At 71.8% G+C, this 57,671-nt stretch carries 43 protein-coding genes (1 of these 43 running past the window's edge); 19 read left to right on the forward strand and 24 right to left on the reverse strand.

Going from position 1 to position 57,671, the window contains the following annotated elements:
* Positions 1-50: 50 nt before the first annotated feature.
* On the reverse strand, positions 51-308 hold the full coding sequence (locus PHK61_RS26445; RefSeq protein ID WP_274284014.1) for a hypothetical protein: 258 nt from the start codon (positions 306-308) through the stop codon (positions 51-53).
* A 267-nt stretch (positions 309-575) separates the two neighbouring features.
* Between PHK61_RS26445 and PHK61_RS26450 the strand changes: the two genes are divergently transcribed.
* The 3 genes from PHK61_RS26450 to PHK61_RS26460 all read left to right on the forward strand — a co-directional run bounded on the left by PHK61_RS26450 (position 576) and on the right by PHK61_RS26460 (position 4,465).
* Positions 576-3,338, forward strand: a complete 2,763-nt coding sequence (locus tag PHK61_RS26450; protein WP_274284015.1) for a helix-turn-helix transcriptional regulator — start codon at positions 576-578, stop codon at positions 3,336-3,338.
* A 70-nt stretch (positions 3,339-3,408) separates the two neighbouring features.
* Positions 3,409-3,813, forward strand: coding sequence for a VOC family protein (locus tag PHK61_RS26455; RefSeq protein WP_274284016.1), 405 nt, complete (start codon positions 3,409-3,411; stop codon positions 3,811-3,813).
* Positions 3,814-4,027: 214 nt separating this feature from the next.
* Entirely contained in the window at positions 4,028-4,465 is a 438-nt protein-coding gene (locus PHK61_RS26460; protein ID WP_274284017.1) for a hypothetical protein, read from the forward strand.
* Between the two features lie 4 nt (positions 4,466-4,469).
* On the opposite strand, the gene PHK61_RS26465 is transcribed toward PHK61_RS26460, so the two are convergent.
* Entirely contained in the window at positions 4,470-4,709 is a 240-nt protein-coding gene (locus PHK61_RS26465; protein WP_274284018.1) for a hypothetical protein, read from the reverse strand.
* Positions 4,710-5,600: 891 nt separating this feature from the next.
* Between PHK61_RS26465 and PHK61_RS26470 the strand changes: the two genes are divergently transcribed.
* The 5 genes from PHK61_RS26470 (at position 5,601) to PHK61_RS26490 (ending at position 14,235) form a co-directional block, all read left to right on the forward strand.
* Positions 5,601-7,049, forward strand: coding sequence for an exopolysaccharide biosynthesis polyprenyl glycosylphosphotransferase (locus PHK61_RS26470; RefSeq protein WP_274284019.1), 1,449 nt, complete (start codon positions 5,601-5,603; stop codon positions 7,047-7,049).
* 55 nt (positions 7,050-7,104) lie between these two features.
* Positions 7,105-7,929, forward strand: a complete 825-nt coding sequence (locus PHK61_RS26475) for a chitosanase (RefSeq protein WP_274284020.1) — start codon at positions 7,105-7,107, stop codon at positions 7,927-7,929.
* A 560-nt stretch (positions 7,930-8,489) separates the two neighbouring features.
* A complete protein-coding gene (locus tag PHK61_RS26480; protein WP_274284021.1) occupies positions 8,490-9,008 on the forward strand; it encodes a hypothetical protein in 519 nt (172 codons plus the stop codon).
* An 86-nt stretch (positions 9,009-9,094) separates the two neighbouring features.
* Positions 9,095-11,569 carry a hypothetical protein gene (locus PHK61_RS26485; RefSeq protein WP_274284022.1) on the forward strand — a complete coding sequence of 825 codons (2,475 nt, stop codon included), beginning with the start codon at positions 9,095-9,097 and terminating at the stop codon, positions 11,567-11,569.
* Entirely contained in the window at positions 11,566-14,235 is a 2,670-nt protein-coding gene (locus PHK61_RS26490) for a hypothetical protein (protein ID WP_274284023.1), read from the forward strand. Before PHK61_RS26485 ends, PHK61_RS26490 begins: the two co-directional genes overlap by 4 nt.
* Before the next feature lie 57 nt (positions 14,236-14,292).
* On the opposite strand, the gene PHK61_RS26495 is transcribed toward PHK61_RS26490, so the two are convergent.
* On the reverse strand, positions 14,293-16,533 hold the full coding sequence (locus PHK61_RS26495; RefSeq protein WP_274284024.1) for a bifunctional polysaccharide deacetylase/glycosyltransferase family 2 protein: 2,241 nt from the start codon (positions 16,531-16,533) through the stop codon (positions 14,293-14,295).
* 2 nt (positions 16,534-16,535) lie between these two features.
* The gene (locus PHK61_RS26500; RefSeq protein WP_274284025.1) at positions 16,536-17,174 is read right to left on the reverse strand and encodes a hypothetical protein; all 639 of its coding nucleotides are present in this window, start codon (positions 17,172-17,174) and stop codon (positions 16,536-16,538) included.
* Between the two features lie 487 nt (positions 17,175-17,661).
* Here PHK61_RS26500 and PHK61_RS26505 point away from each other — a divergent pair, with 487 nt between their 5' ends.
* The 4 genes from PHK61_RS26505 to PHK61_RS26520 all read left to right on the forward strand — a co-directional run bounded on the left by PHK61_RS26505 (position 17,662) and on the right by PHK61_RS26520 (position 21,756).
* Positions 17,662-19,902 carry a helicase-associated domain-containing protein gene (locus tag PHK61_RS26505; protein WP_274284026.1) on the forward strand — a complete coding sequence of 747 codons (2,241 nt, stop codon included), beginning with the start codon at positions 17,662-17,664 and terminating at the stop codon, positions 19,900-19,902.
* 36 nt (positions 19,903-19,938) lie between these two features.
* The gene (gene mntA / locus PHK61_RS26510) at positions 19,939-20,340 is read left to right on the forward strand and encodes a type VII toxin-antitoxin system MntA family adenylyltransferase antitoxin (RefSeq protein ID WP_274284027.1); all 402 of its coding nucleotides are present in this window, start codon (positions 19,939-19,941) and stop codon (positions 20,338-20,340) included.
* Positions 20,337-20,759 (forward strand): type VII toxin-antitoxin system HepT family RNase toxin, encoded by a 423-nt coding sequence (hepT, locus tag PHK61_RS26515; protein ID WP_274284028.1) that lies wholly within the window; start codon positions 20,337-20,339, stop codon positions 20,757-20,759. Before mntA ends, hepT begins: the two co-directional genes overlap by 4 nt.
* Before the next feature lie 250 nt (positions 20,760-21,009).
* Positions 21,010-21,756, forward strand: coding sequence for an SGNH/GDSL hydrolase family protein (locus PHK61_RS26520; RefSeq protein WP_274284062.1), 747 nt, complete (start codon positions 21,010-21,012; stop codon positions 21,754-21,756).
* Positions 21,757-21,853: 97 nt separating this feature from the next.
* Here PHK61_RS26520 and PHK61_RS26525 read toward each other — a convergent pair whose 3' ends face one another.
* From PHK61_RS26525 to PHK61_RS26580, 12 genes are all read right to left on the reverse strand, one after another.
* Complete coding sequence (locus PHK61_RS26525) at positions 21,854-24,703, reverse strand: hypothetical protein (RefSeq protein WP_274284029.1); 2,850 nt, start codon at positions 24,701-24,703, stop codon at positions 21,854-21,856.
* A complete protein-coding gene (locus PHK61_RS26530; protein ID WP_274284030.1) occupies positions 24,700-25,449 on the reverse strand; it encodes a hypothetical protein in 750 nt (249 codons plus the stop codon). The genes PHK61_RS26525 and PHK61_RS26530 overlap by 4 nt, the downstream gene beginning before the upstream one ends.
* Complete coding sequence (locus PHK61_RS26535; protein WP_274284031.1) at positions 25,446-27,278, reverse strand: hypothetical protein; 1,833 nt, start codon at positions 27,276-27,278, stop codon at positions 25,446-25,448. The genes PHK61_RS26530 and PHK61_RS26535 overlap by 4 nt, the downstream gene beginning before the upstream one ends.
* A 905-nt stretch (positions 27,279-28,183) precedes the next feature.
* Positions 28,184-28,828, reverse strand: a complete 645-nt coding sequence (locus tag PHK61_RS26540; RefSeq protein WP_274284032.1) for an FkbM family methyltransferase — start codon at positions 28,826-28,828, stop codon at positions 28,184-28,186.
* A 370-nt stretch (positions 28,829-29,198) separates the two neighbouring features.
* Positions 29,199-30,464 carry a hypothetical protein gene (locus PHK61_RS26545; RefSeq protein WP_274284033.1) on the reverse strand — a complete coding sequence of 422 codons (1,266 nt, stop codon included), beginning with the start codon at positions 30,462-30,464 and terminating at the stop codon, positions 29,199-29,201.
* Positions 30,465-30,565: 101 nt separating this feature from the next.
* Complete coding sequence (locus PHK61_RS26550; protein ID WP_274284034.1) at positions 30,566-31,456, reverse strand: glycosyltransferase family 2 protein; 891 nt, start codon at positions 31,454-31,456, stop codon at positions 30,566-30,568.
* Positions 31,449-32,948, reverse strand: a complete 1,500-nt coding sequence (locus PHK61_RS26555) for a lipopolysaccharide biosynthesis protein (RefSeq protein WP_274284035.1) — start codon at positions 32,946-32,948, stop codon at positions 31,449-31,451. The genes PHK61_RS26550 and PHK61_RS26555 overlap by 8 nt, the downstream gene beginning before the upstream one ends.
* Before the next feature lie 6 nt (positions 32,949-32,954).
* Positions 32,955-33,641 carry a glycosyltransferase gene (locus tag PHK61_RS26560; protein ID WP_274284036.1) on the reverse strand — a complete coding sequence of 229 codons (687 nt, stop codon included), beginning with the start codon at positions 33,639-33,641 and terminating at the stop codon, positions 32,955-32,957.
* 427 nt (positions 33,642-34,068) lie between these two features.
* Positions 34,069-35,544 carry a tyrosine-protein kinase domain-containing protein gene (locus tag PHK61_RS26565; RefSeq protein WP_274284037.1) on the reverse strand — a complete coding sequence of 492 codons (1,476 nt, stop codon included), beginning with the start codon at positions 35,542-35,544 and terminating at the stop codon, positions 34,069-34,071.
* Positions 35,545-35,615: 71 nt separating this feature from the next.
* Positions 35,616-36,731, reverse strand: coding sequence for a glycosyltransferase (locus PHK61_RS26570; RefSeq protein ID WP_274284038.1), 1,116 nt, complete (start codon positions 36,729-36,731; stop codon positions 35,616-35,618).
* A 53-nt stretch (positions 36,732-36,784) separates the two neighbouring features.
* The gene (locus PHK61_RS26575; RefSeq protein ID WP_274284039.1) at positions 36,785-38,185 is read right to left on the reverse strand and encodes a sugar transferase; all 1,401 of its coding nucleotides are present in this window, start codon (positions 38,183-38,185) and stop codon (positions 36,785-36,787) included.
* Positions 38,186-39,052: 867 nt separating this feature from the next.
* On the reverse strand, positions 39,053-42,367 hold the full coding sequence (locus PHK61_RS26580) for an ATP-binding protein (protein WP_274284040.1): 3,315 nt from the start codon (positions 42,365-42,367) through the stop codon (positions 39,053-39,055).
* Between the two features lie 22 nt (positions 42,368-42,389).
* On the opposite strand from PHK61_RS26580, the gene PHK61_RS26585 reads away from it, so the two are divergent.
* Entirely contained in the window at positions 42,390-43,433 is a 1,044-nt protein-coding gene (locus PHK61_RS26585; protein ID WP_274284041.1) for a hypothetical protein, read from the forward strand.
* Positions 43,434-43,490: 57 nt separating this feature from the next.
* Here the strand turns inward: PHK61_RS26585 and PHK61_RS26590 are convergent, their stop codons facing one another.
* Positions 43,491-44,144 (reverse strand): hypothetical protein, encoded by a 654-nt coding sequence (locus PHK61_RS26590; protein WP_274284042.1) that lies wholly within the window; start codon positions 44,142-44,144, stop codon positions 43,491-43,493.
* A gap of 345 nt (positions 44,145-44,489) precedes the next feature.
* On the opposite strand from PHK61_RS26590, the gene PHK61_RS26595 reads away from it, so the two are divergent.
* The 4 genes from PHK61_RS26595 to PHK61_RS26610 all read left to right on the forward strand — a co-directional run bounded on the left by PHK61_RS26595 (position 44,490) and on the right by PHK61_RS26610 (position 47,980).
* Positions 44,490-44,957, forward strand: coding sequence for a hypothetical protein (locus PHK61_RS26595; RefSeq protein ID WP_274284043.1), 468 nt, complete (start codon positions 44,490-44,492; stop codon positions 44,955-44,957).
* A gap of 409 nt (positions 44,958-45,366) precedes the next feature.
* A complete protein-coding gene (locus PHK61_RS26600; protein WP_274284044.1) occupies positions 45,367-46,047 on the forward strand; it encodes a sensor histidine kinase in 681 nt (226 codons plus the stop codon).
* 34 nt (positions 46,048-46,081) lie between these two features.
* A complete protein-coding gene (locus PHK61_RS26605; protein WP_274284045.1) occupies positions 46,082-47,062 on the forward strand; it encodes a glycosyl hydrolase family 18 protein in 981 nt (326 codons plus the stop codon).
* A gap of 261 nt (positions 47,063-47,323) precedes the next feature.
* On the forward strand, positions 47,324-47,980 hold the full coding sequence (locus PHK61_RS26610; RefSeq protein WP_274284046.1) for a response regulator: 657 nt from the start codon (positions 47,324-47,326) through the stop codon (positions 47,978-47,980).
* Between the two features lie 12 nt (positions 47,981-47,992).
* Here the strand turns inward: PHK61_RS26610 and PHK61_RS26615 are convergent, their stop codons facing one another.
* From PHK61_RS26615 to PHK61_RS26630, 4 genes are all read right to left on the reverse strand, one after another.
* Positions 47,993-49,471, reverse strand: a complete 1,479-nt coding sequence (locus PHK61_RS26615; RefSeq protein WP_274284047.1) for a polysaccharide deacetylase family protein — start codon at positions 49,469-49,471, stop codon at positions 47,993-47,995.
* 2 nt (positions 49,472-49,473) lie between these two features.
* Positions 49,474-50,634 (reverse strand): carboxylate--amine ligase, encoded by a 1,161-nt coding sequence (locus PHK61_RS26620; RefSeq protein WP_274284048.1) that lies wholly within the window; start codon positions 50,632-50,634, stop codon positions 49,474-49,476.
* A gap of 74 nt (positions 50,635-50,708) precedes the next feature.
* Positions 50,709-51,914: an FAD-dependent oxidoreductase gene (locus PHK61_RS26625; protein ID WP_274284049.1), complete on the reverse strand. Its 1,206-nt coding sequence runs from the start codon at positions 51,912-51,914 to the stop codon at positions 50,709-50,711.
* On the reverse strand, positions 51,911-53,200 hold the full coding sequence (locus tag PHK61_RS26630; RefSeq protein WP_274284050.1) for a glycosyltransferase family 4 protein: 1,290 nt from the start codon (positions 53,198-53,200) through the stop codon (positions 51,911-51,913). Before PHK61_RS26630 ends, PHK61_RS26625 begins: the two co-directional genes overlap by 4 nt.
* A 329-nt stretch (positions 53,201-53,529) precedes the next feature.
* On the opposite strand from PHK61_RS26630, the gene PHK61_RS26635 reads away from it, so the two are divergent.
* Both PHK61_RS26635 and PHK61_RS26640 read left to right on the forward strand, forming a co-directional pair.
* The gene (locus tag PHK61_RS26635) at positions 53,530-54,171 is read left to right on the forward strand and encodes a response regulator transcription factor (RefSeq protein ID WP_274284051.1); all 642 of its coding nucleotides are present in this window, start codon (positions 53,530-53,532) and stop codon (positions 54,169-54,171) included.
* On the forward strand, positions 54,168-54,785 hold the full coding sequence (locus tag PHK61_RS26640) for an acyltransferase (protein WP_274284052.1): 618 nt from the start codon (positions 54,168-54,170) through the stop codon (positions 54,783-54,785). Before PHK61_RS26635 ends, PHK61_RS26640 begins: the two co-directional genes overlap by 4 nt.
* Before the next feature lie 19 nt (positions 54,786-54,804).
* Here the strand turns inward: PHK61_RS26640 and PHK61_RS26645 are convergent, their stop codons facing one another.
* The 3 genes in view from PHK61_RS26645 to PHK61_RS26655 are tightly spaced (at most 11 nt apart) and all read right to left on the reverse strand, a layout consistent with a single transcriptional unit that may run on beyond the window.
* The gene (locus PHK61_RS26645) at positions 54,805-55,665 is read right to left on the reverse strand and encodes a polysaccharide deacetylase family protein (RefSeq protein WP_274284053.1); all 861 of its coding nucleotides are present in this window, start codon (positions 55,663-55,665) and stop codon (positions 54,805-54,807) included.
* 11 nt (positions 55,666-55,676) lie between these two features.
* Entirely contained in the window at positions 55,677-57,116 is a 1,440-nt protein-coding gene (locus PHK61_RS26650) for a YveK family protein (protein WP_274284054.1), read from the reverse strand.
* Positions 57,113-57,671 carry the 3' portion of a hypothetical protein gene (locus PHK61_RS26655; protein WP_274284055.1) on the reverse strand. Its footprint extends 926 nt past the window's final position, so only the last 559 of its 1,485 coding nucleotides appear in the window; its start codon lies off the right edge, out of view; its stop codon occupies positions 57,113-57,115. The genes PHK61_RS26650 and PHK61_RS26655 overlap by 4 nt, the downstream gene beginning before the upstream one ends.

Here is a 57,671-nt window from a genome sequence, read left to right on the forward strand (position 1 = left end):
CACGGCCAGCATGCTCGCCGACATCACGCTCAAGATTCAGGAGACACGCCCTAGTCGCGACGCCGCTCCGTCGGCGCCGCCGCCCGGTCGTGCTCGCCGTCCCGCGGGGCGGGCAGCTCGGCATCGCTCCGGGCGACACGCGGATCGGAGGGCGCCGGCCTCGGCTCGTCCACCACGCCGCGCGCCCGCAGCACGTCGAGCGTGGTCGGGCGGTTCGCGCGCACCAACAGGGCGACGGCGAGCGCGCCGACCACCGCGACGACCACCCAGATCCCCAGGCCGATCAGGACCCACTGCACCACCGACACGGCGCCCCCACGCCTGCAGGGCGCCGCTGCGGCGACGCCCACCCCCTGATCACCCGAGGTGACCGACGCGACCAGCGTAGGGCGACGCCAGGCCGGGCATCACCGGTCACCATCACGATCGGGCGACAGTCGCCGTCGGACCGGAACCTCTCCGCGGCCGGGTCGTCACCCACAGCAAGAAGGTCGCGACCGCTGGCCCGAACGGCGCATCATTCGTGGAAGCACCGTCCCGACCGGAGGGCGGACAGGAGGGAGGTGCCCGCCCGCGTGTCCGATCGCCCGCCGTCCGTCCCACTCCCGGTGGTCGGCCGTGCCCGCGAGCGGGCGGAGCTCGCCGCGGCCACCGACCCGGACCGCCCCGACGGCACCGTCACCGTCCTGCGCGGCGAGCCGGGCAGCGGCAAGACGACGCTGCTCGACGAGGTCGCCGGCGCCACGTCGCGCGCCGTGCTGCGGACGGCCGGCGTCGACGGCGACGCGGTCCTGCCGTTCGCGGCCCTCGCGGACCTGCTCCTGCCGATCCTGCGGCACACCGACGGGCTGCCCGCGGTCCAGCGCGAGGCGCTCGAGATCGCCCTCGCGCTGCGCGGCGGCGACGTGGGGAGCCCGCTGGCCGTGTCCGCCGCCGCCCTCGGCGTGCTCGCCGGGGCCGCCGACGTCCGCCCCCTGCTCCTGGTCGTCGACGACTTCGCCTGGATCGATCCACCCTCCCAGCAGGTGCTGCTCTTCGTCGCGCGGCGCCTCGCCCCGGAACGGATCGCCCTGCTCCTCGGCGTGCGCGACGAGATGCCGGTCGACCCCGCGATCTGGCGCCTGCCCACCATCGCGCTCGGCCCGCTGTCCGCCGACGAGAGCCGCGAGCTCGTCCGCACGCTGCCGGTGCGCACCTCGCCCGCGGTGCTCGAGACGATCGTCGAGCGCTGCGGCGGCAACCCGCTCGCCGTGGTCGAGACGGCCCGGACCGCGGGCCCCGACCTGCTCGCCGCCGCCGCGACCCTGCCGCCCGGGTCGGCGCTGGAGCGCGCGTGGTCCGCGGCGATCGACGGGCTCCCCGCCGCCACGCGGTCGGCGATGGCCGTGCTCGCGCTGAGCCGGTCGCCGCGCCGCGACGACGTCGAGCCCGTGCTCGCCGACCTCGGGCTCGGCGCCGAGGACCTGCTCCCCGCCGAGCGCCGCCGGCTCGTGCACCGCGACGACGAGGAGATGTGCCTGCGCCACGACCTCCTGCGCCCCCTCCTCGCCACCCGCACGTCCCGTGAGCTGCGCCGCCAGGTCCTGCGCGGGCTCGCCCGGCACGCCCCGCGCGACGTCGCCGTCTGGTATCTCGCCGAGTCCACCGAGGCCCCCGACGACGACGTCGCCGAGCGCCTCGTCGAGGCCGCGACCTCCGCCCGGCGGCGCTCCGCCCTGCAGGCCGCGGCGCGCGCCTGGGCCCGGGCCGCAGACTTCACCGCCGACCCGGTCACCCGCGCCGACCGCCTGCTCACGGCCGCTACCGACGCCGCGGTCGCGGGCAGCTCCACGCTCGCCGCGTCGTGGTGCGAGCAGGCCCTGGGCCTCCGCCACGACCCGGAGTTCGCTGCCGACGTCGAGCTCGTCCGGACCCGCGCGCTGAGCTGGCTCGACCCGGCCCGCGCCGTCGACGGAGCCATCCGCGCCGCGGACGCGGTGCTCCCCCACGACCGGGCCCGCGCGGCGCGCCTCTTCGTCGAGGCGGCCGTCCCGCTGACCATGACGGGGCGGCTGCGCGAGATGGAGGCCGTCGCCGACCGCGCCCGGACCGCGGGCGACGACACCCCGATGGGGCTCGCGACCGTCGGCCACGCCTACGCGCTCGTCGGGCGCTGGACGGACGCCGGGCCACTGCTCGACCGGCTCGTGGCCGGCGCCGCCGACACCGACCCCGTGTGGGACGCGCAGGCGCTGACCGTGGGCGCGCAGGCCGCCTGTTTCCTCGAGCGGTTCGACGAGGCCGGGCGGCTGTTCGGGGCGGTGACCGCGACGGCCCGGCAGGTCGGCGCGCCCCTCGTCCTGGCGTTCGCGCTGACCGCCCACGCGGAGATCGACTGGTGGGCCGGGCGCTGGTCGGCGGCCTACGCGGACGTCACCGAGGCCGTCGAGTGGGCCGACGAGCTCGGGCAGGCCGGCAGCCGCGCGTTCGGCGCCACGCTGCTGGCCCGGCTCGACGGCGCCCGCGGTGACGTCGCCTCGTGCCGCGCGCACGCCGACGCGGCGCTGCAGGGCGCGGGACCGCTGGGGATCGCGAGCATCGGTGTCTACGCCGCGGCCGCGCTCGGGGCGGGCGCGCTCGCGGCCGGCGAGCCGGCGACCGCCGCCGCCCACCTCGCGCGCGCCCGCCGGCTGTCCGACGAGATGGGCACCGCGTGCGCGACCTCGGTCCCCTTCGCCGGGGACCTCGTCGACGCGATGGTCCGCAGCGGCGACCGGGCGGGTGCGGAGGCGGCAGTGGCCTGGGTGGCGCGCGACGCCGGACGCACCGGGGCCGCGTACTCGACGGCGATCGCCGCCCGCGGTCGCGGGCTGCTCGCCGACGACCCCGACGACGCCGAGGTGTGGTTCGCGACCGCCCGTGAGGCGCACGACCGGCTCGACGCGCCCTTCGAGCAGGCCCGGACGGTCCTAGCGCACGCCGAGGCGCGCCGCCGGTGGCGGCGGCCGGGTGCCGCCCGCCCGTTGCTGCTCGACGCCGAGGCGACGTTCTCCGGGCTCGGCGCGCGCCCGTGGGTGGAGCGGGTCCGGCTCGAGCTCGCGGCCACCGGCCACCGGGCGTCCGGCGAGGCGCCGGAGGAGACCACCTCGCTCGGGGCCCTGACCCCGCAGGAGTTCCAGATCGCCCGGGGCATCGCCGACGGCCTGAGCAACGTCGAGGTCGCGGCCGCGCTCTTCGTCTCGCGCAAGACCGTCGAGGCCCACCTGACCCGCATCTACCGCAAGCTCGGCGTCCGATCCCGCACCGAGCTGGCCACCGAGTTCACGCGGCGTCGCCGCCTCCCCGAGGGAACTCCCTAGTACCGCCGATGACCTTCACCCGACAGGCTCACCGTCGAACACGGTGAGTGCGCGCAGCCCGGGAGGTGGGATGACGGCGATCGCGGTCGAGAGGCCCGGCTTCACGGGGTTCCACCACTTCGCGTCCACGGTCAGCGACCTCACGCGCAGTGCCGCCTGGTACGAGCGCGTGCTGGGGCTGACCCCGGCGACGATGCTCTGCCCGGACGACGGCGCCACCGACGGCGTGCTGCTCAGCGACCCGGAGTCGGGGATCGCGATCCGCCTGCACGGCGCCGGTGGCGCGGAGCCCCGCGGGCACGCGGCGCTGTCGGTGTCGAGCCGCGCGCAGCTCGACACGTGGGCGGGCTGGTTCGACGGGCTCGGGGTGCTGCACGGCGGGGTCGTCGACGTCGGCGGTCCGGAGCCGTACGCCTACCTCGTGTTCCGCGATCCGGACGATCTCCCGCTCGTGCTGGTGCACGTCGTGGAGTGACTCCCTCGAGACCGCGGGGTGCGGTGCACACACGTCGGGCGAGGACGCCGGGGGCGACGTGTGGGGGGACGACGCGGGGGGCGTCGTGCACCGTGCTCCGCGACCCGGTCCCGGCGGCGGGGGGCGCCGCCGGGGCCGGGGCACGGCCGTGTGCGCAGCGCTTTCGGGTGGCCGGTGGTGACCGCAGAGGCGCGGGTCGGCAAGCTGACCCGCGATGACGCCGACCCCGACCTCCCGGCGCCCCGACCGGGCCCGCGACGAGAGCCTGCGCCGCCGGGCGCTCGGCCTCGGTGGCGGCGCGGTCGTGCTGGCCGTCGTCCTCGGGCTCGCCGTGCTCGCGCTCTACCCCACCCTCGATCCCGACGACGTCGGTCGCGGCTTCGTCCTCGTCGGCGGCCTCGTCACCGCGGCCCTCGTCGGCGCCGGCGGTCAGCGGGTGCGCTCGCTCTACCGCGCGCCGGCCGGAGCGCGCCGTGTCGCGCGGCTCCTCGGCGTCTACGCGGTGCTCAGCGCCGTCGTCGGCGCCGTCCTCGTGCCCCTGGCCCACGGCGGCTGGACCCCGGTGCTCGCCGTGACGATCCTCGGCAGCCTCGCCCTCGCCGCACTCGCGGTCGTGGTCGGGCGGGGGTTCGGGGCCCGTACCCCGACCTGAGCCCCTACTCGCGACGGGTCCGGTGCTCGGCGAGCGCGTCCTCGTCGGCGTCACCGTCGCGAGGGGCCGGGAGCTCGCCGGTCTGGCGGCTGCTCGCTCCCGCCGACGTCGGTGACTCGCTCCGCAGCACGTCCATCCTGGTCACCCGCTTCTCGCGGAGGAGCCGACCGAGGACCAGCCCGAGGGCGAGTGCGGTGACCAGCCAGATGCCGAACCCCACGAGGATCCAGTGCCAGGTCGTCACGACTACCCCCCAGACGCCCGCTCGGAATCGACGGAACAGGCGATGCTCGCAGTCTGCACCTTAGGCGCGAGGAGGCTCCGGCCATAGACCAGCCCGGACGCTGAACGAGCAACTTGGCCATTTCGATGGACGCGAACGGTCGCGGTTCGGCGCTTGCACCCCGTGTCCGGCCGGCTTCCGGACACGGTCAGCGAGCTGTGGTCGAGACGTACCGGCGAACGGGCGAGGCGCGCTCGCTCCGACTGGTCCGATCGACGCACCCTGTCCCGGATAGCGGCAGCCACACTCGGTGTCGATCTCGTCGTCACATCCACCGACGATCCGCGGCCGGGAGTGCGTTGCGTGACCGGCGTGGCCTCGGCGACGCCGGATGCCGCCTACTCTGCGCGACGACCCGCGGTGAGCGACGACGGTCCCGCCGCCGGACGAGCCACCGTTCCCGCCACCTTCCGTCACCGCCACGGACACGCAGGAGCGAGGCCGTCGAGTAGTCGTCGGTCTCCGACCCAGGAGACCTCTTGCGGATCTCCGTCGGAGAGCCTGGCCCCGCCGCTCGTCCTCGGGCCGGGCGCGGGCCGGCACCCCAGGGTCGACGGCGGGCACTGCGGCCCGCCACGCCCGCCCGACTCCGCCCGACTCCGCCCGTCGAGGACGATCACGGACAGTTCTATTGTTTCCCAGGAGATTCTGACGAACAGTGACGAGAGCACGCATCCGTGAATGATCAACAATTTGGTCCGGTTCCGGCACTTCCACCACTCTGCGCTTCTCGGTAGCGTGACGTTCACACGATCGGGTGGTGACAGGAACACGGCGCGGGGGCCACCACACCCGGTCACGAACCCGACCGCGACTCCGCGGTCGGGCATCGGTGCCGGGGGAAGAAAAGCCGTGACGGACGAATGGTTCCGGCACGGAGTGCGGGAGCGCGCGCTCCGTGTCCGTGGTGCCGGGGGCACCCGATCGCAGGGTCGGCCGACGGCCGCGACAGCCGCCTCGTCGCGTGCGGCGGCGTCGATCGACCATCGCGTCCCCACCCTGGTCGTCCTCCTCCTCCTGGCCGATCTCGCCGCCGCGGCGGTGGCGCTCTCCTGGACGACCCACGTCCGGTCGGGCGCCTGCGCGCTCGCGTGCGTGCTCGTGTTCCGTGCCGGCTTCCGCTTGTACCGGCCCCGTCTGCGGCTCTCCTACGCCGACGACCTGGGGCGCGCGCTCGTCGCCACCGCGATGGGGTTCGCCGCAGCCGTCGCCGGAGCGGTCGTGCTCGGTGTCCCCCACGTCCGCGCCATCGCCGTGACGACGCTGGTGTTCCTCGCCGTCGGCGAGGCCGGTCGAGCCTTCGTGCTCGTCCTCGCCCGCCGGGCACGACGGGAGGCCGGGCGCGGGATGCGGACCGTCGTCGTGGGCTCCGGCGACCTCGGGCTCGACCTGTTCTCGACCATGCTGGCGCACCCCGAGTTCGGTCTGCGCCCGGTGGCGGTCGTCGACCCGATCCGGTCCGCGAGCAGGGATCCTGCCGGGTCGAGCTCGCTCGCCGACGCCGTCACCGAACACCGCGCGCAGGCCGTCGTCCTGGCCCAGGACGACGGGTGCTCCGTGCCGCTCCTGGATGCGGCGATCGTCGCCGACGGGTTGGGGTGCGCCGTGCTGCTCCTCCCCCGCGCCTTCGAGATCCACCACGACGCCTCGGACGTCGAGCGTCTCCGCAGCTATCCCCTCGTGCGCCTGCGCGTGGACCCGACACGACGCCCGAGCTGGAGGATCAAGCGCCTGACCGACGTGGTCATCGCGGCCGTCTCCCTCCTCGTCCTCCTGCCGCTCCTCGGCCTCGTGGCGCTGGCCGTCCGCCTCGAGTGCGGCGGACCCGTGCTCTTCCGGCAGTGGCGCGTCGGACGGGGCGGGCGATCGTTCCGGCTGCTGAAGTTCACCAGTCTCCGCGCCAGCGACGAGGAGGCGGCGAGCACGTGGAGCGTCGACGGCGATCCCCGCATCGGGCCCGTCGGCCGGATCATCCGGGGCACCTCGCTGGACGAGCTGCCCCAGCTGTGGAACGTGCTGCGCGGCGACATGAGCCTCGTCGGCCCCCGTCCCGAGCGTCCCGCCTTCGCGGAGCAGTTCTCGGCCGACCTCGGCCACTACGGCGCGCGCCACCGCGTGCCGGTGGGCCTGACGGGCCTGGCGCAGGTCCACGGACTGCGTGGCGGCGACACGTCCATCGCCGACCGCGCCCGGTACGACAATTACTACATCGCGTCCTGGTCGCTGTGGCTGGACCTCCGCATCCTCGCCACGACCCTCGCCGAAGTCGTCCGGCACGCCCGCGACGGAATGTCCCGCTGAATCGCCGGGACCGACCGCGGCGGGGCCCTGCCCGTCGAGGGCATATCGTCGCCGGGTGAACCGGCGCGCATTCCTCGTCTGGGCCGGCGCCGTCACGGGATCGACTCTCCTCCCCGCCTGCAGCATGCCGATCGCCGCGGACCCCCGCCCGCCGGGCCTCGACGATCCGGCCCGCAAGCACGTCGCCGAAGCGATCATCAGCACGTTCGAGAACTCCACCACCGAGCTGCGCTACGCCGAGGCGCAGCGGCTCGGTGACGGCCGGGGCATCACCGCCGGGCGCGCCGGGTTCACCAGCGGCACGCACGACCTGCTGCTCGTCGTGCGCCGCTACGAGCAGTCGGCCGGCGGATCGACCCCGCTGACGCGGTACGTGCGCCCCCTGACCCGCATCGACGCGGCCGTCGCCGACGGCGGCGACGGGGACGGCACGCGGGGCCTCGACGGGTTCGAGGACGCCTGGCGCCGGACGTCGCAGACCGATCCTCGGCTCAACCAGGCCCAGGACGGCGTGTACGACGACCTCTACTTCCGGCCCGCGATGGACCAGGCGCGACGGCTGGGCATGACCACCGCCCTGGGCCAGCTCGCCCTCCTCGACACCGGCATCCAGCATGGCAACGGCACCGGCCCGGACGACCTCCCTGCGCTGATCACCGAGACCGGCCCGGCGGCCGGCGACGACCCCGCGTGGCTGCGGCGCTTCCTCGAGGTCCGCCGCCGGCACCTCGAGAACCCCGCCTACGAGGAGACGACCGACGTCTGGCGGGAGTCGCTGCCGCGCGTCGACACGCTCGAGAGCCTCGTCGACCGGCAGCGCTCCGACCTCGCGACGCCGCTCGAGTGGACCTTCGCCGGCACGCGGTTCAGCGTCGGCTGATCGACCACAGCGGCGTCGATGAGGACGAGCAGCTGGAGTTGATCGCTGAGGGTCGTCACTGATCGGCCGATGCCTGCTCGGGTGAACAGCAGCAGGCTGACGGTCGTGGCCAGTGACGTAGCGCTGATCGACTTCATGATCTTGCCGGCGCCGGACGCCGTCGACGACGACCTCCGCCCGGCGTCTCGTGCGCGACCGCGCCGAGGGCCCGGGACGGGGCGAGGGGCTCCTCGCCCGATCCGCGGTCGCGAAGACCGTCGCCGCCGCGATCGGCGCCCGCGGGGACCGTCCGATCGCCGAGGCCATGAAGGACCTGAGGAAGGTCCTGCTCACGCAGCACGCCCCGGCACACCAGCTGTTGGCTCGCGCTGGCTCCCGAGACACCGCCCACGCCGCCGCCCGAGGGCTCCGAGGAGCCTCCGCCGGTGCTCGGCGTGGTCACCCTCGCCGAGTGGGAGACGGGGCGCACGTCGAGCACGCCGGACTCGTCCACCTGCCCCCCAGCTCACCGACCCGCCTCACCGGCTGGGCGGTCGAGAGGCTGGTCGCTTCCCTGCCGGGTGCTCGCGCCGACGCTCGACCACGTCGAGGTCGCCGAGCTCGCCCGCCGTCTCGACGACGCACTCGGCGGCGACGACGACCTCGAGACCGTCGTGCTCGGACAGGAGGCGCCGTTCGAGCGATGGGGCGCCGCGCAGCGCGCCGTCTACAACGCCCTCTACGTCGTCCACGTGCTCAGCCGCTGGGTCGAGGTGGACGTCGACCGCCTGCTGCGGGCGCTGACGGCACTCCACCTCCTCGAGGCGGCCTGCGGGGCGGTCGGTGCGCGAGCGAGCACCAGATGCACGCCGTCAGCCGCGAGATCAGCGGCAGCAGGTCCCAGGAACCCGACCCTTGTATCTGCGAGCGGCGACTGTCCACGGCCGAGGGGCCCGGGCAGAGCGGGCGCAAGTTCCCGACGCCTACGTCGGCACTCGCGGATGGTGGCCACCCGCCCAACAAGGAGGACGCCCCTCCGCCGATCCTCCCTGCCGTCGATGATAGACGACCCAATCGAACGCAGAGTGGCGATAGCGTGACATTACTACGCTGAATGCGTGACAGCAGGCAGGTGCTCGCCGCACCGCTTTGTACTTTGAGTCACACAGCGGCGATGGGGGGAATCATGTCGAGGACGGTCCACGCGAACGGGCGGGTCGGACATTCTCGCCACCGACAGCAGCCGCGTCTGGCGGCGTGGGGACAGGATCGCCTGTCGCTGCTCGTCCGCGCCGACGTCCGATGGGTCCGGTGGGGCCCGCTGAATCGAGAGCCCGAAGATCTGCAGCCCCCGTCCCGGCACCACGGCTTCCTGCGGGATCTTCTCGGGCTGAATGGTGGGCCGATCACCGATGCGGCTTTGCTGATGACCCCTGATCACGAAGGCGTCAGAGCCGTGGCGCCCACGCAGTCCACCGAGCTGGCGGCCTGGCTCGGGAGCTACGACCGAGCTGAGGATCACGAACCTGAGTGGATCGAGACACCTGCCGCTCTCGAAGCGCAGATCGACGCCGTGGTCGACGGTCTCGAGACGAGCTTCCGTGCGCTGCGGGAGCGCGCCGACGCGACGACGGATGCCCTAACTGCCGCGCTCAATCGCTATGCGTGCCGCGCGTACTTCACGTTGGAGCTCCCTGACGACCCTGCTGTGAGCATCGTGGTGGACCTCCGTTTCCGGTGGCACCAGGGAGTCTGGCTCTACGTCACCACCTACCTGTGGTCGAGCCAACCTCGGAGCCCGCGCCATGCGCCGCAGAACAAGCCCAGGTCCCATCGAGACGCCCAAGACAACGGTGCCCCCTCCGTCGCCTCGCTCTCCCATTACTCGAGGGAGTCCCTCGACGAGGTCTTCACCCGCGCTCGTCGGGTCGTCGACGACATGGTGGCCGCGCGGTTCATCCCGGCGGCGGCCGTGGTGCTCTGCAACGACGCGTCGATCTGGAGGCCACGCCGCTACGAGCCACCGCAGTTCTGGGTCGCTACCTGCACCGGCGCGCCCGCCTCCTCGCACGTCACACCGTGCGACATCGTCGACGATCTGTGTCACGGCGTCCTCGATGCTCGGGACGCCGGCTCCTGCCTGGTGACCCGCCACGACGTCGTCGCCGGTCCGCGGACCTCGACCCCGCCGATCCGTCTGACGGTCTTCCGGCGTCTGGTCCCCGGCGAGGAGAGCGAAGCGCCTCGCTACGTCGTGGTGCCTGACCGCGGTGCCAGGCAGGTGGACCAGGAGGACGCCGTCCGCGAACTCCTCCACCGGCTCACGGTGGAGGACACCGAGAACGCCGTCGACCTGCTCGACCATTCGACGGAGCTCGGGGTCAACGATGGCCTGGTGCGGATCTACGAGGTCGTCGCTGAGCGCGCATCGTCCTTGTGGGACCAGCTCGCGATGCACCTTCTCTCCGCCCGTGGGAGGACGCTGGAACGGGTCCACTCACGGATCGAGCTCCTCCATGTCGGTCTTCTCCAGGGCATCGCTGACCTCGACTACATGGCGCGAAAGGCCCACGCCGACGCCCGCGCACTCGACCTCATCGATCCACCGACCTTTGGTGGGGTCGACGAACGGTTTCATGCGGCCGGCCCAGCACCCGGAACAGAGCTCGGGGCCTCGTTGCGGCGAGGCGGATACATCGATCCGACCCGGCGATGGGCACGCGAGGTGGTCGATCGGGCCGACCGTGTACGCGGCTCCTTCACCGCACTGCACGCGGCCATCGCCAACGCATTCGATGAGCACCGCGTTCGAGGCACCGACCGGCTGGGGAGGCTCGGACTCCTCTTCGCGGGGGTTCTCGCCCTCACCGGCCTGGCAACCGAGAGCTGGGCCAAGGTGCTGGACTGGCTGATCCCCATCGGGGATCAGCGACGCGCATGGATCTTCTTCACCGTCACGACCGCAGTCGTCATCATCGTGCTCGGGTCCGTCGCCAGGTGGTTGCGACGCAAGCTCGGCAGTCTCGGTACCGACGCACAGCACGACCGGCGCTACGAGATGGTTCGGTCCTACCTCGGCGCATGCCGCTCCGAACGTCTCGCCTACCTGTGGTCCGCGTGGGGCACGGACGCAGCGCGATGGGATGCGCTGTGGGACGCCGAGGACCAGCACCTCGCCGTGCAATGCGCGGCGGTGATAGACGATGCCCTCGGGCACGAAGGCGGCCTCGAGACCAACGATCTGGAGGAGCTCGGGACCGCGATCGAGCAGTGGGTGATCGCCGCGATGTTCGTCAGCGAGCGGCCGCGGGCCTTCTGGCACCAGCCCCTGCCGCGGCTCACATTCCTGTACAGATTCTTCCCGGTATTCACTCAGTGCTTCCCTGCGACCACCGAGTTCCCGCCGCTCGTCTCGGACGCCGACTTCATGCTCGCCCTCGGGACGATCGCGGGCCCCACGTCGCCCGAACGCCAGGTGGTCGTCGAGTGGGGTCAGGGGCTGGCCGAGGCGGAGAGCGCTCGCGACGCACTGCGCGCGATCGAGCGCACCGGCATCTGTGTGGGTCTCGATCGCGAGGGGTGGCGGGCCGTCGTGCAGCGCATGCGCGACGACTGCGTGAGCCGCCCTCCGACCCCGTCCGATATCAGCGAGGCGTCATGACCGACATCGTCAACCCGGCGACAGTCACCACGACTGTCGAGACGACGGAGCTGCGGGTGCACGGTGTACACGGCACTCCACCGTCCGTGCTGCTCGGTGACCCCTTCCCTCAGCAAGTCGCAGGGGACTCCGATGCCCGCTTCTACCGCGGGCGAGGAGTCACCGGGAACCCGACCCGGGAGGCGTTCTGGTGGTCGAGGATGACGTCGGGCTCAGCGTTGCGGGCATTCTGGCTCCTCTTCCTCCCCTTCGCCCTCGTCAACCTCGCCCGATACGCCCTGCTGACGTGGGACGACGCACGGGACGGTGAAGCGCCCGCGGACAGACGGCATCCTTGGGACCGCCTCGCCGGAGGCCTTCTCCGGCTCACCGGGGCCGTCCTGAGCCTGGGCCTCGTCACGACGACCTTCGGCGTCTCCGCCGACCTCATCATCCGGCAGTGCGGCTTCGTCATCACATGCCGCACCGGCCATTCCTGGCTGAACTGGATGGGTGCGTGGGAAGCGGGACCCGTCGTCCTGCTCGCCGTCGTGCCCGCGGCACTGGTCCTCGGACTCTTCGAACTCATCGGGCGTGAGACGTTCGTCCATTCGTCGCCCGGTGCACGCCCCACGTGGGCCGACGAGCGCCGCTTCGGCAATCAGGAGTTCTGGCGGGAGGCCGCAGAGATCACCGTCCTCCGGCGGCTGCACCTCGCAGCGTGCGCGGCCATCGTGGGTGTCCTTACCACGAGCATCGGAACCGCTTACGGCTCGGCAATGATCATCATCGGCATCGTCCTCCTCGTCGCGACGCTGGTCCTCATCGCCATCCGCGATGTCGGCCGGACACGAGTCGTCGCCGCCATCGCCGCGGGGCTCGCCGCCGTGTACGCCGTCGTCGCCGTCGGCCTCGTAGCCGCCGCTCGGTGGTCCGCGCCTCTCGCCTCCCAGCAATGGGAGGCGCTGCCTGGGACGCTTGAACGCGCCACCGATCTGATCGGGGAGAGCCTCGCGGGGCTCCTGCTTCTCCTGGTGCTGGTTGTCGGTGTCCAGAGCCGACGCTTTCGGCAGGCGGAGAACCACGCGGCTGCCCCAAATCGTCCACCAGCCTTCCGACCCATGTGGGGCGGACTGGCGCCCGCAGTGCTGGTGTCGCTGGGAATTGGAGTCTTCTGTGCCTACGCGACAGGCATCGTGTTCGCCGTCGCCGATGTACTGGGAACCGTCCGGCCCGCCCAGGCGGCCAAGGGTGAGACCCTCCTGCTCGTTGGCAGCAGCTATTGGAGTGCCGCGATCGGGGCCCTGGTGGCTGCCCTGGTCGTGACGGCGGTGGCCGCGCCCCTCGCCGCCTGGGTGCTCGGGCGACGAAGGACCGCCGTCTGGTGGAGCGTGACGTCAGCGGCCCTCGCGGTGGGCATCGCCGTAATCGCCCTCGTCGACACCGGCCTCGGGGAGCTCTGCCTCGTCGTGGCCGGGGTGAGCCTGATCGCCGGGGTCGTGGCGTGGATCCGCGGGGGACGTCGGCCGCTCGACGGCGAGACCGGACGGCGGCCCGATCCCGATTATCCGAACACTCCTCCGCCCCCCAGCGACGTAGCCGTCTCGACGGACGAGGCTCTCGATCGTGTGTGGCGGGCATGGTTGATGGGCCGGGCCAAATATCGATATCGCGACGTCGCCGGGTTTCTCGCCGGCGTCGCAGGGGCGACGATCGTTGCCGGCGGGGCTGGCGCCGCCGCTCGAAGAATCCTGGGCGGAGGGCCCACACAACCGACGACGGACGATCAGGCCAGTAACACCGTCGCGATGGCCGGGGCCGCCGGCGCGGCGCTGGCCGGCGCGCTGTTGCTAGCGTTGCTCTCACTCGGCATCACGTCATATCGCAGCCAAGCAGTTCGGACCACGGTCGGTGTCGCCTGGGATCTCATCTCCTTCTGGCCCCGCCTCGTCCACCCGCTCTGTCCGCCGCCCTACGGCGGGCGAGCGGTGATCGAGACCGCACGGCGTGCGGTGGATCTCGTTGGCGCCGGCCGCCGCACACGATCAGTTGTGGTTCTCTCGGGCCACAGTCAGGGCAGCGTCATCTGCATGGCGGCGGCGACGTTGCTCGCTGCCCGCGCGGAGAAGTGGGATCCCATCTCACAAAGGCCTCCCGCACCTCCTGGGCACCAGTCCGACATCACCCTGCCTGAGGCCCGCCGAACCATCACCCAGCTCGCGCTCCTGACCTACGGTTCGCAGTTGCAGTGGGCGTTTCCTCGGCTGTTCCCGTGTTTCATCGGTTTCCACCACCTCAGAAGGCTCTACGAGCGCGGAGTCGAAGGTCGGTGGCGATCGCTCTACCGCGAAACTGACCCACTCGGCGGGCGGGTCCTGAGCTGGGGGGACGGCCCCGCGGACAGGCTCGAGCGTCCAGGCCAACCCTTCCTCACGGAAGAACAGATCGGCGCCGCTCAGCGTTGGGGGCCCGACGTCCGGTTGAAGGATCCGGTCAGCCTCACTGTTTCGCCCGACCATGTACGGCCGCAGGTGAGCGGCCACAGCGGCTACTACGACGACCCGGCGTTCGAGAACGTGCTGGGGGAAGTGGCCGAGGAAGCCGGCGCCACACCGTGGCCGACTCCGCGCGCCGTACCGTCAGCGGGAGACGGCACAGCGAGCGCGGCGCCCATGCCGTCCGGCTGAGAGCGGTCTGCAGACGCGCGCTCGTCCCTGCGCGCAGCACGCGGGAGGTCGGATCGATCAGCGTCGGCTGAGCACGACGAGCCGGCTCCGCGGCGCTTCGGGAGCGTCGGGCGGCGTCGGGAACACCGCCGGCTCCTGGAGGTGGACCTCCAGCCCGCCGACGCGGCGCAGCTTCTGCCAGCCGAGCCGGATGCCCCCGACCGCGGTGACCACCGACCGGATCAGCACCGCGTACATCAGCTGCCGGTAGACGATCTGCTTCAACGGCAGCAGCCACAGCACGCCCAGCGGCTCGCGCTCGAGCCGGAACGCGATCACCCCGGCCGCCAGCTGCAGCCCCAGCACCGTCGACCACGCCACCAACGTCGTCACCGGGTCGAGGAACAGCAGCCCGTAGACCAGGAAGATGTCCACCAGCGGCGCCAGCAGCGGCAACAGCACCTGGAACACCGCCAGATGCGCCAGCCCCGCCCGCCCCAACCGGCCCGACGCCCCCGACTCCAGCACCGCGCGGCGGTGCTTCCACATCGACTGCATCGTCCCGTAGCTCCACCGGTAACGCTGACGCCACAGCTGCGGCAACGTCGCCGGCGCCTCCGTCCAGGCCCGCGCCGAGTCCTCGTACACCACGCGCCAGCCGCTGCGGCAGACCGCCATCGTCAGGTCGGTGTCCTCGGCCAGGGTGTCGTCGCTGACCCCGCCGGCCGCCAGGAGCACCCGCCGCCGGAACGCCCCGATCGCGCCCGGCACCGTCGGCATGCACCGCAGCACGTCGTACACCCGGCGGTCGACGTTGAAGCCCATCACGTACTCGATGTGCTGCCAGCGCGCGAGCAGACCGCTCCAGATCTTCCCCGGGGCCTGCCCGGCGACCTTCGCGTTGCCCGCGACCGCGCCCACCGCCGGGTCCGCGAACGGCTGCACGAGCCGCCCGACCGTCGTCGGCTCGAACACGGTGTCGCCGTCGATCATCACGATCAGCTCGTGGCGCGCGGCCGCGATGCCGGTGTTCAGGGCCGCCGGCTTGCCGCCGTTGGCCTGCCGGATCACCCGCACCCGCGGCAGCCGCTGATCGGACACCACGGCCTCGACGATCTCCGCGGTGCCGTCGGTGCTGCCGTCGTCGACGACGATGACCTCGACGGGGTGCTCGCTGGCCACCAGCGAGCGCACGGTCGCCGCGATGTTCTCCTTCTCGTTGTACGCCGGGACGATCACCGACACCGGTGCGGTGACCGGCGGGCCCCACGAGAAGCCGGGCCGGTGACGCTCGCGGTGGTGCCGGACCGCGACGACGAGCATGAGCACCAGGCGCAGGACCACCAGGACGCCGACGACCACCAGCAGCCACGTCAGCGCGTCGACGACGACCCCGGCCACGGCGACCAGGCCGATCAGCGTGCTGCCGGCGAGCTGGTCGGCCGTCGACACCGGGCGGTTGTCGGCGGGCAGCCCGACCGCGACCTCGGGGGTGACGAACCGGTAGCCCTGCGCCTGCAGCTGCGGGATCAGCCGGTCGAGCGCGGCGACGGTCTGCGAGCGGTCACCGCCGCCGTCGTGCAGCAGCACGATGCCACCGGCACCGTTCGCCGGCACCGAGTTGCGCACGATCGCCTCGACACCGGGCCGCTCCCAGTCGCGGCTGTCGGTGTCGGACAGGACGGTGACGTACCCGTCGCGCCCGGCTGCGGTGAACGAGCGCAGCGCGTCGGCGGTCACCGCGTCCGCGGTCGACGAGTAGGGCGGACGCAGCAGGTAGCTCGACTCGCCCAGCGCGCCCTCGATCACCAGCTGGGTCTCGGTGAGCTCGCGGTCGATGCGCAGGTCCGAGGCCTGCGACAGGTCGGGGTGGGTGAAGGTGTGCAGCCCGACCTCCGAGCCCGCCGCGCGGATGTCGCGCAGCAGCTCGGGGTGGCGCGCGGCGTTCGACCCGACCACGAAGAACGTCGCCGGCACCTGGTGGCGGCGCAGCACCTCGAGCACCCGCGGGGTCCACGTCGGGTCCGGGCCGTCGTCGAAGGTCAGCGAGATCGTCTTCGCCGGCATCCGCGCGCTGGCCGGGGTGGCGCCGCGGGCGTCGATGACCGGCCCGCCGTCGGTGATCGCGGCTGGGACGCCGTCGGTCGCGCCGGGGGCGGTGTCCTCGGCGACGGCGTCGACCCCGACCTGCGAGCGTGCGAGCCCGTCGACCACGAGCAGGCAGCTGAACAGCATCAGCGCGACCGCGACGAACACCACCGCGGGACGCGGCAGGACGCGGCGGCGGGGCTGAGTGACGGCGGTGCGGTGGCGGGCCACGGTCACACCCGCGTCGCGGTCGACGCGGGCTCGTGGTCGAGCACGTCGGCGGTCGCGGGATCGGTGGTCGTGTGCCCCTGGCTCGACGACCCGTGCGCGTGGCGAGGGTGGTCGTGGTGGTCGTGGTGGTGCGACGCCGGCTTCCGGTGCTGCGGGGCGTGCCGCGGCGTCTCGCGCGTGGTGACGGTCGTGGCAGCGGTCGTGGCAGCGGTGGTGTGCACGACGGTCCGCGGCGCGCGGACCGCGCGCACCGGCACCAGGCGGGCACGGGGCTGCGTGACGTGGTCGGCGCGCTCGGCCCGGGCGTGCCGGGCGGTGCGCCGTTCGCGGTGCGGCGCGGCGTGCCGGCTGACCGTCGACGCCGCGGTCACCGTCCCGGAGGAGACGGGCACGATCTCGGGGGCGGCGTCGTCCTCCGCCTCCTCGTCCGGAACGGACGGGGTCGGCACCAGCGTCGCGCCCACCGGCTGCAGCGACACCGTCCGCGTGCCCACCGTGAGCCCGAAGGCCGCCATGTAGGCCGTGGCCGCCGATGCGCCGAGGTAGCCCAGCACCAGCACCCCGCGGCGTCGGCGCCCGCTGGCGTCGACGAACACCGGCGTCCTGTCGCCCGGTTCCTGCGACGGCTCCGTCATGCTCATGGCCCAACCCCCGGTCTCGCCGACCTGTGTCGCTCGTCGGAGCTCTGACGGAGCCCCGTTGACTACAGATCGTTGTTCCGGAGCGTGATCGCTACAGCAGTTCGTTCACCCGAAGGAGTGGATCGACGCCCATCTCACGGCGACGACACGTCACCCGAATACGAGCCGCCGTTCCACTCCTCTCCCACTGCCGGTGCGCGGACGAGATGGGTCCGGGAAGGGCCTCGCGCCGGACGAAGTGACTCCTTGCAGGCACCCGATGACGCGCGGTGGCAATCGCGATGCCGTGAGTGCGGAACCACGCGATCACCATCGACCCGGGGGAACCACCGCGAGCAAGCACCGTCGACCCACCGCCGCCGCCCTGGGCGGCATGACCCTCGCCGCCGCCCTGCTACCGCTGCTCGGGGGCACCGCGTCGGCGGAGAGTCGGCGCCGACCGGGGGTCGCGATAAGCCGGTGATCAGGCCCGACGCACACTGACCGCGTGGGCATCGCTCTCGCCGACCACCTCGCAAGCCTGGACGAGCCGTCCCTGACCGCCCTGCTGCGACGGCGACCGGACGCGTGCGCCGCACCGGTGCCGCGCGATCTCAGCCGGCTCGCGGGCCGCCTCGTCGGGCGCGCGTCCCTGTCGGCGGCCCTGCGGCACCTCGACCGGGACACCGTCGAGGTCGGCCGGGCGACGGCCGTGCTCGGCGAGCATGCGACCCCGAACGCGATCGCGGCCCTGCTCGACGCGGACCCGGGCCTCGTCGAGCGGTCGCTGGGCATCCTCACCGACCTCGGCCTCGCCTGGCCGGACGGCGCGACGCTCCGGCTGCCCGAGGCGCTGTCCGAGCACTGGCGCGCCGAGGTCGGCGCCGACGAGCCCATCGCCCGGATGGCGCGCCACGTGGTCGCGGACGAGATGCGCCGGATCGCGGTCGCCCAGGGGATCCCGCTGTCCACACGCAAGGCCGAGGTCACCCAGGCGATCCACGACGCCTGGGCCGAACCCGGCTACCTCCGCGACCTCCTGGGGACGCTCCCCACCTCCGCCCAGCGACGTCTCGGCACGCTGTGTCGTCACGAGTTCGACGGCCTGCGCCCCAGCGCCGACGACCACCTCCTGCTCGACGCGGGCCTGCTCGTGCTCGAGGGACACGTCGCCCGCATCCCGCGGGAGGTCGCCGTCGCCGCGTGGGCCGCGGAGGCCCGGCTGCAGGGCGTCCCCGAGCTGCCGACCCCGGCCGACGACCCGGACCAGGTCGCGTCGGGTGCCGTCGCCGCCGCCCAAAGCCTGCTCGACACGGTCACCACGGTCCTCGACGACGCCGCCGAGCGTCCGATCGCCGCGCTGAAGAGCGGCGGGATCGGCAAGCGCGAGCGCGCCCGCCTGGTCAAGCGCCTCGATCTCGACGACGATCATCTCGCCTGCCTCGTGATCGACCTCGCGGCCCACGCCGGCCTGCTCGGGCCCACCGACGCCGGGTACGCGCCCACCGCCGCGTACGCCGTGTGGCGCGAGGAGGACGCCGCGCCCCGGTGGATGCGGCTGGCGCGGACCTGGTCCGGGCTGGAGTACGCGCCCGGTCGTCGCGAGGTCGACGGCAAGGAGGTCGCCCCGCCCGAGCCGCTGCTCAGCTCGGCCGGCGACCTGCGCCGCACGCTGCTCAGCGCGGCCGGTGGCCGCTCGGTGCGCGCCACGGCGGACCACCTCGCGTGGTTCTGCCCTGCTCACGGGCTCGATGACGCGGGCCTCGCCGACATCGTCGCGGTGACCCGCCGCGAGGCCGAGCTGCTCGGGGCCGTCGTCGGCGACGCGGTGAGCCCGCTGGGCCGGGCGCTCGCCGACGGGGACGACGTCGCGGCCGGCGCGCACCTCGTCGACGCCCCTTGCGAGGTCGTCCTGCAGTCGGACCTGACCGCGATGGTCTCCGGACGCCCCGGTGTCGCCGTGAGCGGCCTGCTCGCCGACGCCGCGACGCCCGAGTCCCGCGGCGCCGCGACGACCTACCGGTTCTCGCCGGACAGCGTCCGCGCCGCCCTCGATGCCGGATGGACCGCCGACGCGCTGCTCGCCGACCTCCGCGCGCTCTCCGACCGGCCCCTCCCGCAGCCGCTCGAGTACCTGGTCACCGACGTCGCCCGCCGCCACGGACACGTCCGGGTCCGTCCGGCGGGGGCGTGCCTCGTGACGGACGAGGCACTGTCCGAGGAGGTCCTGCGAGCGCGCGCCCTGCGCGGCCTGGGACTGTCGCGGCTCGCTCCCACCGTGCTGGTCAGCGCGGCCGGCCCCGACGCGGTGCTGCGGGCGCTGCGGGGTGCGGGCTACTTCCCGGTCCGCGAGGACGAGTCCGGCGCCCTCGTCGTCGAACGTCGCGAGGCGCAGGTCGCCGACACCCCGGCCGCGCCCGGCGCTCGGGAGGCGATGACGCCCGGTGCGCTCGCGGCCCAGCTGGTCGCCGCCGGCCTCGGGCGCGACCTCGACGACTCCCCGACCGCCGCGCTGCTCGGATCGCTCAACCGCCGCCTCGGCCCGGACGAGCTCGACCTCCTCGCCGACGCCCTCGACCACCGCCATGACGTCCACCTCACCTACTCCGACCGCAACGGGACGATCTCCCGCCGCGTCGTCACCCCGGAGCAGGTGATGCACCGCTGGCTCGTCGCCTGGTGCCACCTGCGCAACGACGAGCGGGAGTTCACCGTCGAGAACATCCTCGAGGTCTCGCCGGCGACCTGATCTCGGGTGGCTTCTCGGAGAGGTACGGTGCCGGTCATGGATTCCGCGGAGCTCACGGCGGCTCTCTCGGATCATCCGGCCACCGCGGGCATCGGTGTCCTGGTCCTCCACGGCTCCCGAGCCCGGGGTGATGCCGGGCCGGACTCGGACTGGGACCTCGCCTACCTCGCCGACAGCCGCGGAGACGCCCTTCCCCCGGACCCGGTCGGCCTTCTCGCGCTGGTGGCGGACGTCCTCGGCACCGATGCCGTCGACCTGGTCGACCTCGCCGACGCCAGTGCCCTCCTACGCTTCCGCGCCGCCCGCGACGGCGTGCTCCTTCTCCAAGCCGAGCCGGGGGCCTTCCTCGACTTCCGTCTCGAGGCGGTGCGGTTCTGGTGCGATGCCGGGCCGGTGATCCGCGCTGCCCAGGCCGACGTCCTCGCCGCGCTCGGATGAGCCGCGCCGTCGACGGCGAGCTCCTCGCCGAGCGGACGGCCACCGTCCTCGCCCATCTCGACCGGGTCGCCACCCACCTCCCCGAGTCCGCCGACGACCTTCGCCCCATGTCCTCCCCGACCGACACCGTCGTCCTCCACCTCTGGCAGGCGATCCAGATCGTCATCGACCTCGCCACCGCGACGTGCGTACGGCTCGGTCTCGGGAGCCCACCGACATACGGCGACGCCTTCCGGCTACTCGCCGACGCCGGGGTCATCAACCCGGCACTCGGCACTCGTCTGGCCCGAGCGGCGGCATTCCGCAACCTCCTCGTCCACGCCTACGGGCGCCTCGACCTGAGGCGTGTCCACACGATCGCGCAGACGGGGCCGGAGGATCTGCGCGCCTTCCTCGCCGCACTTCGCGATCGCGTCTGATCCCCGTCGCCGGCCTGATCGTCCGAACGCGTGACCACGCGGACGATGCGTCGTTGTCGATCACAGACGGCCCTCCGGCGGCGCGACCGCGCCGCGCCGACGGGTTCGGGCCGGCGGAAGGGCGCGACGTGGCACCCATCGGGCTCCTCCGGCGCGGCCTCGTCGCCGTGGTCGCCGCCTCCGGGCTGTTCGCCCTCGGCTGCCGGCCGCCCTGGGCGACGAGAACGACGGCGGCGTCCGGTACGTCAACCTGGGCGACAGCTACAGCGCGGCGAGCGGCGTCCTCCCGCCCGCGTCCGGAGCACCGCCCCAGTGCCTGCAGTCGCTGCGCAACTGGGGCCACGTCCTCGCCGACGGGTGGGGGTACGACCTCACCGACGTCTCCTGCGGCGCCGCCGAGACCCGGCACTTCACCGAGCCGCAGTACACCGGCGTCGCGCCGCAGGTCGAGGCCCTGTCCGACGAGACCGACGTCGTCACCCTCACCATCGGCGGCAACGACAGCGGCGTCTTCATCGGCACCATCGCGGCCTGCACCACGGCCGCCGCTTTCACCGCCGGCACCGGCAACCCCTGCGAGCAGCAGAACGGCGACCGATTCACCGAGACCATCGAGGACGTCACCTACCCGTCGCTGGTCGACGCGCTCGAGACCGTCAAGGAAGCCGCCCCGAACGCCCGCGTCGCGATCGCCGGCTACCTGCAGATCCTGCCGCCGGAGCGCGGCTGCTACCCGGTCATGCCGGTCGCGTCCGGGGACGTCCCGTACATCAACGACATCCAGGCGACGCTCAACGACGCCGTCCGGCGCGCGGCCGCGGCCACCGACGTCACCTACATCGACGTCACCGACGCCTCGCAGGGCCACGACGCGTGCCAGCCGATCGGCACCCGCTGGGTCGAGCCCGCCGTCGCCGGCACCAACCCCATCGTCGTGCATCCCAACGCCTTCGGCTCGAAGGCCATGGCCGACCGCGCCGTCGCCGCGCTCGGCTGACGATCACGCCGGGAGTCGCTCCCGGTCACCGCTGAGCGGCCGATATACGGCGGGAGCACTCGTCCGGCCGCTCGGCACGGACGTCCGGCCGCTGTGGTCAGCGAGGACGCGGCTCCTGGCCGTTGCGTGGCGAGCTTCGTGCGCAGGTGTTCCCCTGTCTGTGCACAGCGATCCATACCTCGACCCATCGCCCCACGTGGTGCCAGTCCTCGACGGCGGGCCGTGAGACCGGCGCCACGGGGATGACCTCGGCACCAGGCCGCTCCGGTACTCCGTCCTGTTCGGTACCCGCGGCGTCCTCCGCCTCCTCCTGCCGGGCACGTCCCGGCTCAGGACCGAAGACCTCATCCCGTTGCCGCGCTAACCATGGGTCGTCGTAGTAGCCGGAGTGACCTGCGACGCGTGGCTCCGGGTCGTCGTGGGTGCGTGTGAGCGAGACGGGGTCGACGAGGCACACATCGTGCGTTGCGCTGCTCGCCCCGGGGCACCGGTCCGTGAGGAGGTGACCGTAGGTGCCCCCGCCCGCGTGGGCCGGGTCGCGCGACGGCGCCGTCGACGACCATGACAGCACCGGCCCGCCGAGAGGGTCGGTGTTCCGATACAGGCTCCGCCATCGGCCCTGGAGCTCCTGGTAGAGCCGCGCCTGGTGGTGGAAGCCCACGAAGCACGGGAAGAGCCGAGCGAACGCCCACTGCAGCTGCGAGCCGTAGGTGAGCAATCCCAGTGCTGCCTTCGCCTGGACACGATCCGTCTCGTCGAGGTCGCGTTGGCCGCCGTCCGCCTCGATCGGGCTGGTCAGATAGGTCGCAGCCGCTAGGCAGATGAGACTTCCTTGGCTGTGCCCGGACAGGACGACTCGCTGATGGCGCTTCTCGTTCACCAGCCACATCACGCGCTCGGACACCTCCAGCACCGCCCGTCCGCCGTAGGGGGGCGGACAGAGCGGGTGCACGAGCCGCGGCCAGAAGGACATGAGGTCCCACAGCACGCCGATCGCGGTCCGGGCCGACGGCTGGCGGAACGCCCTGTATCCGAGTCCGAGCAACACCACGACTAAGGCTGTCGAGGCCCAGACGCCGAGGACGGCAAGAAGGCTCGTGGTGTCCTTCGTGCCGTCCTCCGTCAGCAGGGCGACCAACCAGGCGGGAGCGATCTCCCGGTCTCCTGGTACGACCAGTCGCCATCCCGAGATGAACCCGGCGGCGGCCATACCGAGCGCCGACACGGCGGCCAGGAGGGCCGCCGCCCACGAGTAGCGGAACTTCGCCTGGCCTCGGCGCCAGAGGCGGGCAACGCGCAGGCGGCGCCGGTCCAGCTCCTCGACCAGATCGTGCGGAATCGGTCGCCCTGCGTCCCCGGAAGGCCCGCTGGCTCCCGCGACCTCATTCTCTGCGAGCGCCCGGACCTGCGCATCGCCGAACCACGTCAAGGCCCCGAGCGCAAGACCGACAGCGATGAGGACGCCGGCCGGCCATGCGCCGGCTACGCCCCCGAACGGGCGCTCGACCGTCGCAAGGGCGAAGACGAGTACCCAGGCAGCGACGGCGGCCGTCGAGAACCACACCGCCGACCACACGCGTTGGAGCAACAGCGCGGCCGTCGGCAGCACGAGGCCGACGACCAGGACGAGCGCAGCGCCCAGGAGCCACGCGCCCGTCCAGTAGCTCGTGCTCAGGAAGATCGGAGCCTGTGTGTCGCCCGCGCTCTCGACGACGTTCCCGCCCTCCAGCGCCGGCTGACCCACGAGGTCGGCGACGTGGAAGGTGATGCCACCGCATGCCGCCAGCAGCATGCCGAAGGCGAGCGTGACCGCCACGGTCGAAGCGTGCCCGTTCCACATCGGAGAGAAGGCCACGGGGCGAGCCGTCGCGTCCGGTCCGCTGGGCTCCCTCTTCGCGAACAGGACGGCGAGCCGCCACGTGACCCCAGCGGTGAGCAGGACGAGAAGTACGGACGCGACCGCAAGACCGTTGCTCGTCGCCTCGAGACCCGACAGCCTCGGTAGCGGGCCTGGTTGGCGTCCGGGGACGGGCCACATCGCCGCGACAGCCGTACCGACGGCGACGACGGCGTAGCCGAGGCCCGTCCAGCGCAGCGAGGACGCCACGGCGGAGCTGACAGGCCATGCGAGGGTGCCCGTGACGAGCACCGTCACGACCAGGAGCCCGGCGCCGAGGACCATCAGCCCGAGCACGACGGGAGCGGCGATCCAGGCGGCAGCTCCGGCCTGGCTCTTGGAGAGGAAGCCGCTGAAGAGAAGGCCGACGAGTGCGGCCGCGCCCGCGACGTGGCAGCAGCGCAGCCGGGACACCTCGGCGACCTCCGTCCAGAACGAGCGCTCGCCGAACTTGCGGTCGTGCATCCAGTGCGTCCTGGCCGGCTTCCCGTACGTGGAGGGGCGGCGTCCGAGCCAGGCGATCACTCCGAGGACCGCCGCCGCCGGCGCTGCGGCGAGGAGCAACTGGGCTCCCCAGGGCCACTGCCCGGCGAAGGAGAGCCAACTGTTCTGCTCCACGCACTCCGCGGAGCGCAGACACTGCGCGGCCAGGAGCCCGGCCGCGATGTAGACGACGCTCAGCATCGCCGACAGCGTCATGACGAGACCGGTCACGCGGAGCAGACCATCTGCCAACCGGCCCCATCCGCTTCGACCAGGACCCGTCCCACCAGGGCCGACGAGGGCATCATCCCACGTCAGCAGGGTGTACCGGGCCAGGTTGAGGAGGGTGAAGGGCAGGAAGAGCAGCCAGAGAGCTCGGCCCGCCGCGCCGGAGGTCAGCGAGCCCCAGTGGAAGGCCTCGACCTCCGTGTCGCCCGTCGTCGACCCTCCCGGACGGAAGAAGCGGGCTTCGTCGTCTCCCGCCACCTGCGCGGGACGGGGGACGCCGAGCATGGCGTCCGGCGGCGTGCCGTGCACACCGTGCACGCGGAGCTCGATCGTGGTCACTGTCGACCTGCTTTCGCCGCACGTGGACGTGTTGTCGGGTCGGCGAGTCGTTCGTGGTCTCCCCTCGGCTGCTCGGGCATACGTATCCCGGGCGGGAGCGGGTAATCCTGCAGGTCGTCGACCTCGCCGCAGATGTGCTCGAAGGTCTCGCCCCAGGCGTGGTAGCTCATGCCGGACCGGATGCCGGACCGCTCGATCAGGCCGAGCACCGCGCGGGCACCGAGCCCCTCGTCGACGGCACGTCGCTGGAGGTGCTCCCCCCAGGCGATGACGGTCGAGACGTGGGCCAGCTCCGCCCCGCACTGCACGCGCAGGGTGAGCAGGAGGTCAGCGTCGGACACGGGCACCGGAGCGGCCCCGCCGCCCGTCAGGAGCCCGACCGTTCGCGGCGGGGGTGGCAGGAAGCGGTACATGAGCGCGAGACAGGGCAAAGGGCGACCGAAGAACGTGCGCGGCCGTTCACTGAGGAGAAGGGAGTACACCGTCCACTGCTCGACGTCCCGGCGCAGGCCGTCGAGCGCCGCGCCCGTGGGTTCGGGTGGCGGGACAGTGGCGAGGAAGTCCACCGCATCGGCGTAACGACGAGCGAGCTCGAGGTCCAGCTCGTGCCACCGAGTGTGGTAGCCGGCCCAGCTCGTGAGGGCGTTCTCCGGATCCGCGTCCTGCCGTTCTCGCCTCAGTCCGTCCTCGCGCTGGTCGAGCCGCGCGATCCGCTCCGTACGGCACAGTTGGAGATACGCGCTCACCGGCGGGTACGCCGCCTGCAGGTATCGGTGCTGGCCAACGATCCGAGGCGGGAGACGCGGTTCCACATGGTGCGGGCGAGCACGCCGACGACGACCAGCCAGGCTGCGAGAGCTCCGGCCAGCCACCAGTCTCGGTCCTCGGGCAGGAGCGCTCCGTAGGTCTCGGTGAGGAAGCCGATCAGCCCGAGCGTGGCCGCGAGGCCGAGGCCGACGGCGCCGATCCGATCCGTGTCGCGCACCCGCCGCTCGTCGAAGGCCTTCGAGATCGCGTCGAGCAGGGATGTGTAGTGCTCCAGCGCGAAGGTCGACCGTGCGACGACCTGGCTGGCCCAGCTCCGCGTGCGACCGATGTATCCACCGGTTCGAAGGGACTCGGCAAGCGAGCCACCGCCGTTGTCGCGGGTTCCGACGAACGTGTCAGAGAGGTCGATCTCGCCCTCGTCGGGACCGTCGAGCCGGGTCAGGAGCTCCGCCACCTTCGCCTTGGAGTAGCCGAGATCGGCCAGCCCCTGCAGCAGGGTCAGGTGCACGAGCTCGATGAGCTGGTGCAGTTCACCGAGCTCGGCTCCTCGTGCCAACGGGAGTCGCATCGCGAGCTGATCCCACAACTCGGAGGCCCGGCTGACCACCGCGCCGTACACCTCGGCGAACCGCCCCTCGATGTCGAGGTCGGTGGTGATGTCGAGGAGGTCAGCGGCGATCTTCGTCTCGAGGACTGTCAGGCGTTGGACGAGCGTGCGTACGGCCTTTTCCTGACGCACCTCGTCGTCCGTCCCGCCGACGCTGATCGGCGCGATCACGTAGGCCGGGACCGCGCCTTCGGTGAGGTGCTGCAGTCGGCGACGGACTTCGAGGGCGACCGAATCACCACGCCCGACATCGTCACTGTTCTCCAGGACTTCCGTGACGACGTCCGAGGCACCTGCCGGTGCGCCGAATGCGGCGCGGCAGAGCTCGTCGACCAGGACGCAAGGCTCCCCGGGTTCGTGGTGATGGCAGCGGACGACCCAGAAGCGCGGCGGTCGGTACTTCCGGCGAAAGCTGGCCGTGTCGTTCTCGCGGAGCACCGCGGGCTCCACGGTGAGGTAGTAGCTGAGGAGCAAGTCCTTGAAGGCGTTCCTCCAACGTTCCATAGTGCCGCACAACGCCCGGACCGACCTCGCCTCCCCGGCACGCGAAGAGACGCCCCTCCCGGCTCCCTCTGTCTGTGGCGCGTGTTCGACAGAGCGTGGCCGTGAGCTCCACAACGAGAGCGTGGCGTAGAGCCAGAAGTTGCCGAGGTGGCTGCGCACGCGGAAGTCGATGCACGCGTGCAGGCCCGACGGCTCGTCCTCAGGTCGGGGATGCGTGTCGCGTTTCCTGTCCGTCCGGACGAGTCGCTCGAGCTGTCGGCCGGAGAGGTAGACCCGGTGCGCGTACAGGTTGGTGGCGGCTTCGAGGGGCGTGTCCCTCACGGGCTCCCGGCGAGTCATGGCCTCGCAGCACCACCTCAGTCCTTCCACGACTCGCCGACGATCCGCGGCGATCGACTCGGGTGTGCTCCACGATGGCTCCTCGGGATAGGACCCTCGGATCCTTTCCTCGACCAGCTTGCGCTCGGCGTAGGTCGCCATGTCCCACGCCGACTCCATCTCGCCGGTCTCCGGCACGTGCCGGAGTGCACCCGGCCCGTGCCCGTCGTGATCGTCGAGCAGCCGCTCGAGGAGAAGCTCATGCCATCTCCACGGTTGCTTCTCGGCCGGCTCCTTGGTCAGGGGCGCCCAGCGAGTCCACAGCGCGTCGACCCGGACGAGCAGTTCGGGACCGTCGTCGTCCGTCTCGTCGCCCATCGCCGCCCCCCAGCTACCGATGAATACAGAGCGTCAACTAGAAGGTCGGGCGGTTCAACGTTCATCACCCCGGCAGAGCAGCTGAACCATCCATCCGGACCAGGCAGGGCGGCCGCGTGGCACTGACGTTCCACGTGGGCGTGAGCGCCGTAGTCCAATCCGGCCGCGCTGCGGTCTGCTGCCGGAGCACGCTTCCCAACAGTGCGGGCCCGCCACGCCGACCCGCCTGGAATTCCCGGAACGAGCCGCCGGCATCACGCGGTGGCGGCTCGCCCCGTCGTCGGGCGAACTCGTCGGCCTGCGCTCGGGCCGACGCACGCCGCTCGGCTTCGAGCGCCGCCTCCATCCTCCCAAGCAGTGGGACGCTCCCGCCACCACGATGCTGCGAGGCCGACTCGCCGGGTGGTTCCATCACTGGCAAACACGTGGTCCCATGCCCGTGGCAGAACAAGGGCCAACCCGGTCCAATGCTCGTGGCAGGCGACACACGTCGTCCTCGGAAACGGTAGTTGGTGCAGTTGCGAAATCCGTGCCCGCTTCTTGATCAGCAGGTTGATGGCCTCGGTGGGTCGGTTGGACAGGTCGGCGACGGTGAAGCGGACGAGCAGCTCGTCGCGCCAGCACCTCGGTGGGCGTGGTGGTTGCCAGTGCAGCCGTTCCAATTCGACTGCAACATGGTGGGCACTCCGCTACGTGCTGCACCTCTCGTGCTCTCCGTGACAAACGTCGCCGCCCTCGACGAGCGATAGAACGATCAGTCCACGCCACGAGACGGCGAGGAGAAGGTCCCGCGATTCGCTCCCTCCGGTAATCCTCAGAAGGCCGAACGAATGGAGTCGCCCACATCAGCCAGATCCAACAACCGGCGCGCCCCCAAGTCCCCGCGGAGCACGCTACACTGACACTCACCTAACAAACTTAAGAATCTTCCCATTCGAACTTGCTTTCCTGACCAAGCCTGCGTTCTGCAAATGCGCTTCAAGTGCGTCCAGATCGAAAGGCGAGCCCGGCTCGACATCGAGATCGATCTCGGCGACCGCCGCAAGTTGCCCCGCCGTTGCAGCGAGGAGGATACCCCCCGCCATGCCCTCCACATTGACCTTCAGAACGATCTTGTCACCTTTCAGGTGGACGGGAAGCCCGGCAAGCAACTCAGCTAGGGTGACCATCTCGACTTCTTGAGTGCCTACCGACTGTATCATCTCTTCATTCACCGTATGGGCCCATGACTCGTTAGAAACATGCAAGGTCACGTGGCCGCTCGTCGCTCCCACAGCAGCCCTGCGCAACTCCCAGTCCTTAGAACGGACGTTGCTCCGCCGCGCAAGCTCGAGGAGCTCGAAGTTCCTAAGCTCAGGCTCTATAGACACCACGTGTCTGGCCCCGCTCGCCAGCGCCCGAGCGGCATAGAATCCCTTGTGCGCACCCAGATCGAGCACAACCCGGCCCCGGAAGTTCGCCTCGAATACCCTCTCGTTCCACAGATAGCTCAGGGTAAGCGCATCCACGAAGAATGATCTGCTGTCGAGAAAGATGTCGCCGCCAGACACAGGCACCCTTGTCTCGCCTCGCTCACCGATTCGACCCCAGCAGCGATGGAGAGACAGAAGAAGATGTACCCGCGCACGAAGCGGTAACACTCCCCTCGACATCGCGATACTACAGACCTTAAGGGATCGCCGAAGTGCCCACGGCATCCGCTCCAGCAACTGCTGCCGAACGTCCAAGATGCTTCCCCCAAACCTGCCACAGCGTGCAAACCGCAACGCCTCGAAACGGTCCTGCTGCAGCCAATTACTCGTGCACTCTGATGCGCGTAAGAAATGGGCTCAACTGTCTCTCAGCTCGGATGCCGGTCCACGCATTCGTCTATGCGGCCTTGGCCTTCCTCTCAGCCGGGCGCCCCTCCCCAACGCCGAATCACATGATCGAGGTCCCACCTCCGACCTCGGGTCTGACAGCGCCCCGCCGCAGCCTGAGTGCCCGACTTCTACTGCCGAACTTCAGCATCAAGAAGAGCAGTAGGGATACGTAGACCGCAAAAAAGAGCAGAGTGGCTACATCACTCCTGCCGTAAAAAAGAAGGAGCCCATAGAGTACCGTCGTCAGCAGTGGCATCTTACGGGCGCTAACAACCAAGACGAGAAGTAGGATCGTAAAGATGGCAACGAAGGTGACGCCGTAACTTCCGAACAGAGGGCTCAAGCGGGCCTCGGCAAATGGACTGGCGCCTAGGCCGACGCCAGACAGATCAAGGTTCTCGAAGGCGCTGCCGAAGTCCTGCACCTCCGTTATCCGTAGTGGGCCCGGCAGCAGAAACTGGACCTTCTCCAACAACGTACCGCCGGTGCCGACCGGCACGAGTCCTTGCACCACCGCAAAGTCGGTGTACTGCGGCAAGACGACCTCATGCCACGCTGACTCGATCTCGCCCGACTTGAGGAGAGGCAGCAGCAACAAGAAGACAATGCCTCCGCCAAGCAGTAGTCGGACAGCGATCGGCACGAGGACACCCAACAAGATGACACACACCACTCCGGCGACGAGCAGCTCTTTACGACTACCCACCAGCACGAACGGTGCCCACAAAGCGACGAGAGAGAAAACAGGAATCCCGCCGATGCTTGCGAGCGCAAGTCGACCAACAAGATAGATCGTTCCGGCGAGGCAGATCACCTGTACATTATGATTCGAGCCCAGCAACAGCTCTCCGGCATATTTGCGGCGCTCGTCCGCGAGTACTGTGCCCAGACCTACCCTGACGATCGCCACACAATCAAACGCCGCCACAACAAGAAGCACATACGTTACCGCAACGTCACACATATTCGGAGGAGCTTCGCCAAACATCTGCCTGCACCGTGCCGCGGCGCTCCGGATGGCATTACCAAGACGCTCGAGGCCGACGAGAGCCTCGACCACGACATAGCCGAGCCAGATCAGCCAGACGTCATCGACCGTCGCTGAGAATATTGTGACCGCGTCGGGCGACGGCGCGTACTCGATCCCGGTCGTCGAGAACGCCACCCATGCCGAGGAAGCGTACAGTGTCAACGACACGAATATCAGGACGCCGGAACGAGCGGCAGGCGCGACGACCGCGACAATGATGAGAAACGCATACCACAAGACGAGGTCGCGCATGAAGTCGGCCGGCTCCGGACCCACGACCAGGTAAACGGCCACGATCGCAAGCGAGCACACACGACGAAGCCCGGAGAGATGGCTCAGGGGTGCCGCCTCACGAGCCCTAGCTCGGGTCTCAGCGATCTGCGCGCTGGCTCGTCTCATCCGTCAGCCCGAACCGGGGCGAAGCGCGACTCACTTGATCTTCCCCAACAGTGACCGACTAGTCCCTCGGCTCGGCCCAGGGACGTCGCCAGGACGCCATGGAGTCCCAGCTCGGTTCGGCCAAGAAGTAGATCAACCCATGGCTTCAATACGGTGCCGGCCCGATAGTGGAGCGGATACGACCAGCGCCGAACGACGAATCCCTTACCTCGGGCATAGACACGCAGCTTCCGAACTTCTTCCACACGGCTCAGCCCGTGTGCTTGAGCTACTCCTCTTACGCAAAAGTCCGCGTCCCACCGCACCACAGCATCGGTGCTGAGCGTTCGCAACAGGAGGTCGGTCCCTTCTCCGCTTTGCCAGGGTCCGAAGCTTCCAGAACCCAAGCCCTCGTCGAACCCACCAACCTGGTCCAGTACTCGTCGCGACATGACCGTTGCGGCCTCGATAGCCGACCAGACCGTGAACTTCGTCCATGCGTGGTCCACAGGATGTTCATAACGCGGGCGCCCGTCAGACACGTAGCTCATTGCCACAATGTCCGCATCGGCGTGCTTCGCCTGAAGACGCTCGCAGAACGAAGGGTCGAGTACCGATGTGTCGTTCGGGAAAAGAAAGTGAGAAACCGAAGTGGGAGCTGCTCTCACTACGGCGTTACGACCCGCCGACAGTCCGGGCGAAGATGAAACGGTGAAGAGATCCAGCCGATCTTGGTAACGACGGATGATCTCTGCAACCGCCGAGCCTTCGCTCTGATCGCAAATGCCGACGGAGAAATCGCCGGTTGTCTGTTCGACCATGGAGTCGAGGAGGCGTTCAAGCGCCGCTGAGCGCCCGATGGTCGAAATTACAATACAGAGCGTCATTGCGCTGGCCCGGTCAGGCATCCTTCTTACCAGCTCTCATTGCAGAAAGAATGGTACTGAATTCTCGACGGATTGCAGGGACGAGCGCAGCTGCGGACACAACCGCCACCCCTGTGAGAACGAGCTCTGCAGCAAGTACGGCGTAGCTCGACGACGGCGGGCCGACGGCTCGCGTGGCGAAGGAAGCCAGCCCCGCGACCACCGCTAGGAGAGCGGGCCGAGCCAAGGGCGCGAAGAAGTCGACGACCCTTAGTCCTACCGCGCGTCTCGCCAGGAGGAACTCCGGCACCACCAAGACGGCGTTCACAAGAGCGAATGCCGCTGCGACTCCGACGACGCCCCAAGGTATACCAGCCACAAAGCTCCCGACAATGATTGGCCTCGTAGCCAACACCCAACAGAGTTGACGGCGGGATTGTCCAGAGACTATGAAGAGCCACGTGGTCGGATAAGCTGCAGCATTGACGATGCCAGCTATGACCAGGAACGCCAGTATTGGTGCTGCGCCGAGCCAAGCTTCGCCGAACAATGCCTCAATGACTTCGACCCGGAAGATCAGCATGACAATATAAAACGGCCAGAGGACAAGGGTCACCAAGGCGAGAAGCGTTCGGTAGTACGCGCGAAATCGATCACTCTCCGATCGAACGCGACTCAACGCGGGAACCATGACCTTCTGCAGCGGACCAGTGATCTGCTGCAGCGGCAGGATCATCAATTGGTAAGCCTGCACATAGAGCCCGGCACCGAGGGGTCCAGCAACGTAACCAACAAGAACATTGTCGAGGTTCCCGGCGAAGTAATTGAACACGTTCACCGTGGTGATGTCTCGAACGAATACACGATCGCTGGCAATCATGCGCGAAGTCGAGCGTCGAGGTCGCCAAGGGCTCAGAATCCACACCATGATTGTTTGCACTAGCGCCATCAGGACGGGCTGTACCACCAGCGCCCATGCACCTGCTCCGGCAATGGCCAGTGCCACGGCACATGTACAGGCAACAACCGCTGCCACTAGGTCGCCGATGGCAACCTGCCGAAACCGCAGGTCACGCGCCAACATGGCCGCTTGCAGGGACCCGAGACCGATGAAGACGAAAATGAGGCCGAGTACCGGGGCGAAGACCACGTATCGCGAATCATTGAACGCTCTGGCTAGTCCCTGCCCCGATAGACCCACAACGGCCGCCGCGACTAGCGCGACGACCATGGTCTGTCGGTGCAAGCGCGAAGCGTAGGCCGAGTCCATTTCCGTTCGACGGATTGCCAATACCGTGAAGCCTGAGTTGCGCAAGATTTCTGCCGCGCCGCCGAAGACCACTACGATAGCAGCAACGCCATATTCGAAGGGACCGATCAGTCGCGCGATCGCGAGCGTACTGCCGAATTGAAGGAGGAATTTGAGCCAGGTAGTTGCTGCAGTCACAGCACCACCACGGACCGTCCGAGTCGCGACAGAATGCGTTACATCTGCCTCAGCACCCGGGGAGGCCGGCGGCCGGCTCGGGTTCACGACGACTTAGGCCTTACCGCCGGTTGCAGGGAATCTGTCCACCGCGCCCACGACCACATCGGCGCTCGTTGGCCAGGCAAACCGGCGCGCTACTGCCTCCGCGCGTCCTAATGCTTCTTCACGAGGTGGGTGCACACGCCTTAGCAATTGGCGTAAAGCGGGCGCGATATTGTCCGACGTGGGCGTTCCTTCGATGTAGATGACGCTATCCCCGCCGACCCATCGCATGACAGGTGTGTCACTCACTAAGACGTCAGTTCCGGCGCTGAGGGCTTCAACAACTGGGAGGCCGAAACCTTCATCCAGGCTAGGGAGCACTACAGCCCGTGCGCCCGCGTAGAGCTCCGCGAGCAGCTCGTCACCGACGTATCCAAGTCGGACTACCGAAGGTGATTGGACGATGTCAACCATTGCAAACGAGGCGTTTGATCCACCCGCGAGAACGAGCGGACAACTCTCTCGCACATCGAGCGGTAGGCTCAAGAACGCGTCGACAAGAGCCGCAATATTCTTCCGAGGGTCAACACTGGCGACCGAGAGCAGATAGCCCTTATAGGTGAGACCGTGGTCTTCCAGGGTTTGCTCGAGTTCAACGCTAGTCAGCGGCGCAAATTGCGGAGCAGGCGCATTCGGGGCAACCACTACTTGGGCACGGGTGTACGTGCGCACATCGGCCGCCACAGGCTCGCTCACGGCCAGGAGCAATCGTGACCCTCGAATCTGAGCCCAGAGCGAGAGCCGATGGGTGACACGATACAGCCGCGTATACCACTCGGGGTGAGTAACCACGAACAGGTCGTGTACCGTCGAGATGTGACGAGGGCACCATATCGGGCATCGGCTCGTGAAAGTGAGTAGAACCTCGGTAGGTCGAAGACGAAACGGAAGAGTTTGCACCCAAAGCCAAGCCCGGAGGGAGCTCGCTGACATCATTCTGCTAGGAACGATCTCCCGAACTCGCTCGGGCGACTTGTCATGGAGAGCTTTGGCAATTTCTGTCGCATAGCGCTGCTGTCCGGTGACCTGCTGTCCACGAAATGCACCATTGATCGCGATGGAATACGCCGTGGTCGTTTCTCGGCGTGTTTTGCTCGCCATATAGCTCATGAGGCGGTGCATGTCAAGTTCGCCGACGAGGACTCGGGCGCGCAGGCCCGGTCTGGACCTCTGCACGTCTCTCGAATTGCTCAGTGGTTCCGGGCGGCTCTACCGTTCTCGACGGATGCTGCGCGACGCTCGAGGCGTAGTAGGAATTGTAGCGGGCTCGTGCTTCGACTCCTCGAGTCGGTGCCATCGATAGCACGACTCCGACGATCTTTCCCGAAGCTGTTCTAATCGAGTTCGCCGCGCTCGTGAGTTGTTGAACGGACGTCTTTCCCGCCCGACAGACAAGCACTACCCCATCAGTCGACGGCGCCAGGGCTGCTGCATCAGTTACGGGAAGAGTGGGAGGTGAATCAACCAGGACGTAGTCGTAGCGCACCGCCAGCTCGCGAAGCATGCTCTTCATGGCCTGTGAGCCGAGAAGCTCGCTAGGATTTGGCGGGATGGGTCCAGAGACCAGCACGTCAAATTGGTCACGAGGTCGCCGCTGAATCGCACTCTCGACCGATAGGTGATTTGCCAATACATTGGTGACACCGACCGCAGCTTCGAGATCGAGTAGCTGCGCTGCGCGCGGCCGCCGGAGGTCGCCGTCAACCACTACGACTCGGTATCCGGAGAAGCCCAGTGCACGCGCCACGTTCAGAGTGGTGGTTGTTTTACCCTCGCCCGGCAACGAACTCGATACCGCAAGGACCCGCGCCGCGTGCTCCACATCGACGAACTGCAGGTTGGTACGTATCTGGCGATATGCTTCGGCGTTGGGCGACTCGCCCTCAGCCAGCTGCCATGCGTTTCGTGCCAGAGCCTGATCGAATCCCACTGTACCGATGCTCGGAGCTCCTGCCGCCTCGGCTGCTGCTTCAGGCGTCGTAACGGAGGTGTCGAGTATCGAGCGGACATAGGAGAAGGCCACGCCAAGCGCGGCGCCGACAAGCAGACCAAGAGCGGCCAGAGCAGGCAGGCCGATGGATGACGGCTCAGCGGGCGGCGTCGCCAGCGCTACCGGCCGCACCACGATAGGCCGAGGGGCGCCTGGCTCCGAAGGTCGTTCAAGGTCTTCGACGACCCCGATGAACACGGCCCCGACGGTGTTGGCAAGGTTTGCTGCCTGCTGGGGGTCATCCTGAGTTGCGGTGACGTCGATCAGTACTGAGTCGACGCCAGCGGCCACGTCAAGGTGTTGCGCGACGTCATCGGGGGATCCGCCCAGCTGGAGTCGATCCCTGACCTCGGCGAGGACACGGTCACTCGTAATGAGTTGCGTGTAGGACTTCACTCGTTGCTGGGTGAAGAGACTGCCTTCGTACGCGGCGTTGGCCGCATTGTCGCCCTGCGCCAGCTGGGCGGATACGTAGAGTTCGAGGTTGCTCGAGTACTGCTGAGGACGGAGGATGAAGAGCGCAGTCCCAAGTAGGGCTCCAGCGAGTGCAAAGGCAAGCACCGTCTTCCAGCGCTCGCGTAGCAACTCAACGTAGTCAGCGACTTTCACGACACCCCCCGGACGGTCGTCGGAGCAGTAAAGCAGACGGGTCGCGGCCACGTGGACCGGGGCCCGAGAACTCACACGACCAGCACACCACCCGAAGGTGCCGCCTTGGTACCGCCGAGGATCTCGTCGATCTGGGCAGCGAAGCTAGCGAGTCCGAAGCCCTTTGAGTGGAGCTTGATGACCTCGCGGTCCCAGACACGTGCGCACACGTCCTCGACGCCAGCTGCGATCGCTTCGGTGGACAGGTCCGGAACGAGAACGGCCACGGCGTCGTCGGTGCAAGAGTCCAGGAAGCCGCCAGCCGCGAGAGCCACCGCCGGCGCGCCGAAGTTGAAGCCCTCGACGGGCGTGAGTCCAAAGTCCTCGTGGCTCATGGCCACGACGCCGGCGCAGTGGGCATAGAGCCAACGCAGCTGGGCGTCGCTGGCCCCGTTGATCTCCTGAAGGCGGTCGGACCATCCTGCGGCAGAAGGGGAGTCCGGGAGCTCACCGACGACGACGAGGCGGCGGTCGGTGTGCTGGTCGACGGCTTCGCAGATGCGGTCGAGGTTCTTGTAGCCACGCTTGCGACCCACCGTAAGCAGGAAGCCCGGCTCGAGCCCGACTATCGGCTCCATCGGACCGTCGGTCGTGAGTGTGGTCGGCGGGAACACTACTTGTGGGGTGATGCCGTAGACGCGCTCGATGCGACGTGCAACCAGGCTGGAGTTCGCGACGTAGGTCGAGACTCGGGCGGCGGCCGCCTTGTCCCAACGTCGGAGCATCGGGCTCGCAAGCTCGAACAGGCGGCGGAACCAGGACGGCTTGTCCTTGAAGTAGTCCGAGCCCTCGTAGAGCCAGCGGGCAGGTGTGTGGCAGTAGGCGACGATCGGGGCGGAGGTCATCACGCCGTGGGCCCAACCCGAGGTGCTAGCCAGAACGACGTCGACGTCGTCGATGACGATGCCCGAGGTGGCCTTCGCGAGGAACGGCAGCGCTCGGCGCGGGTCGGCGCGGAAGACCGGGAAGTCGCTGAGGCGCGTGGTGCGGATGTCGTACTCGGCGAACTCCGGGAACGTGGTCTCCGGGTTGTAGACCGTGGTGTAGAGCGTGGCGTCCGGGAAGCACCGAAGCATGGCCAGAGCCACACGCTCGGCGCCACCACGCTGCGTGAGGTAGTCGTGGACGATCGCGACGCGAAGAGACATAGGTGTCCTGTCAGAACCAGTCAAGGGTAGGTGGGGCGCCCGGCGAGTCGCGCTCAGTAAGCGCCGCGGCCGCGGAACACCGCGCCGAATGTCTTCCAGAGGATCGAGGCGTCCAGCGCCGGCGACCAGTTCTCGACGTAGCGCAGGTCCAGCCGGACCGACTCCTCCCAGGTGAGGTCCGAGCGTCCGCTGACCTGCCAGAGGCCGGTGAGACCCGGGCGGACGAGGAACTTGCGGCGGGCGTCGTCGGCGTAGGTGGCGACCTCGCGCTCGAGCGGCGGGCGGGGGCCGACCAGCGACATCGAGCCGCCGATGACGTTGAACAGCTGCGGGAGCTCGTCGAGCGAGAGGCGACGCAGGAACCCGCCGATGCGGGTGACGCGCGGGTCGCTCTTCATCTTGAACAGCGGGCCCGAGCCCTCGTTGGTGCCCGCGAGCTGGGCGACCATCTGGTCGGCGTTCACGACCATCGAGCGGAACTTGATCATCTTGAACCGCTCGCCGGCACGGCCGACGCGCTCCTGGCGGTAGAACACGGGGCCGCCGTCCCCGCAGATCACGATCCCGATGGCGAGGAAGACCGGCGCGAGCAGGACCACGAGGGTGAGAGCCGCAGCGCGGTCGACGACGTTCTTGACGATGCGGGCCGGGCCGCCCCAGCGGGGCTCGGAGAGGCGCAGCAGCGGGAGGCCGTCGACCGGCGCCACGTGCAGGCGAGGACCGGTGATCTCCATGAGGCCCGGGTCGACCACCAGCTCGACGCCCTCGCCCTCGAGGTCCCACGCGAGGCGGTGCAGGCGCTTCGGGCCCCAGCCCAGCGCGGGAGCGACCGCGACGACCTCGATGCCGAGTTCCCGGACGTGGCGCGCGACGTCGTCGAGGTCGCCGACGACCGGAACGCCGGCGATCTCCGAGCCGGCGGCGGTGCCGGTCGAGGTGCAGGCGGCGACCACGGTCCAGCCGTGGTGCGGGACGCGGCGGGTGCGGGCGACGAGGTCGGCGATCGAGGCCTCGGACCCGACGACGAGCACCGAGGACATGCAGCGCGCGTCACGGCGAGCGTGGTGCAGGAGCCGACGGACCGCGTAGCGGCCGAGCAGCAGGGCGACGGCGGTGGCAGGGATGACCCCGAAGATCCAGGGGCGGACCTGCTCGACCTTCAGCGCCATCCCGGTGAGGGCCAGAACGACCGCGGCGACGGCAGTGCCGCGCAGGACCCGGTTGAACTCCTCGGCGCCGTGGCCGAGCACCGCGCGGTCCCAGGCGCGGAAGACGAGGAGACCGGCGAGCACGAGTGCGGCGGACCCCAGGTTGAACCTGGCGGAGGGCCCGAAGCCCCAGTCACCGATCGCGGTCGCGATGGCCGCAACCAGAGCGATGACCGCGAGATCGGTGACGACGACGAAGCGAACGAGGCGACGCTGCCAGCCGCGCGAGCTCGGATGAGCGATCACGACCGGTGAACTCGTTGCTAGGCCACGAGGAGCAGGGATCGCCGCCTCGATCGATTCCGTTACGTTGAGTCCACCAGCCACTTCGACGTCCCCCCGGACCGTGACGAGTGGCGCGAGACCACCCGACCGACTGTCACGCCGGGCCGGTCGTTGTTGAACTTCGAACCCGACGTTCTTGCCCCGCTATCGCGTGACCTCCGCCGAGGCGTTACACACGACGTATCCACACCTCTCGGCGTGTCACGTCGACACGCCGGAAAGCGGGCCGCGCATTCACCCTTTAGGGCGTGTGTGACTTAGGTCGCATAGCGCTCGGTGATAATCCGGACTGCGACAACCCCGGGGAAGTCGGTCTGTGGCTTCCTCCAGGAGCCGCCAATCCGGTCCCTCCTGTTGCCGACGGGCCGTGGGGAAGAAGCACTGCGACGTGCTCGCCCCGAGGGCCGTACCGGGTTGCTCTTTCCGCCACGGTCGCCCAGCGCGCCGAGTAGATGAAGTTCGGACGACATCGGCAGAGCGTCCCCGACGCGATCGATCACCCGGAGCGACGTCGATGACGCTTGCGCCATCCGACACGTCCTGCCGTGCAGGGGTCCGCCCTGCTCCGTGGAGATCGCTCGTCCGGCGGCCGCGGCGCCGTCTCGCCCGGTTCTACCCCGTTCGGACGATGCCCATGAAGTCGTCGTGGGAGCGCCGCGAAAGGCGGGTGAAAGCGGGACGAGTTTTGATCTCCCCCACGGGCCACGGGCCCGACGGCAGGGGGAGGGCGAGTCGATGGCCATCGTCTCGCGCGCCCGCGAGGGCCGCCGTCATCCGGGGTCCGGGGCCACGGGCGACAGCCCGGCCAGGCCTGACGAGGGGGGTGCGTCAGGACGGCGGGAGCAGCCCGAGCGGACGGGCGTCCGGCGGCAGGGTGGGGACTCCCGCCGGACGCCCCGTCGCGCTCCCCGTGCCGAGCCCGCGCACGACGCGGGCGAACGACCGGGCGGCCTCGGCCCAGGGCGCCCAGCCGAGGCCGTCGGCCAGCGCCGCGGCCTGGCCGAGCAGTTTGCGGGCCTCGGCGCGCTCGCCGAGCACGGCGGCGGCGAGGCCCTGGTAGAGCGTGATCGGGCCGAAGGTGGCCGAGCCGATGCCGACCACCACGACGGCGTCGGCGTCGGGAGGCAGGTCGCGGCGCACCACCTCGGCGGTCGGCACGTCACCGAGCGCGAAGGCCGCGCAGGCGGCCAGGCAGAGCCCGGGGCGGTCGAACAGCGCGCCCTCGCGGCCCTCGCGCTTGCGGTGCCAGTCGGCGAGGTGCCCGGCGGCGGTGTCGAGGTCCTCGGCGACGGCGGCGTCCACCGCCGCGGCGGCCGACCAGGCGGCGACCAGCGGGTACATGCCGGCCGCGCCGGCGGGCAGGCCCTGCAGCGAGGGCAGGGTGCCGCCGAGCAGGTGCCGCACGAGCAGGTGCACGCCGTAGGCGCCGACGGCGTCGGGCAGCCCGAGCTCCTGGCCGCGGTACAGGGCGGCGAGGGCGGCCTCGTCGGCCTCGGCGGTGTCGCCGCGGGCGAGGGTGAGCCCGGCGTCGAGCAGGGAGACCATCCACATCGTCCGCGGACGGTGACGGTCGACGGCGAGCGGCTCGAGGTCGCGCCGCGCGGCGAGGGCCTCGTCCTGGCGACCGGTGGCGAGCAGGGCGGCGATGCGCAGCTCCTCGGCCTCGAACCACACCGCGGCGTCGCCGGTCTCGGCGGCGAGCCGGCAGGCCTGCTCGCAGACCGCGAGCCGCTGGGTGGCGGGCACGGGCGCATCGACGAGGTGGTTGGCCTCGAGGACGCGGACGCCGGCGAGCAGGCGCCGGTCGTCGAGCCCCTGGGCGGCGAGCGCGAGGAGCTCGGGCAGGGCGGTGGGGTCTCCCACGTCGCCGTGGAGCTGCTCTTCCTCCAGGATGAGACTGCGCAGCACCTCGGCGCGCTGCCGGTCGGAGAGCGGCAGCGCCCGAGCGCGCCGGAGTCGCCGGGCGCGTCGGGGGCGCCCGGCGACGCTGATCCCCATGGCGTCGTGCCCGACGGCGGCGACCACCGCGTCGTCGACCTGGTGGGCGTCCGGCGTGGCCGCGCCCTCCTCGAGGGAGGAGACCGCGGCCTGCTCGACGACCTCGTCGAGCACCTCGTCGGCGTCGTCGTGGCGTCCGAGCGCCTCCAGCACCAGGCCCCGGTACAGCGCGACGGTGCTGGGCCGCGACGTCTCGAGCACCGCGTCCAGCTGGGCGAGGGCTTCCTCGAGCGCGCCCTGGCGGTACGCGGCCGCACCCGCCGCGAGCCGGGCGTCGCCGAGCTCCCGCGTCGGCACCAGCGGCCCGGCCCCGGCGGCATGGCGCAGCAGCGTGAAGGGTTCCGCGTCGCCGGCGGTGGGACTCCGGCTGACGAGCAGGCGGTACCGGGCGTCGTGCAGCCACTGCGCACTCGCCGGCGGGACGGCGTCGAGCACGGCGTCGCGGGTCAGGGCGTGCCGGAAGGAGAACCCGTCGGCGGTGGCGGCGAGCAGCCCGCGGTCGGCGGCGACCCGCAGGCGCGTCGACAGCGTGCGCGGGGTCGCCTCGAGCACCTCCCCCAGCGCGGCCAGCGAGAGCGGGGCGAGCACCGCCAGCGCCTCGAGGGCCTCCCGGGCGTCGGCACCGAGCCCGGCGAGCTGGTGGTCGAGCAGGGGACGCAGACGCCCGGGGATGGCGGTGGCGAGCTCGTCGCACGCCTTCTCCCCGTCGGGCTCGTCGAGACCGGAGAGCGACTCGATGAGCGCGGCGACGTGCAGGGCGTGCCCGTGCGTGCGCTCCCAGAGCGCGGTCGCGACCCGCTCGGCGCCGTCGGGGGCCAGCCCGGACAGGTCCCGGACGACGAGGCCCCGCACGGCGGCGCGGGCGAGCTCGGGCAGGCGCAGGTCGGTGACGCCGTCGAGGAGCGAGAGCTCGCCGTGGGTCGCGCCCCAGCCGGGGTGGAGCTGGCTGTCGGGCTCGCGGGCGGCGACGAGCACCACGACGCCGGCGGGCAGCCCGAGGCGCGCGAGCCCGCGCAGGGCGGCGAGGGTCACCGAGTCGGCGAGGTGCGCGTCGTCGAGCGTGACGAGCACGGGGCCGGACATGCTCGCGAGCCGCTCGCGCAGGGCCCGGCCGGGCGCGGGCTCGGAGGAGTCGACGGGGTCGACGCCGAGGTCGTCGAGCGCCTCCGCCCACGCCGTCCACGGCGGCGAGCCGGCGTCGCACGTCCCGCCGCCGACGATCGCGCCGGACGCCTGCGCCTCGTCGCGGGCGGCGCGCAGGAGGGCGGTCTTGCCGATGCCGGCCTCGCCGGTGACGAGCAGGACCCCGCCCCGGCCGGGGGCGTCGACGAGGGCGCGGACGGCGCCGAGCTCGTCCTCGCGGCCGAGCAGCGTCGTGCGCGGCGCGCGGGTGGGCGCCGGGGCCTGCAGGCGCAGGGTCAGGTCCTCGATCTCCGCGCCGGGCGCGACGGCGTACTCGTCGTGCAGGTAGCGCCGGGTGGCGGCGAGCACCTCGAGGGCCTCGCCGGTGTGGCCCTGCCGGTGCAGGCCGGAGGCGGCGACGACGGCGAGGCGCTCGCGGGAGCGGTCGGCAGCGAGGTCGGTCGCGACGAGGTCGACGGCCTCGGCGGGGCGGTCGAGGTCGAGCAGCGCGGCACCCATGCGCTCGAGCAGCCGGAGCCGGCGGTCGAGGGCGCGGGTGCGCTCGGCGTCGAGGCGCGGACCGACGGGGGTGCCGGCGAACGGCTCACCGCGCCAGGTGGCGAGCGCGCCGGTGCCCCGCTCGAGCACGGTGTCGCGGGACGCGTCGGCGGCCAGCGCGGCCGCGGCGTCGTCGTGGAAGCGGTGGAGGTCGACGGCCTCGCGCGGGAGGTCGAGGCGGTAGGTCTCGCCGATCGGCGGGATGGGCAGCCGCGTCCCCTCGTCGGGGGCCTCGCGGCGCAGCCGGCTCACGAGCACCTGCAGCGCACCGTCGGGGCGTTCGGGGAGATCCTCGCCCCAGATCTCGTCGATGAGGGCGGGCACCGCGACGGTGCCCCGGCACGCGGAGGCGATCAGGGCGAGCAGGGTGCGCAGTCGCCGCCCGGGCCGTCCGACCTCGCCGGACGAGCCCTCGACGGCGACCTCGCCCAGCACCCGGATACGGATCCCGTCCGACGATGACAACGAGCCTCCAGGGACACACACCGTGACCGAGCTTGCCGAGCGTACGGCCTTCCGGGGTATCGATCCAAGCGACGTCCAGCAGGGCGACCTACTCCTGGTGACCCAGATCCCGGGCGAGCCGTTGGGGCAGATGATGCAGCGCCTCGACGGGACGTGCTTCTCCCACTCCGGGATCGCGGTGCGCGCGCCCGGCGTGGATCACGGACCGGCCACGCACCTCGCCAGTGCCCTCGCCAAGAACCTGCCCGCCGCCGCCGACCTCGGCGGCGTGCGCTGGGACGCGTTCGAGGAGTTCTGGTCGAAGGACCGCGAGCTCTACTGCGTGTCGATGGAGCGCCACCTCCGCTACCGCGCGCTCGGCTACCTCGCCCGCTTCGAGCCGGAGCCGGACCGCGAGGGGAAGTTCTCGTTCGTCAAGCTCGTCACCGTGGCCGCCGGTCTGCGCGCCGTCGAGCTCCACGCGACGGACGCGGCGCTGGCCGAGCTCCTGCACGCCGCGTCCCGCGAGGTCGCGGCGACCTGGGCCGCGACGGCGAGGGCGCCGAGCTACTACTGCGCCGAGCTCGTCGCGAGCGCCTACGGCCGCCGGTTCACCCGCGCCGAGATGGCGCCCCCCGACGTCGCCGGCGACGGCATCGGTGACGGCATCGACGAGCCGCGCTGGCTCGCCTGGCTGATGGGGATGCTCGCCGACGAGATCGACGAGATCGACAACCCGCGCGGACGGGCGTGGGCGCGGCTCCTCGGTCTGCTGTCCAGCCGGGACCTCGACTTCCTCACCCACGCCGTGGTCGCGATCGCGGGGTCGGGCGGGAGGCTGCTCGGCGGTCTGTTCGACGACCTGCTCGACACGATCACCGGCGGCGACGACGAGCCCGCGGAGATCCCGGTGCCCGCGCCGCTGGGTCCGCCGCGGGCGATGGACGGTCTCGCGGACCCCGACGCGCTGATCCCAGACGCCCTCGTGACACCGCGCATGCTCTGGGCGGCGTTCGGCCACGAGGACGGGGAGAACGTGCTCCGGATCGTGAGGAAGCCGTCGACGGCGGATCGACCGCAGAAGTGACGTCGGGCGGACCCGGACGCGCGTGGCGTGGAGCGCCGTCGACCACCAGGCCGTCGCCTACCGGTAGGTGACGTGTGCGCCGCTCGTCTCGAGCTGCTCGCGGCTGAAGCCGACGCCGTCACCGGACGCGCTGCCGGCCTTGACGCGGTAGTGGTCGTCGGTCGCGGCGACGTCGGTCATCGTGAAGGCGTACGAGCAGCTGTCGGCGTAGCCGGAGGTGTAGGTGCTCCACGTGTTCGCGGCGATCCCGGAGCCGGTCAGCGTCGCGGTGCCGACGACGGACCCGCTCGCGTCGTAGAGCGTCACGGGCATGCCGCTCGCGACGGTGCCGGTGCAGCCCGAACCCGGCGTCACGTAGCCGGACATGCCGTAGATCGTCACCGTGCCGTTCACGGTCATCGTGCGGTTGTTCGCCGCGACGGTGCCGATGAGCACGACGGCGGCGATCGCCGCGACGATCCCCAGCACGATCCAGCCCCACCGCGTCCCGGAGCGGGCCGGCGGCGCGGGGACGCCCGGGGGGTGAGGACCGAGACCCGCCGGGGGCAGCGACCAGGCGGGCGGGGGCGCCCATGCGGCGGCCGGAGGCGGGAACGGCGCACGCTGCGGCGGCGTCCACGGGCCGGTGGGCCGCGGCATGGCCGCGTTGGTCTCCTCGGCGAGGGGCGCCGGACCGGTGGTGTGCGGACGCTGCTCGGTACCGCTGCTCATGGCTGTCTCCCCGACCTCTCCGGCGCCGTCGGTGGCGCTCGGATGACGGCGGTGTCGCGCCGACCTCGGCCGTCGTTACCGCCGTGCACTCGTCCGGGTGACACCGCGCTGGATCGATCCGGGCGGTGGTAACGGCGACCCTCGGGCAGCGATGTCGTGGCCGGAGGGCCGCATCGTCGCGGTCCCGAAGATCGTCGGGGGATGATCACGTGATCGTGCGGTGCGGCTGTGGGGCGGACCTGATCGCCGATGTGCAGATGTGCCTCGCCTGCGGCGCGCGCCGTCCGGCGTCCCGCGTCCTCGTCGGTGCCGGCGCGCGTGTCGAGCGGCGAGCCGGGGCCGGTCGTGACCACCGCACCCGCGCCGGTCACCGTCACGGTCGCGCCGAGCACCTCCCCGAGCACGTCCTCGTCCTCCTCGAGTGGCGTCGAGGCCACCACCGCCACGCTCCAGGCCGTCGTCGACGCCGACCGGAACGCGATGGAGGGCTTCGACGGGATGTGGGTGCCGCAGCTGTCGTCGAAGAAGTCCGGGACCGTCGACAACGGCACCGTCTACGACGCGTCGTCGATCTACCGGCACTACGAGTCGTTGGTCAGCGGTGAGACCAACGTGCGCATGCTGTGGTCCGGGGACTGGTCGGTGTATCGCGAGAGCGACTACTGGGTCGTCGTCGCCGGCGAGGGCTTCGCGACCGCCGCCGGCGCGAACGCCTGGTGCGACGCCCGGGGCTTCCCGGCCGACGACTGCTTCGCGAAGCGCCTGTCCCACACCGCCGGACCGGCCGGCAGCACCGAGCTCCGCTCGTCCTGAGCCTCCCGACCGCCGGTCGCGCGCATCGGTCTCGTGGCCCCGATCGCCGTCCGGGACCTCGTGCAGGCGACGGCGACGTCCGCGCGACCCGGTCGGCACGCCGTCGCCTGAGCCCTCGTCCGGAGCCGACCCGGCGCGCGGAAGTTCGTGAGTGACGTATCTGATCGATATCGCCCTTCACGCGATGAAGACTCTCTCACTGATCACCGAATGGTCGTTCATCCCGTGTTCCGATCCTCATGGGCCACCTGCGCGCAATTCGGTCATGAGGCCCACAGTTGGTTGCGGAGAACTACGTCATCCGGCTGAGTACCGCGCGGGACAAATCACTAGGATGGCTCACGACGAACTGTCAGCAAGGGGGGCGGCGGTCCGGCGCGGGGCCGGCTGTCGCGGGGGCGGGGTTCAGGTGGCCTTCATCAGCGCGGGGCTCGCCCACGACGTCGGGCACGAGCTCGCCACGGTGTCGTTCCTGGCGGCCGCGGTCCGGAAGGATCCGGCCCTCGGGGCGGACAACCGTCGACGGCTGGAGCTCATCGAGCGCGAGGTCGCGCTCGTGCAGGAGCTCGTCACCCACGGGACGGGCGCCGTCGGCGCCGCGGAGGACGTCTCGCTCAATCAGCTCGTCGCGTACCTCGTGGAGCCCCTCGCCCTCGTCGGGGCCACCACCGTCGTCGCGGCGCCCGGACCCGAGGTCCGTCTGACCGTCGACCGCCACGCGCTCTGGCGCCTCCTCGGCAACCTCGTGGGCAACGCGGTCCGCGCCGCGGGCCCGGTCGGACGGGTCTGGCTGACGGTGGCCGACGACCCGGTGCCCCGCGTCGAGGTGCACGACGACGGCCCGGGGCCGACGCTCGGCCCGCCGGGCCGCCACGGGATCGGCCTGGCCGTCGCCCGGAGCCTCGCCGCGTGTTGCGGCGCGGACCTGACCCTCGCGCCCGACCCCGCGGGCGGCACCGTCGCGACCCTCCGCTTCGGGTCGCGCCCCACGTCCCCCTCCCCCGCGTCCGCGCTCGTCCCCGCGTCGCGGTCGGAGCAGCCCGGTGAGCGCCGCGCAGAGCGCCCCGGGCGTCCTGCGGTAGATGCATGAGGACTCCCGCCGCCTCGCGACCGAGCATGACGGGGTGTCCTCCCCGCGGCGGCCGTTCCTGGCGGCCTCCCTGCCACCCGACGCCCTCGCGTCCGCCACGCGGCTGGTGATCGAGCACGCCGACGTGATCGACGAGGTCAGCCCGTGTCTCTACGGCGTCGGGCCCGACGACACCGTCGACCTCCTGGCCGCACCGAGCGCCGCCACGGCGGCGATCGAGACGCTGCGGGCCGCGTCGCTGCCGATCCTGCCCGGCGTCACCGACCGGTACGGGGACGAGCGCACCGAGACCGTGGCCCGCATGGTGCACGACGGGGCCCGGATCGCACGCCACGTCCGCGCGGTCGTCGACCTCGTGCGTCGCCACGGGTTCGCCGGGCTCGAGGTCGACTACGTGACCCTGCGCCCCGGCGACCGCGCGGCCTTCAGCGCCTACGTCGCCGAGCTGGCACGTGCCCTCCACGAGGTCGGAGCGCGGCTGGCCGTGACCGTCGAGGCCAGGACCGACGCCCAGGACGACGACGAGCACGACGCCGCCCACGACTACCGCGCACTCGGCGCGGTGGTGGACGAGCTGCGGCTGCGCGCCGTGGATTACCACTGGGACACGACGCCACCCGGCCCGATCGCGCCGGTGGAGTGGGTGCGCGCCGTGCTGGCGTACGCGACCGCCGTCGTCGCCCAGGACAAGATCGTCCTGGGCCTCGCCACCACGGGATACCACTGGACCGACGACCACGGCAGCACCGTCGCCCACCACGACGCCCTGGTCCTCGCCGATCGTCTCTCCGCAGGAGAGGTCCGCTGGGACCCCCTGAGCGCAGCACCCTGGATCACCCGACGCGACCCCGACGGGACCGTCCACGAGGTGTGGTTCGAGGACGCCCGCAGCCTCGCCGCCAAGAGTCGACTCGCGGCCGAGGCCGGGGTCGACGCCATCCTGCTCTGGCTCTCGGCGCCGCCGGACCCGCGGGTGTGGGCCGAGTTCGCGGCACCCGCCGACAGCACCGGATAACGCAGTCCGTGGACATCGGACGCACAACACCACGCGGTCGACATCTCCTTTGTCGCGATTCATGGTCAATGCTGGCGCCAATAGCGATCATAGGTGCCGTAATGGCCTATTCGGAGGACGTCATTAAATACACGACGTGACCTAATGTGGGGCGAGGAGCCGTCGACTGCCCCGACCGCGACGGCTCGGGGGAGGGCGGTCACCCATGCGCTCCATCGATGCCGGTTCGGCGAGCCGAGCGAGCGGGACGGAGCACCGGCGATGACCGACATCGTGATCGGTGACGACCACACGGCCTTCGCCGAGGCGCTCGCCGAGGTCCTCGACGACGTCACGCGCCGCGTGGTGGCGGTGGAGAACACCACGACGGGCGTCCTCGAGGCGGTCCGGAGCACCACGCCGGACCTGTGCCTGCTCGACCGGTGGTTCGACGACGGCGACGCGCTCGACGTGCTCGGCGACCTGCACGCAGCCTGCCGGCACGTGAAGGTCGTCGTGTTCACGGCGGATCCCGACCGCGACGTGGCGCACGAGGCGCTCGAGCGCGGCGCCGACGGCTTCGTGCACAAGACGCGCGGTACGTCCGCGCTGTTCGGCGCGCTCGACCGCACCCTCGCGGGCGAGACGGTCGTCGAGCTGCCGCCCCGCTGGCAGCGTCCGGACCGCCACGACCGGACGGATCGGAGCCGACCGGCCGCCCACCTCACCGCCCGGGAGAAGCAGTGCCTCGCGCTGCTCGTCCACGGCGCGAGCACGCCCGAGATCGCGGCGCGCCTGGGGATCGGCATCACCACGGTGCGCACCCACGTGCAGGGGATCATGACGAAGGTCGGGGTGCACACCCGGCTCGAGGCGTCGGCCTACGCCGTGCGGCACGGCCTGGTGGACGCCCCGCAGCGGGACTCCCGGCGCGCCTGAGCCCTCGTCACGTCAGGGCGCGGTGTCGGCCACGGCCCGCTCGGTGCCGAGACGCACCCGCGCGCGGCCCGCGGCCGGACCGACCACGCACCACGTGCCGCCGCGGCGCTCGAGGCACGACCCGGCACGGTCCCGCCACCAGCTCGCGACCTCGTGCGGGAGGGCGTGCCACACCGAGGGATCCGCGTGGAACGTCGTCAGGAGCTCGCGGTACCCGTCGGCGACCCGGGGATCGGTCGCGTAGTCGGGGTGGGTCAGGACGAGCGCCATGCCCTCCCGGTCCCGGATGTGCGCGGTCTTGTCGAGCCACACCGTCGCCCCGGGGTGGTCCAGGACGGCGAACACCGTGTGGTCCTGGGGCAGGGTGATCGGGAGCTCGACCATGTCGCCGTGCAGGAACGGCTGGGTGGTGCAGCAGCCACCCGGCTGGGGCTCGTAGGGGTCGGTGTCGGGCGTCGACGTGTCGTAGGCGAAGCCCAGCTCGGGCATCCACTCCCACTGCCGTTGCGTCGCCGGGGACCGGAAGCCGTGCGCACCCCAGCGCTCCGCGGCGCGCCGCATCGCGGGGAGGCGCCGCCGCAGCAGGCGGCGCGACCCCAGGTCCTTGCCGTCGTGGCGCAGGCCGTGCACCCCGATCTCGCAGCCCTCGTCCTGCAGGGCCCGCACCTCCCGGTCGTCGACGTCGTAGCGCTCGGCGACGAGGTTCCAGGAAGACCGCAGGCCCAGATCGCGCTCGGTGGCGCGCAGCAGCTCGCGCTGCGCGAAGCCGTCCCCGGTCTCCACGTCGTGGGTGAGCACCAGCGCCCAGCGACGGCCGTCCGGCCAGGGCTCGATCCAGGGCACCGGCTCGCCCGCGACGCCACCGATCCGCCCGAGCAGCCACACCGAGAGGTCCGCGACGCAGTCCTCGACGGGCCACCGCGGGAAGTCGGACCGTCCCTGGACCGTGGTGAAAGCCTGTCGCAGCCGGATCTGCACCGGGCGCGGGAGCACGGGCCGCACGGCGTAGTAGCCGCGGATCGCGAGACCCCGGACGGCGGACAGGAGCCCGGAGCGGCCGAGGTCGCGGTACCCCTCGCTCCACAGCGTCGTGAGGACCTCGCCCGGGTCGAACGGGAGGAGCAGGCTCCCGTCGACGTGGCGGCGCACCGACGAGACCGGCCGCCCGTCGGGATCGGCGACGACGGCGTCGCGGCGCCACGCCGCGGTGTCCAGCTCGCGGTCGAGCGCCTCGTCGGTCACGACGCGGCCGGCGACGGGGATGCCGTCCACGGTGAAGCGGCCGGACCGGCGCTCGGACGCCGGGCGCTCCTCCGCCCGGCACCACCACAGGCAGGTCCCCGGGTCCGCTACGGGCCAGAGCGTGCCGGCCGCCCGGACCGGCGCCGCGGGGCGCGGCCTGCTCGCCCGCACGACGCGGTAGGGCACGCGGACGTGGTCGAAGAAGCCGAACGGCTCGGTCGCCTCGAAGGCGACGGCGGGTGGGGTCACGGCTAGAGACCTCTCCTCACGGCGAGATAGGGGAGCAGCGCGCACTCGTAGAACCAGGGCAGCGGGTCGCGCAGGGAGAACACGGCCTCGGTGTCGGCGCCGGGCAGGGTGCGCAGGTAGGTGCCGAGGCGCTGCGTGCCGGCCCGGACGTCGCGCACGGCGTTCGGCAGGTCGGTCGCCAGCCGGATCCAGCGCACCCCGGGGCGGGTCCGCACGGTCGCCGGCGGTGGCGCGTCCTCCGTGCAGGCCCGGTGGAGCAGGTAGGGGAAGTCGACGCCGGCCGCCGCACCCAGCGAGTGGTAGCCCCACGTGCGCGCGTTGACGTCCAGGAGCCGGGCGCGCCCGTCCCGGGGATCGCGCTTGTACTCGAGCTCGACGAGACCGTCGTAGTCCACCGCGGCCAGGAACCGCTCCGACGGGGCGTCGAGCTCGGGCAGGTCGACCGTCTCGACGAACGTGCTGGCCCGGCCGAACTCGGAGGGGTGCTGGCGCCGGCGGCGGACGGTCATGACGGCGACCGGTGTCCCCGCGCGGACGAGGGCGCAGTACGAGTACTGCTCCCGCCCGCCGCCGGGCACCAGCTCCTGCACCAGGATCTCGCCCGGTCCCGCCACCGCGGTCGCCCGCGCCACCACCGCGGCGAGCTCGTCGCGGGCGTCGACACGCCACGCCTTCACCCCGGTGCTGTAGAAGAAGTGCTCCTTGATCGCCGGCTTGACGACGAACGGGCCCTCGGCGTCGGCGTCGACCAGGTCCTCGAGGTCGTCGGGGCCCTGGGGCACCCAGGTGCGCGGGTGGTCGATACCGAGCTCGGCGGCGGTTCGGTAGGTCTCGCGCTTGTCCCAGCAGACGCGCACCGCGGCCCAGGACGGGCTGGTGACGCGGAACCGCGGCTCGAGATCCCCGCGGTGGCGGGCGAGGAGCGCGACCGTCTCGTCCCGGGTCGGGTAGAGCAGCCAGCCGTCCATCGCAACCTCGCGCGCCGCCCGCTCGATCGCCGCGAGCGCGGCGTCGTCGTCGCGCAGGTCGGGCACGCGTGTCGTGTGGGCGACGTAGCGCGACGCCGAGGCCGGCGCCCGCTCGTCGTCGAGGACGCACACCGGGATCCCGTGCCGGCCGAGGCTGCGGGCGATACCCAGCCCCTGGTAATCGCCTCCGATCACCAGGGCGCCGGGCCGCCCGTGCCGCGAGCGCCGACGCGGGGACGGGGCGCTCGCGGCAGGGCTCGTGACAGCGCTCATGCGGCCGGCGCGAAGCGGGGCAGCGGCGCGGGCGGCGCCCCGGCGAGGGAGCGCGCCAGCTCGCGGCCGGTGTACCAGCTCCCGGAGACGAAGCGCATGGTCGGGCCGAAGCTGCGGGCCGCGGGGGCACCCACGATGTGCAGCCCCGGCACCGAGGTCTCCATGCCCCGGCGCAGCCGCGGGTAGCCGGCGGTCGTCCGGATACCGGCCACCAGGGTGGGGTGGAGGAACGGGTAGCGGCGGATGTCGACGCGGTAGCCCGTGCCGAGCAGGACGTGGTCGACCTCGCGGTCCCCGCCGTCGCTCAGACGGACCCGCACGCCGCCGTCGGCGGTCGGCGAGGCGGTGCGCATCTCGGCGCCGAAGGTGATGCGGACGTCGGCCAGGCGCGGGCGCAGCCAGGCGGCACCGGCCGGCCGGATCGCGCGGTACGCCAGCGGGTCGGCGACCGTGCGTGGCAGGCGGCCGAAGAGGTCGGGCACGGCCACCAGCCGGGACAGCCCCATGGGGCCCACGTCGGTGGGCGCGTAGACGAGCGGTGTCGCGCGCCCCAGACGGCGGTGCCAGACGCCTCCGTGCAGCCAGTTGATGTGCTCGGCGCGGACGGCGACCTCGACCCGGGCGCCCCGCTCGTGCATCAGCGCCGCCGACTCGAGCGCGCTCTGACCGCCGCCCACGACGAGCACCCGGCGCCCGGCGAAGCGGCCCAGGTCGCGGTGCTCGCTCGCGTGCGTCATCAGCTCCGGCGGGAGGTCGGCGCCGACGACCGGACGGTGCACGAAGTCCGCGATGCCGCAGGCGATCACGACCCGCGCCGCCCGCAGCCGGTCACCGTCGTCGAGGTCGAGCACGAACGCCCCGCCCTCGCGGCGGAGCATCTGCACCCGGCGGCGGTCGACGTCGGGCGCGGCGGTCTCCTGGACCCACGTCCCGTAGTCGATGAACCGCTCGAGCGGGACCGGCATCTCGACGTCCCATCCCCTGGCCGCCGCGTAGGTCTCCAGGGAGAGCGGGCCGTCGTACTCGGCGATGCTGGTCGCGGTGCGGTTCGAGCGCAGGAGCATGCCCTCGGGCATGGTGCGCCAGAACGACATCGGGTCGCCCAGCACGTGGGTGGAGACGCCGGCGCGGCGCAGGTGGGCGGTGGCCGCGAGACCGTAGGGCCCCGCCCCGATGACGACGACGTCGCAGTCGGTGGTCATGCTCGCTCCCTTCGGGTACGGACGCCGCGGTCGGGAGCGCGTCGCCGACGCCTCCGGGTCGGGGCCGCGGCACGATCGATCGCCTCGAGATAGACGGCGGCCTGGCGCTCCCAGCACAGCTCGTCGACCACGCGCCGCCGACCCTCGGCACCGAGCCGCCGCGCGCGGGCGGGGTCGTCGAGCAGCGCGTCGAGCTCGGCGGCGAAGCGCCGGACGTCACCCGCCGGGACCGCCACGCCCGCACCGGCGGTCAGCGCGGTCGTCTCGGGCAGGTCGAAGGCGACCACCGGCAGGCCGAAGGCCATGTACTCCATGACCTTCACCGGCGACACCTCCACCTGCAGCGAGGTGTCGAGGCCGACGTCGGCCGTGGCCAGGTGGGTGAAGAGCTCGTCCTCGGACAGCCAGCCCGGCAGGGCGACCCACGCCTCCAGGCCCCGGGCGACGACCTGTGCCCGCAGCTCGTCGAGGCACTCCCCGTCGCCGAGGAGCACGAAGCGGACGTCGCGACGGCGGTGGTCGTGCACGAGGACCGCGATGGCGTCGACAAGCAGATCCACGCGGTCCTGGCGGCCCATCTTCCCGGCCCAGCAGCACAGCGCCGCGGCGCCGGACCGCAGGGCGGGATCCGGGCGGGCGGCCTCGACCAGCGCGAGGCGCGGTCCGTTGCGCACCACCGCGATCCGTTCCGCGGGCGCGCCGGCCGTCTCGAGCCGCCGGCGCAGGTGGTGGTTGACCGTGATCGTGACGGTGGCGACCGCCTGGGTGCGCCGCTCCAGCCAGCGCAGGACGCGCTCCATCGCGGGCGAGGTCCCGTACCGGGCGGCGAACAGCTCGGGCATGAGGTCGCGCTGGTCGACGACGACGCGCGCCCCGAGGGCGCGCAGCAGCCAGGCGATCGGGAAGTAGACGTCCGGCGGCTGGCAGAACTGGACGACGTCGACCGGGCGGCGGCGGTGCGCGCGGGGCGCGAGCACGGCGGCCCAGCCGAACGCCAGGCCGTACTCCTGCAGGTAGCCGAGCACGCCCGGGGACTCTGGCGGCGCCGGGTGCTCGAGGAGCGTCAGGCCGGGCACGCCGCGCCACGGGTCCTGCGCGGGGTCCCGGCGCGTCACGACGGTGACGTGGTGACCGGCGGCGAGCAGGGCGGGGACCTGCTTGCGCAGCCGCTGGTCGACCGCGGCGGGGATGTTCTCCACGACGAGCAGGACGTGGGCCGCGACACCGGGCCGGTCCGGCGGGTCGACCGCCGTCCCCGGCGCCTCGGGCGCGTCCTGCTGGGTCATGCGGTCCCCTCCCCCGGGCCCGGACCGCGGTCGCCGCGGCGTGGCGGGCCCATCATCAGGACGGCCGGAGGACGCCGGGACGGGCATCTGACGTAGGCCGACTCGTCCTGCTTCGGGAGGTGATCCCGGGGCGGGCCGACAGACCCTGGACGAGGTGGTCCGACGACCGCACCCTCGTGGTGGCGGAGGACGTCGGTGCGGGTCGCGCACGGAGGAGGCGCACGGTGGAGGTCGTGCAGGGGGGACGCGCCCGCGGCGCCGTACCCGCGGCAGGGGCCGCGCGGCCCGATCCGGCACGGCCTCCCGCACCCTCGCCCATCCACCTGGCCGTGGTCGACCCGAACCGGATCGTCGCCGAGGTGATGGCTGCCCGGCTGGGGGCCGAGAAGGACATCCAGGTGCTGCGCTGCGCGGTCGGCGGCGACGACTTCCACCGGCTGGTCGCCCACACCCCGCTCGACGTCGTGCTCGCCGACGCGGGCCTGTTCGCCGCGAGCGGGATCGACGAGCACCGCCCGCGCACCGGGACACCGGCGATCGTGCTGCTCGCCGACCGCCGGGACCGGTCGACGCTCGTGTCGGCCGTGCGCGCCGGGGTCCGCGGGTGGGTCCCGCGCAGCGCCCCGACCGGCGAGCTCCTCGCCGCCGTGCGGGCCTCCGCCCACGGCGGCACGTGGCTGCCCCCGGCGCAGCTGACCGAGGTCCTCGGCGAGCTCGTGTGGTCGAGCCCGCCCGAGGACCCGACCCGCGCGCTGCTGGACACGCTGACCCGCCGCGAACGGGAGGTGCTCTCCTGCCTCGCCGAGGGCCTGACCCGCCCCGAGGTGGCCGAGCGGCTGCGGATGTCGCCCAACACCGTGCGCACCCACGTGCAGAGCACGCTGGCGAAGCTCGGGGTCAGCTCGTCCCTCGCCGCCGTCGCGCTCTTCCGCGCCGCCGGCGACGGGCGGCCGGACGCGGGCGCGCGGTGACGGCGCCGTCGGCCGCGGGCACGCGCATCCATCCCACGGCCGAGGTGGAGGACGGGTCGCGGGTCGGTGCGGGTACCACGGTGTGGCAGTTCGCCCACGTCCGCCACGGTGCGCGGGTCGGCGAGGGCTGCACGCTGGGGCGCGGAGCGTTCGTCGACGAGGACGTCGTGCTCGGCGACCGGGTGAAGGTCCAGAACCACGCGCTGATCTACCGGCCGGCCCGTCTGGGCGACGGGGTGTTCGTCGGGCCGGCGGTGGTGCTGACCAACGACCTGCATCCCCGGGCGGTGACCGTCGAGGGGGCACCGAAGGGCGTCGACGACTGGGACGCCGTGGGCGTCGTCCTCGACGAGGGCTGCTCGATCGGTGCCCGCACCGTGCTCCTGCCCGGCGTGCACGTCGGGCGCTGGGCGATGGTGGGCGCCGGGTCGGTCGTCACCCGGGACGTGCCGCCGTTCGCGCTGGTCGCCGGGACACCGGCGCGCCGGCGGGGCTGGGTCGGCCGGGCCGGGCACCGGCTCGAGGACCTCGGCGGCGGGCGGTACCGCTGCCCGGCCACCGCCGAGTCCTACGTCGAGGACGCCGCGGGCCGGCTCGCCCCGGCGGCCGGCTGACGGACCCTCCCCGGACCCGTCAGTCCCGCGCGACGACCTCGGCCACCGGGGTCACGACCGTCCCGGCGGGCGCGCTCGTCGCCAGCCACGCGACGAAGTCGGACAGCACCCCGATGTCGACCGGGCCCTCGCTCGCCATGCAGGCGGCGTAGTCGGCGCTGGAGGGGCGGCACACGCGGTGGAACACGATCTGGAGCCAGCCCCCGCCCCGCGACGCGGTCGTCCGCACGGCGTCGTGGAGGTAGGCCGCGTCGATCGGGCCCCGCGCCGGCGGGCCGAGCGCGTCGGTGGCGAACGGATCCCGTGGCGGGAGCGGCTCGGCGTGGACCTCGCCGGCGTAGGCGATGTCACCCACGGTCCGCGCCGACGTGTAGCCGCACGACCGCACCGTCTCCTCGATCCGCGGGTCCGTGGCCCCGGTCGGGTACGCGAAGCTCTCGGGCCGCAGCCCCAGTGCGACCAGCCGCGCCCGGTCGTCACAGACCTGGTGCTGCCGCTCCGTCGACGAGAGCTCGGGGAGCGACGCGTGGGTGAGCGTGTGGCCGCCGATGTCGTTGCCGTCGGCGGCGAGGCCCCGGATCTGGTCCCAGGTCATGGTGGAGCCGTCGGCCCGGTCCACGAGGCCGCTGTTGACGTAGAACGTCGCCCGCAGGCCGTGGTCGAGCAGGATCGAGCGCACCAGGTACTGGCCGGCGGACCCGTCGTCGAAGGTGAGCGACACGACCGTCGGCCGCGCCGCCGGGGCGCCGCTCCCGGGCGGTGGCGGGCTCGGCGGTGATGCCGCGGGTGCCGCCGCGCACCCACCGGCGAGCAGGGCCGCCAGTGCCAGCGCGGCGGCGAGTCCGCGCGGGGTGCGCGAGCCGTGGTGCAGGCGAGCCATGGTCGTCCTCCTCAGGTCGGCGGGAGGGGCAGCAGGCCGGAGCCGTTGCGCTCGGGGGCGGAGGATCGGGGCCGGACGGCCTCGGATGCCTCTGTCGCCTCGGTCGCCTCGGTCGCCTTGGTCGCCTCGGTCGCGTCGGTCGCCGCACCCGGCTCGTCGGTTCCGGTGACCGGGTCCGGCGGGACCGGGACGGTGGTGCGGACGCAGCCCACGAGGGCGAGCCCGAGCCGGTCGCCGACCTCCCGCAGGGCGACGACGTCGCCGCGGGCCGTACCGCGCTCCCCCACGACGGCGACGACGGCCGAGGCCGTCACCGCGAGGGCGAGGGCGTCCGCGCTCGACCGGGGCGAGTCCGCGGTCACCACGACGACGTCGCACCGGTCACCCAGGGCCGCCACCACCCGCGACCATGCGAGGCGCGGGACCGCGGTGCCGGCCGCGCGGTCGAGGCGACGGACGCCGCTTCCGTCGAGTGCCCCGTCGAGTGCCCCGTCGAGTGCCCCGTCCAGGGCCGCCCGGTCATCGGCGGCGCCGAGCACGCGGCCGAGGTCCGACCGCTGCGGGACGTCCGTGCCGGCCCCGGCGGCGCGCACGAGCACGACGCGCTCCCCACCGGCCGCCAGCGCCTCCGCGAGCGCCTCGGCGACGGACGCGAGCGGGACGTCGCCGTCGTCGATCGGGGTGAGGACCAGGACCGGCGCCTCCGGCACGCGGCTGCCGGCGAGCGCGCGGAGCCGCACGCCGAGGGCCGCGTACGCCTGCTCGGCGTCGGGCGACGTGCCGGTGTCACCGGATACCGGCACGGTCCCGAGCACCGGCAGCCCGAGGCGCTCGAGCTCCTCCGGGCGGCGCGCCCGCGGGTCGAGCCGGTCCCACACCAGCGCCACGAGCAGCCCGGCCACGAGCCCGACCAGCAGTCCGGCGAGGAGGTTGATCGGCACGTCCGGCAGGCTCGGGGAGGCCGGGACGGTGGCCGGCGTGATCACCCGCGCGCGCTCGGGCGTCGTCATGATCGGCTGGTCGTCCTTGTACGCGACATAGGCCTCGCCGAGCCCCTGGGCGCAGCGCGCGGCGGCGACCGGATCGCCCGTGGCGCAGGTGATGGCCAGCATCTGGGTCTGGGGCGGGACGGTGACGGTCGCGGCGGCCACGAGATCCGTGACGGGCACGCCCAGCCGGCGCGCCGCGCGGTCGGCAACGACGGCGGAGGTCACGAGGCCCTTCTCGGTGCCCATCGCCGGTGTCGGCGGTGGCGAGCTCGCCTCCGGACCGACCTCGGCGAGCACCACCACCTCCGCGGTCGCCTCGTAGGTCCGTGGCTGGACCCAGGAGACGACGGCCGCGGCGAGGACGACGAGGAGGGTGGTCCCGAGGAACCACGGCGCGCGGGCACGCAGGAGACGGACCGCCGACGTCCGGGACGCGGTCGGTGCCGACGGGGTGACGGTCATGGGATCGCCTCGGTCGATGTCGTGGAGGCGGGGACGCCGGCCTCCGGTCGGTCGGAGGGACGGTCGGAGGGGACGCGGACGCCGTCGAGCGCCGCGACCAGGGCCAGGAGCGCGATGAGCAGGTCACCCGACCCGCGGTAGGTCAGGTGCGGGTCGAAGAGCATGAGCACCGCCACGACGACGATCCCGACGAACGCGCCGGTGCCGGCGACGCCCCGCGCCCCCGGGCCGCGCGCGGCGGCGAGGCCGCGCCGGGCGGCGACGACCACGAAGACCACGAAGGCGACGGCGAGCGGGATCCCGCCGCCCCAGAACAGCCAGGTGTAACCGCTCTCGATCCAGATGTAGGGCAGGGCGAGCGTGTCCGGGCTCGGGACCCGGGCGCTGGGCTGCACCCCGAGCACGTAGTTGTGGTCCTCGAGCAGGCGGGGCCAGAAGTACCCGCGCAGGTTGTCCAGGCGCCCGACCCAGCTCTCCGGGAGCCCGGTCGCCCCGTCGAAGGCGACGAGGCGCGTCGCCACGACGGGCGCGAGCGCGAGCGCGGCACCCAGCCCG

Origin of the sequence: Actinomycetospora lutea, from assembly GCF_028737205.1 — a bacterium.
Taxonomy (GTDB): Bacteria; Actinomycetota; Actinomycetes; order Mycobacteriales; family Pseudonocardiaceae; genus Actinomycetospora; species Actinomycetospora lutea.

Coding starts and splice junctions, on each gene's coding strand:
- PHK61_RS26570 (WP_274284038.1), bottom strand. CDS start 36,731: ATGTCTCTTCGCGTCGCGATCGTCCACGACTACCTCACGCAGCGTGGT.
- PHK61_RS26535 (WP_274284031.1), bottom strand. CDS start 27,278: ATGGGCGACGAGACGGACGACGACGGTCCCGAACTGCTCGTCCGGGTC.
- PHK61_RS26650 (WP_274284054.1), bottom strand. CDS start 57,116: ATGACCGTCACCCCGTCGGCACCGACCGCGTCCCGGACGTCGGCGGTC.
- PHK61_RS26590 (WP_274284042.1), bottom strand. CDS start 44,144: ATGAGCAGCGGTACCGAGCAGCGTCCGCACACCACCGGTCCGGCGCCC.
- PHK61_RS26460 (WP_274284017.1), top strand. CDS start 4,028: ATGACGCCGACCCCGACCTCCCGGCGCCCCGACCGGGCCCGCGACGAG.
- PHK61_RS26485 (WP_274284022.1), top strand. CDS start 9,095: ATGTCGAGGACGGTCCACGCGAACGGGCGGGTCGGACATTCTCGCCAC.
- PHK61_RS26645 (WP_274284053.1), bottom strand. CDS start 55,665: ATGGCTCGCCTGCACCACGGCTCGCGCACCCCGCGCGGACTCGCCGCC.
- PHK61_RS26630 (WP_274284050.1), bottom strand. CDS start 53,200: ATGACCCAGCAGGACGCGCCCGAGGCGCCGGGGACGGCGGTCGACCCG.
- PHK61_RS26625 (WP_274284049.1), bottom strand. CDS start 51,914: ATGACCACCGACTGCGACGTCGTCGTCATCGGGGCGGGGCCCTACGGT.
- PHK61_RS26455 (WP_274284016.1), top strand. CDS start 3,409: ATGACGGCGATCGCGGTCGAGAGGCCCGGCTTCACGGGGTTCCACCAC.
- PHK61_RS26610 (WP_274284046.1), top strand. CDS start 47,324: ATGACCGACATCGTGATCGGTGACGACCACACGGCCTTCGCCGAGGCG.
- mntA (WP_274284027.1), top strand. CDS start 19,939: ATGGATTCCGCGGAGCTCACGGCGGCTCTCTCGGATCATCCGGCCACC.
- hepT (WP_274284028.1), top strand. CDS start 20,337: ATGAGCCGCGCCGTCGACGGCGAGCTCCTCGCCGAGCGGACGGCCACC.
- PHK61_RS26550 (WP_274284034.1), bottom strand. CDS start 31,456: ATGCCTGACCGGGCCAGCGCAATGACGCTCTGTATTGTAATTTCGACC.
- PHK61_RS26500 (WP_274284025.1), bottom strand. CDS start 17,174: ATGAGCATGACGGAGCCGTCGCAGGAACCGGGCGACAGGACGCCGGTG.
- PHK61_RS26490 (WP_274284023.1), top strand. CDS start 11,566: ATGACCGACATCGTCAACCCGGCGACAGTCACCACGACTGTCGAGACG.